Here is a 57671-nt window from a genome sequence, read left to right on the forward strand (position 1 = left end):
GCTCTCCGCAACCGGTATCGGCGCAGCCTTTTATCCGAAGAGCTCCGGGATGAGGTTGTTCCTAAGAATATTCTCATGATTGGTCCTACAGGTGTCGGTAAAACGGAGATCGCACGGCGTCTGGCCAAGCTGGTCAATGCACCGTTCATCAAAGTGGAAGCCACGAAATTTACCGAAGTCGGCTACGTAGGCCGTGATGTGGAATCGATGGTCCGCGACCTGGTAGAGACTTCAATCCGTATGGTGAAGCTCGAACGTACCGAAAAGGTGAAGGACCGTGCTGAAGAACTGGCGAACGACCGCATTGTAGCCATACTGGTTCCTTCGACCTCGAAGGGCAAATCGCAGCGCAATCCGTTCGAGATGATTTTTGGCGGTAATAACGGCGGTGCAGAGGAAGCCAAAGAAGAGCCGGAGGACGGTAGTCTGAGCGAGCGCCGCAGAGGCATTAAGTTTAAGCTGCTGGCGGGTCAGCTCGAGGACGATATCATTGAAATCGATGTAGAAGACACCACTCCTTCAATGATGGATATGTTTGCCGGCCAAGGCAATGACCAGATGGGCATGAACATGCAGGAAATGTTCGGCAGCCTGCTGCCCAAGCGTACGAAGAAGCGCAAGCTGCCGATCCGTGAAGCCCGTAAGGTGCTGATTCAGGACGAGGCTGCCAAGCTGATTGATACGGATGATATGATTCAGGAGTCGGTAGCCCGCGCAGAGCAGTCCGGTATTATTTTTATCGATGAGATTGATAAGGTGGCCAGCCAGGGTAAAGGCTCCGGTCCGGATGTATCCCGTGAAGGGGTGCAGCGCGATATTTTGCCTATCGTTGAAGGTTCCACTGTGATGACTAAATACGGGCCTGTGAAGACGGATTACGTATTATTCATCGCCGCCGGAGCTTTTCATATTGCCAAGCCTTCTGACCTAATTCCTGAGCTTCAGGGACGTTTCCCGATCCGTGTGGAGCTGAGCAGTCTTACTCTTGAGGATTTTGTCTCTATTCTGACCGAACCGGAGAACGCACTGACGAAGCAATATGTTCATCTGCTGCAGACCGAGAACATCGAAATTCAGTTCCAGAAGGAAGCGATTCAGGAAATTGCCAAAATCGCCGCTTCCGTGAATCAGAATATGGAGAATATCGGTGCCCGGCGCCTGCATACGATTCTGGAGAAGCTGCTGGAGGACTTGTCCTTCGAAGCGCCGGAACTAACACTGGAGACAATGGTCATTACTCCGGAGTATGTTCGCGAAAAACTGGCAGGAATCGCACAGGACCGCGATTTAAGTCAATATATTCTTTAAAGCGACAGCGTGATATCCCGTTAAATTAGGTATTAAGAATTATTGCTATCCAAATTCAATTCGAAAAACGTGCATAAAGAGTTAAATAATAGAAAATAAAAGAATTATTTGGAATAAAAAAGGTAGAATATTGTAAAAACATGCTTTAAGCCCTCTCTTTTCAGAAAAGATAGGGCTTATTTCTTATTGTAATAATATACAAATTCTAAGAGAATCAATGTATGTGAGATTGACATAAGAATCATCCATCGACATTGTTCGACCTGTTCTCGACAAAATAATGAAAAATTTAGCTTTTTTTGTCGAAAGCAAGCAGGAATTCGGGGGAAGTTGTGGAATTCTTTTCATTATGATAGGTTTGGAAGGGGGATTACCATGGGTTTGCTGAACAGTGTCAGTTTTCAAAGATTACAGGGAGGCCTAGATGCCGCCACTAAACGACAAAGTGTTCTGGCGAATAACGTAGCAAATGCTGATACGCCGAATTTTAAACGCTCTGATGTCAGCTTTGAAAGTTTCCTGAGACAACAGGAGAGCGGTGTAAAACCTACGCTGAGTGCGAAAGTATCTAACTCCCGCCATTTCCAATTTGGAACAGTAACCGCTGTGCCGGCTGCTGTTGTCAGTACAGATGAGACTACTTCTATGAACAACAACGGCAATAATGTGGATATGGACCGCGAACAGGCGCTGAGCGCTGAGAACCAGCTAAGGTATAACTCTTACATTGAACAGTTGAACAGTCAGATCACTATGATGCGTACAGTTGTGCAGGGAGGGTAATCAATAATGAACTTTGGTAGCAGCTTTGGAATAAGCGCCTCGGCATTGACTGCCCAGCGCCTGCGGATGGATGTAATTTCCTCCAATATCGCTAACGCAGAGACAACCAGGGCCTCCGTGGTTGACGGCAAAGCCGTACCTTACCGCCGTAAGCTTGTAGTACTGGAAACATCCCAGGCTGACAGCTTCTCTAATATACTCGATTCAAAAATGAGCGGCGGCAGCGAAGGTGTTAAAGTGAAGTCGATTATTGAGGATACTTCACCGCTGAAGCCCGTATACAATCCAAGTCATCCGGATGCTGATATTGACGGATATGTGTACATGCCGAATGTGGACCTTACGAAGGAAATGGTGGACATGCTGTCTGCCTCACGTTCTTATGAAGCAAATGTAACGATGCTTAATGCGTCCAAAGCGATGGTGGGTAAGGCGCTTGAAATCGGCCGTTAATTGAATTAATTGTTTAGGAGGAGAATAATTGATACAGAACTTATTGATTGGAACTCAGGCTGTACAGCCGCTGGCTATGAAACCCGTAGCTTCAGAAGCATCAGCCGTCTCCGAAACGGGACAAAGCTTTGGTTCATACCTGGAGAATGCTCTTAATCAGGTGGCGGACCAGGAGAAACAGGCTAAAGATATGAGTAACAAATTTGTTTTGGGAGAAGTCAACATTGATGAAGCGATGATTTCGTCCCAACAGGCATTGCTGAGTTTGCAGTTGACTACACAAGTCCGGAACAAAGTAATTGAAGCCTATCAGGAAATTATGAGAACTCAAATCTAAATAATCCTAGCTACGTTTCGGATGGGGTGACACTGTGAATGAAAGATTGGCCCAGTACCGGGAGAAGATTACCCTGTATTGGAACAGATTCAGCGGTAAACAGAAAATATTATTTTTCTCCACTCTGTTTATCATCATAATAATAATCGTAGTTTTGACCATGCAATTATCAAAGACAGAATACGAAGTTGCTTTTCAGGATCTGGATAGTACCGATTCAGCGGGAGTTATGAGTTATTTGGATACTTCAGGAATTTCTTACCGCTTAAGTCCGGATGGAAAGAGTATCTCAGTACCCAGTACTGATGCCGCGCGCATCAAGATAGCTATTGGTTCGCAGGGGATCGTAAAGGAAGGTTCCATCGGGTACAAAGTATTTGATCAATCTTCTTCGATGATTGGGACTACAGACAGTGAATTCAACGTGAAGTACAACAATGCGCTGAACGGCGAAGTTGAGCAACTGATGAGAAGAATGCAGGGGATTAAAGATGTCAAGGTTCTGATTACCCTGCCGAAGGAAACTGTGTTTGCCTCACAGGAGGACCAGGAGAAAGCGTTGGCTTCTGTGGTGCTTAGCTTTAATCCCGGATTTAGACCTACACAGGATAATATCGACGGGTACTTCAATCTCGTAAAGACCGCCGTGCCGAATTTGCCGGTTGATAACATTACGATCACTAATAATGAGGTCGAATTGATGCCGACAGCTAAAGGCGGGCAAGCTGGCGTGTCTAGCCAAGTCGAAGAGAACTTCGCATTGCAGAAGAAATTCGAAGATGATGTCAAGAAAGATGTCAAGCAATTCCTGAGTACGCTCACAGGGCCCGATAAAGTGGATGTTCTGGTGTTCTCCAAGCTCAACTTCGATAAGGAGAACCGTCAGGAAGAAATCGTACTGCCGGTAGATGCGGAGAATATGAAAGGGATTGAGATCAGTTCGCAAATTATCAGCAATACTTATTCGGGTCAAGGGAATACATCCGGTGGGGTTGCTGGTACAGGATCGGAAGATGTCTCTGGATATCCTTCGGGGACTGACACGGGTACTACTTCTTCTGAGGAATCATCGGAGACCAGGAACTATGAAGTGAATCGAATCACCAAAGATATTATTGCAAGTCCATATACTGTTAAAGATTTAACCATAAATGTTGCAGTTGAACCACCTAATGGGCAAACAACTTTGGATGATACAACTTCAGCGGCGATCCAGAATATTCTGGTCAATATTGTCCGTGCTTCGTTGGCAGATTCAGGTATTACTTATACAGACGCCGATTTAACCAAAAAAGTTTCGGTGTTCTCGCAACAATTTGGCAGTACGGCGGCGGATGCAGCGTCTGGCGGACTGGCTAGCTGGATGATCTGGGCAATTGGCGGAGCCGCATTGCTGGTCGGTGCGGGCGGCGGTTACCTCATCTACCGCAGCCGCAAGAATAAGCAGGAGGAAGAAGCGGAAGATGACATTCCGCTGCAGGTTCCTACCGAGTTTCCTTCTATTAATATGGAGAGCGTGACGAATGAAAGTCAGGTCCGTAAGCAGCTGGAAAGTCTTGCGAAGAAAAAGCCGGATGAATTCGTAAATCTGCTGCGTACATGGCTTGCTGAAGAACAGAGGTGAAGGAATGGCAAAAGCTAGCCAGCAGGGACTTAGCGGCCGTCAAAAGGCGGCGATCCTGCTTATCACACTAGGGCCTGAAGTATCGGCACAAATATTTAAACATTTGAGAGATGAGGAAATCGAGCAGCTGACTCTGGAAATTGCGAATGTCCGTAAGGTGGACAGCGTGGAGAAAGAGTCGATCATGTCAGAATTCCATCAAATCTGTCTGGCTCAAGAATATATCTCTCAAGGTGGTATTAACTATGCCAAGGAGATACTCGAGAAAGCACTGGGTTCAGCCAAGGCGCTTGAAGTTATTAACCGACTGACGGCGACGCTGCAGGTAAGACCGTTCGATTTTGCTCGCAAAGCAGACCCGAACCAGATTCTTAACTTTATCCAGAACGAAAATGTCCAGACTATTGCACTAGTGCTCTCTTATTTGCAGTTTGAACAGGCTGCCTCTATCCTGTCTTCTCTTCCTCAGGAGAAGCAGGCAGAGGTTGCCCGGAGAATAGCGATTATGGACAGCACCTCTCCAGAGGTTGTTACGCAAATAGAACGGGTTCTGGAACAGAAGCTGTCGGCTACAGTTACCCAGGATTACACAAATGCGGGCGGTATTGAATCGATTGTACAGATTCTGAACGGCGTTGACCGTGGTACAGAACGTACCATTCTCGACTCGCTGGAAATACAGGATCCGGAGTTGGCGGAAGAAATCAAGAAGCGGATGTTCGTCTTCGAGGATATCGTCAATGTGGACAACCGTTCAATCCAACGCATCATCAAAGATATCGACAATGCGGATTTGCAGCTTGCGCTCAAGGTGGCCAGCGAGGAAGTGCGGGATGTTATTTTCCGCAATATGTCCAAGCGTATGGCCGAAACCTTCCGCGAAGAAATGGAATACATGGGTCCTGTGCGGCTGCGTGATGTGGAGGAAGCACAGACCCGCATCGTAGGCACGATCCGCAGACTCGAAGAGTCTGGTGAAATTATCATCGCCCGTGGCGGAGGAGATGACATTATTGTCTAAGCTGATCAAACATTCTCAATATGTTCCGGTAGATGTACTGAAGCGGCTGGAGCAGGCCAGACATCATGCAGGGCTTACAGAAGATCCTGTTGCCGAGGAGGTTCCAGGCGAAGTCCACTATCAGGATCCCGCCAGGGAAGCGGCAGAGCAGGCACGCAAGCAAATGCTGAAAGATGCCCAGGAGTTTGCTGAAGGGCAGGTCCGCAGTGCCTCTCAGGAAGCTGAGAATATTATGGAATCAGCACGGAATGAAGCTGAAGAATGGTGGCGGCAGCGCAGAGAGCAGGACGAGCATCTTGTGGAAGCCGTCAAGTCCGAAGGATTTCAGCAAGGCTACCAGGAAGGTCTCGCCCATGCGGAGCAGGAGATGTCCCAGCGGCTTGCCGAGATGATGGAGGAAGCAAGAACCGTACTTCAGGAAGCGTACCGGGCAAAAGATGTAATTATTCAAGAAGCTGAACCTTTTCTTGTAGAGCTGAGCTGCGATATCGCCGAGAAAATAGTGGACAAGCAGCTGACCGTGGAACCGCAATTTGCAATGGAGCTGATCCGCAAGAATCTGGCCCGCAAGCGCGAGCAGGGATTGATTTCCTTATGTGTCTCTCCGGCACAGTTCGCATTTGTTAATGCAGCGCGAGAAGAGCTTTCACTTGCCGTGGACTCACAGGCAGAACTGCAGATTCTTCCGGATTCAACGGTTAAGGATCAGGGCTGTGTCATCCGCTCCTCCTTTGGCAGCATCGACGCACGTGTGGATACCCAACTGGCTGAGATCAAAAAAGAACTGCTGCGAATTGCCCTGGATGTAGGTGAACACAGAAATGGGGAAGACGATGCTTGACAGCGGAAGGTACAAAGAACAGCTGCGTAATTTTGACCCGGTCCGGATTAACGGCAAGGTTACCCAGGTCATCGGACTGATGGTGGAGTCGGAAGGACCGGATGCCAGCATCGGTGATGTGTGTTTTATTTATCCCGCGAAAGGAACTAAGCCGCTTCAGGCAGAGGTCGTCGGATTTCGTGACAACAAGGTGCTGCTGATGCCGCTTGGAGAACTGCAGGCTATTGGGCCTGGCTGTGATGTTGTCGGCACAGGCAAGCCGCTGAGTGTACAGGTAGGCTCGGAGCTGCTGGGCAAGGTGCTTGACGGTTTGGGCCAGCCGCTTGACGGCTCACTCATTCCTGCACGTATGCCGCACAGTTCAACCTTCAACATTCCTTCCAATCCGCTTAACCGTCCGCGTGTAGCTGAACCTATCAGCATCGGGGTCAGAGCGATTGACGGGCTTCTCACCATCGGTAAAGGACAGCGGGTCGGCATTTTTGCGGGCTCTGGTGTCGGCAAGAGCACACTGATGGGAATGATCGCCCGTAACACTTCGGCAGATGTGAATGTTATTGCCCTTATCGGTGAACGGGGCAGGGAAGTGCTTGATTTCATTGAGCGCGACCTGGGGCCGGAAGGACTGCAGCGTTCGGTGGTTATCGTGGCTACTTCGGATCAGCCGGCGCTGATCCGGATCAAAGGTGCCTTGATCGCTACTACAATCGCCGAATATTTCCGTGACCGCGGACTGAATGTCATGCTGATGATGGACTCGGTTACCCGCTATGCCATGGCCCAGCGCGAGGTTGGGTTGGCGGTAGGAGAACCTCCTGCAATGAGAGGGTACACCCCTTCGGTGTTCGCCAGTCTGCCTAAGCTGCTGGAACGGGCTGGAACAGGCCCTACTGGATCAATCACCGCATTTTATACCGTGCTGGTTGACGGTGACGATATGAACGAGCCGATCGCCGATGCTGTGCGCGGTATCCTGGACGGACACATTGTCCTGAACCGGAATATCGCGAATAAAGGACATTTCCCGGCAATCGATGTTCTCTCCAGCATTAGCCGTGTTATGAAGGATATAGCACCGGAAGAGCAGATTGCTGCAGCCGAGAATGTAAAGCGTCTTATGGCGGTTTATAAGGATTCCGAGGATCTGATCAATATCGGAGCTTACCAAAGAGGGTCGAACGCCCAAATCGATGAATCGATGCATTACATCGACAGCATCTGGGATTTCACCAAGCAAAAAGTAAACGAGAAGGTAACTCTTAGCGAAGTGCAGCAGTCTTTAATTTCACAGTTCTCGAGGAGTTGATTGATCATGAGATTCCATTATACTTTTCAAAAAGTGGTGGACTTGAAGGGTAACGAAAAAACACAGGCAGAGTGGATGCTCTCAAGCGCGCTCGGAGAACTGCAGGCACAGGAAAAAAGCCTTGATGAATTAATTATACAGCGCAATGCGGTGATGTTGTCCTTACAGAGTGCTGCTGAGCAAAAGACACCTATGGCTAAGCTTCGCGAAATGCAGGATTATGTGGATTATCTGGATAAGTGCATTGCCCGCAAACATTCCGATATCAGCCGGGCGCATATAGAGGTTCAGAGCAAGCAGGACCATCTCAGTACCAAGGTTCTGGATGAGAAGGTATGGCTCAAGGCCAAAGACAAAGCACAAACAGCATTTCTGCAGAATATGAGTTTACGGGAACAAAACGAACTGGATGAGATGGCTACCGTCCGCTTCGCGATGAAATCCCTCTAACCCGGGAGGTTTCCGCTAGTGGCAAATAATCAAATGGAACTTGAAGATGAAGGGTCGGCAGGTAAATTTGAGCGTTTTTTATTCTTGATGATCCCAATCATCTTCACGCTTGTACTGCTTGGAGTACTGTTGACCCTATTTAATATGGATATCCGCAATAATGTCCTTGAGATTGCGAACAAGATTCCTGTTGTGGAGAAATGGGTGCCTGAACCTGCCGCAGATCCGGATTCGGATACCGCCGGAGAAACCGCAGATGATCCGCAAGCTGAAAGTAAAGAGCAGGCGGCCAGCTCGGAGAGTACAATTAAAGAGCTGAAGTCTCAGCTTAACGCGCAGGCAGCGCAGCTGAAACAGGCAGAAGAAGATAAGACGTCCGAGGCTAACAAAGCTGAGGCGCTTCAGAAACAGATTGACGGGATGAAAGAAGAAGCGGCGGCAGTTGCAGCCACTGAGGAAGATGAAGATCCATATCTCAAGCAGGTCACGGATCTGGCCAAGCTGTATGCGGGAATGAAAGCCTCTAAAGCTGCACCGATTATGGAGAACTTGACTACAGATGAAATGGTCCAAATTTTCAGTGTGATGAGCAATGCCAGCAAAACGGCCATCCTGGAAAAGATGGACCCGAAAAAAGCTGCGGATGTATCTATAAAGCTAAAAGAAACAACCAATTCAACCGATATGGCTATTGCAGCCCTTCAATCGAGACTGAAACAGGATGAAGCCGGTACAACCACGGCTGCAGCCTCAGCCAATCTTGATCAGGAAAAGCTCAGCCAGACTTTTACTTCAATGCCTGCTGCTGACGCGGCTACACTGCTGGGTTCGATGTACAGCATTAGCCCGGACAAGGTCATCACTATACTGAATACAGTTAGTGATACTGTACGATCCTCTATCCTGGTGGAGATGACCAAGAATGACAGCGCACAGACAGCCAAAATTGTAAACCGGCTGATGGGCGGTAAATAATACTTGAAGGGAGGTGAAAAAGATGAGTTTAATCGTACAAACATTAAGTGCAGGTAACCTGGCTGTTGCCGGTGGAACGTCAACGGGTACCAGTGGAACTGCCGGTACGGCTACACCTTTTGCCCAGACGCTTGTACAGAGCATGGGAGGCACTACTTCTAAAGGGACGGAAGCACCTCTATTGGGCAATCTGGCTTCCTTGCTGCAGGGTCTTCTGAACGCGGTACAGACCAAGGGTGAGGAATCCGTCAGTACAGATGCCAAGAAAGCAGAACTTCTTGAAAGCCTCACTCAGGACATGGAGAATCTGGATGCAAGTCTGGAGGCTGATCCCGCGCTGCTCGCTGCTCTTCAAGGGTGGATTCTTCAAGTGTCGGCGCTCTTATCCGGTAATACTCCGGCTGATCAGACAGGCGCATTAGACACTGGAGCATTGGCAACAGCAGGTTTGTCGCCCCTTGCCCAGAACCCGGAAACCCTGCGTTTTGCAGTCCAGGATGAGCTGAACAGCCTGGTCCAACTGGTTCAGGATGCAGCTGTAAGCGGAAGTGAAGAAACGGCAACCAAAGGTGCTGCACTGTTAAATCAATTCTCAGCTATTCTGGCTGAAAGCGTGCCTGCCGATAACAAACCCAAGCTTAAGACTGTAAGTACAACAGAGGCTTCGTCAGTATCGCTTAAGCAGGCATCCGGAACAGAAACCAAACAGAATGTTGATGATAGTAGAAGAGTAGTTTCAAATATCCGTACATTTTTGGATGCCACAGTTAAGACGGAGTCTGCTTCAGTACCAACAGCACTAAATAGTACAAATGTAACTGCAGAAGAGAGCCCTCAGATTCCTTCCACGGGGATAGCTCCAGTGAAGGAGACGGCAACGTCCGAGGAAGCTTTGCCAGCCGCCAAAATATCAGCTGGCGAGCCTGAAATCGTTACAGCAGGCCAATTATCGCTTAGTAACGGAATTTCCGCACCACTGAAAGCACCATCCTCACCGGTGCCGGTTCAGCAATTCGCTCAGGAAATGAACACTTTTATCAGCGGTAAATTGGAAATCGTCAAAAAAGGCGGAGTAGCTGAAGCTACAATCACTCTATTCCCGGAGAATCTTGGACAAGTCGATGTGAAGATATCGATGCAAAATGGTAATCTGGTTGCCCAATTCCTGACCCAGCATAGCGGAACGAAGGATATTCTTGAACAGCAGATGAACCAGCTTCGTTTAGCTTTACAGTCCCAAGGCCTTCAGGTAGAAAAACTTGAGGTGACTCAGAACAACCCATCAGCTCAGTCACAATGGACTGGACAGCAGGGGCAACAGACGGGAGCTGGCGGACAACAGCAGGGTAGACGCTCTCGAGAGCGCCAGGAAGAATCCGCAGATGCGGTGCTTGCCGCAGAGCTTAATGGAGAATGGAAAGATTGGGTTTCGGCAACGCAGCATGATAATAATCAGAACGGCAGTTTTTCGGCCAAAATATAATAACTGGACAAGCGAGGTGAAATGAAATGGCAACAACGAATCCCGTTTCTGGCAGTAACTCATGGAATTATGTATCGGATAGTTCAACTACCAAGACAACAGGCAGCTCGACACTGGGCAAGGATCAATTTCTTAAAATATTGATTACCCAGCTGCAGAATCAGGACCCTATGCAGCCGATGGAGGATAAGGAATTTATCGCCCAGATGGCCCAGTTCTCATCTGTCGAACAGTTAATGAACATTTCCACCCAGCTTACGGCACTGAATCAGTCACTAGGTTCTGTATCCGGTCTGATTGGCAAAGATGTCACTTGGATGGATGCCCAAACCAAATTACCGAAATCAGGCAATGTAGAATCCATTGTTGTGAGCAGCGGTGTACAGTACGCGGTTGTAGGCAGTGAGCGGATCGCCTTACCAGATATCACACAAATTCAGAATCCTTCTGCTGAACCGGCAGCGGGCAGTGATACTCCGACGGGCGGCGGGGAGAGCGGGGGGACCACATGAGCGACAGACTGACAATAGGCCAACTGTATCCGGCGAGTGTACACCCTTCAACGCTTCAGCGTCAGCAGTCAGCCAAGAGTTCAGTAAGCTCTGAAGCTTCTTTTGAGAGCGTGCTGCAGAAAAATATGCTGAAGTTCAGCAATCATGCGGCAAAGCGGCTTGAGCAGCGGGGAATTGAGCTTGGCAGCCGCCAATTGGATCAAATCTCGTCTGCGGTAGACAAGGCAGCGGCCAAGGGCAGCAAAGAATCGCTGATCCTGATGAAAGATATGGCGTTAATCGTAAGTGTTGCGAACCGTACTGTAGTTACGGCTATGGACGGCAATTCGATGAAAGATAACGTATTCACACAGATTGACAGTGCAGTAATCATTTCTTGAACCGGCTGGTCCTAACTGGAGAGCCGAAATGGCCGCCGACCGACTGACGCGGACATCACTCCAATTTCCAATATTCTAACAATTAAGAGTCTGAAAGACTCTATATCTGGGAGGACGATAAACAATGTTAAGATCTATGTATTCAGGAGTATCAGGTATGCGCGGGTTCCAGACCAAGCTGGACGTTATCGGTAATAATATTGCCAATGTCAACACCATCGGCTTCAAATCAGGCCGCGTAATGTTCAAGGACATCATGAGCCAGACGGTATCCGGTGTTACGGCACCTGTTGAAGGCGGACAAGGCGGGGTTAATGCCAAACAGATCGGGTTAGGGGTAAGCATTGGTTCTGTGGACACAATGCATTTGGCAGGCAGTGCAATGACAACCAATAATCCGACGGATCTGCGGATTGACGGAGACGGATTCTTCCTGGTAAAACTCACGGGTGATCAGGAGACGCCTTTCCTTACGCGCGCAGGAGATTTCCATGTGGATTCTAACCGTAATCTCATTACTTCCGATGGTCTTCATGTCGTGAGTGTTGATGGGGAATCCATTCAATTGCCTGAAGAGGCTACCGCATTCTCTATCTCGAGTGACGGTACGATTATTCAGACGATGGCTGACGGGACGACTGAACAAGGGGTTCAAATCGCCGTTGCCAAAGTTAGCAACCCGCAAGGTCTTGAGAAAATCGGCGGCAATCTGTACCGGATGACATTGAATGCCAACGCAGAGGGAGCACTGGAACCGACTACTGCCAACAATGCTGAAGTGGGAACAGGCTCAATTGTTGCCGGCCAGCTGGAAATGTCTAACGTCGATCTGACGAACGAGTTCACGGAGATGATCGTGTCACAACGTGGTTTCCAGGCGAACTCACGTATTATTACAACTTCAGATGAAGTACTCCAGGAAGTAGTTAACCTCAAGCGTTAAGTTTTTGGGAATATGAGGGTTAGCCATAAGCTTGCTGTATAATAATAACTTTTCGCCTGTGGCGGTATCGTTATTATAGTCGTGGGGGGGACTCCTCCCCCTATTTTGTTAGGAGGCCTGTTATGATTTCGGTAACAAGATTGAATGGGGCGGCGATGTGGTTAAATGCCCTGCTGGTTGAAATGGTTGAGGAATCCCCGGATACGTATATCACGCTTGTAACCGGCAAAAGGCTGATTGTGCTTGAAAAGGCTGATGAAGTCATTGAGAAGATCAAGGAATACAACAGGGACATAGGCACACATGCTGCCACCATTAAAGTCCAATCGATGGAGGAGCTTTCATGAAGAAGATGATGCCATGGCTCATTACGATTTTACTGGCGATTACGCTCATTGTAGTAGCCGCATTTTTACTAATGGACAGGTTTTTCCCCAGTGATGCGAATGATGTGAACCAGGCTGTCCAGAACGTGGAAGCTAAGAGACTAAGCGCGGATGAAATCGTCGCCTTGACGGCGGTAATCACTGATATCAAAACTAATCTTGCCGATCCCGATTATATCCTTTCAGTTGACATCGCGTTTCAGCTAGATTCAGCGAAGTCCAAGGAAGAATTCGAAAAGATAAAAGCTATTAAAATTACACCGCTTATTATCAAAGCAATTGCCGATGCCCGGCCTGAGGAATTAAACGGGGCCAGCGGCAAAGATCAATTCAGCAGCAAGCTGGTGAACATAATCAATAAGAATTTGACTGAAGGCACGATTACCCAGATAGAATTCACCAAATTCATCTTGGCACCAATGTAACTGCTGACGGGATAATTCTTTGATGGGGGGGTGATTGAAATTGGTTGATGTACTATCACAAAATGAAATTGATGCTCTGCTTGCTGCACTCTCATCCGGTGAAATGGATGCCGACGAACTGAAAAAAGAAGAAACCCAGAAAAAAATCCGCTCTTACGATTTCAAACGGGCTGTACGCTTCTCCAAAGATCATATCCGCAGTCTTACCCGGATCCATGATAACTTTGCCCGCTACCTGACAACGTACTTTTCGGCCCAATTGCGCACTTTTGTACAAATCAGTGTCGTTCAAGTAGAGCAGCTCCCTTATGATGAGTTTATCCGCTCCATTCCCAAAATGACGATACTGAATATTTTTGAAGCCGAACCTCTAGAGGGCCGGATGGTTATGGAGGTGCATCCGAACATTGCCTTTGCCATGCTGGACAGACTGCTTGGCGGATTTGGTATAGCACCTTCGAAGATTAACGCCCTGACTGAAATCGAAACGACAATTATGGAGAGGATTTTCAGCAGATGTTTCGAAAGTCTGCAGGAAGCCTGGAAGACAGTTCTGGACATCCATCCACGGATGGAAGCACTGGAAACGAATCCGCAGTTTATGCAAATTGTATCGCCAAATGAAACGATTGCCCTTATCTCCCTCAGCACCAAAATTGGAGATACCACCGGGATGATCAACCTCTGTATCCCTCACGTTGTTCTTGAGCCGATTATGTCGAGGCTGTCTGTTCACCAGTGGTTTGTATCCGAGAAGAAGGTGCGGGATGAGGTTGAGCTTGAAGCCATCCGGGCAAGAGTTCACCGGGCTCAGCTTCCGATAGTAGCAGAGCTGGGTGAATCGAGGTTATCCATTGCTGAATTTCTCGGGCTCAGTGTCGGCGACGTGATTTCTCTTAACAAGACTGTGGATTCCGGACTGTCAATCAAGGTAGGGGACAAGCTGAAATTCATCGGAAGTCCTGGGATAATCAAAGAACGAGTGGCTGTGCAAATAGACGAGATTGTCAGCGAAGGGGTTGAAGAGTTTGACGAGTAAAGATTATTTGTCCCAAGAAGAGATAGATGCTCTTCTTAGACAGTCTGCGGAAGGTAACCTGGCTCCCTCGCCGAAGACAGTGGATGATTATTTAACACCTTTTGAACAGGATGCGCTGGGAGAGATCGGTAATATCACATTTGGCAGTGCAGCGACTGCGCTATCTACTCTGCTCGGCAAAAAGGTTGATATCACGACTCCAAAGGTATCGATTATTACCCGCAGTGAATTCGAGGATGCATTTCCTAAACCCCATGTCGCAGTTCATGTACAGTATGTGGACGGTTTCCAAGGGATCAATTCACTGGTCATCAAGATCAGGGATGCACAGGTCATTGCCGATTTAATGCTTGGCGGTGAAGGAGAACCCAAAGACGAGGAATTGAATGAAATTCATATCAGCGCCGTGCAGGAAGCCATGAATCAGATGATGGGCTCATCCGCTACTTCCATGTCGACTATATTTAACAGATTCGTCAATATTTCTCCTCCAGGCATCGATATTCTAAATATGTCCAGTGGAGAAGGGGTTGGAAGCCTGCCGGATGATGAAACATTAATCCAGATTTCGTTCCGGCTGAAGATCGGCGATTTGATCGATTCCACGATTATGCAGCTGTTACCGGTACCGTTCGCCAAAGACATGGTGACCATGCTATTGGGCGATGTCAGCCAGGCTGACCAGGAAGCGGCCGTTACGTCGACCGCAACACCTCCCAAACCCGCCGCCGCACCAGAACCTGCTCCGGCAGCACCTCCGGTACAGCAGCAGATGCCGGCACCTGACCCTGGAGGGATCCCTCCTCAATATCCGCCGCAGGGGATGCCGCCATATCCGGGAATGCCTGAAGGTGGCTATTATTATCCTCCGGCCGGTATGCCAGCCTATGGAATGCCGGGTATGCCGCCTTACGGAATGCCGCCTCAAGGAATGCCATATCCGCAGGCGCCGCCGCAGAATTCTGCACCTAATCGCAATGTGAATGTGCAGCCGGTACAATTTGCTAACCTCAGTGCAGGGGCTTTTGGCAATATTGACGAAAATAATTTAAATTTATTGATGGACATACCACTGAGAGTGACCGTAGAATTAGGAAGGACCCAGAAGCAGATCAAAGATATTCTGGAAATGTCGCAAGGTTCGATTATCGAACTGGACAAACTGGCGGGCGAGCCTGTTGACATTCTGGTTAACAACAAGCTCATTGCCAAAGGGGAAGTCGTAGTTATAGACGAAAACTTCGGTGTCCGCGTTACGGATATCGTCAGCCAGTGGGACCGTATACAAAAATTACAATAAGCATACTTAGGGAGGATTTTGTAAAAATGGCTAACCGAATTCTAATCGTGGACGATGCAGCATTTATGAGAATGATGATCCGGGACATTTTGTCGAAGAACGGATTTGAGGTAGTGGGTGAAGCCCAGGACGGTTCACAGGCTATAGAGAAATTTAAGGAACTGCGTCCGGATCTGATCACGATGGATATCACCATGCCTGAAATGGACGGAATCGCCGCCCTAAAAGAAATCAAAAAAGTAGATGCCAATGCCAAAGTCATCATGTGTTCAGCCATGGGTCAGCAGGCTATGGTCATTGATGCAATTCAAGCCGGAGCGAAGGACTTTATCGTTAAGCCTTTCCAGGCTGACCGTGTAATTGAAGCTATCAATAAAACGTTGGGTGTGTAGGAATCAGGTATGTTAGCCAATTCCGGAACGCTCGGAGACGGTAGTAATGCCCTGCTGAATTTGCTCAAAGTTGTTTTTGTTCTTGCAGTAATTGTCATTCTTATCGTGCTGCTGATCCGTTTTCTGGGACGCCGCAATCAGACATTGATGAGCGGCCGTTCCATCCGTACACTTGGTGCGATGGGGCTCGGTCCGAATAAGTCGATTCAGATCATCGAACTCGGCAGCAGCCTCTATCTTATCGGAGTGGGTGAGAATATATCCATGATGGATAAAATCACCGATCCGGCAGAAGTTGCTTTAATCATTTCCGCATTCGAAGATCAAACGTCAGGCACTGACAACTTTATTACACCGCTTATCGCCAAAATCAAATCAAAGCTGCGCGGTGAAGTCCCGTCCCAGGAAATTGAACTTAATGAGACTTCGTCTTTCTATGAGACGCTGCAGTCCAAGCTTGCGCTTGCGCCTGAGCGTAAAGAGAAGCTCGAAGAGCTGCTGCGTGATGATGACCTTAAGAATGAGTCGAGGGATTTATGAAAAAAAAGCTGATTCTTTCGTTACTGCTTCTAGGTATATTCAGTATTGTTCTTCTGCATCCGGTTCACGCGGATCCTATTCCCAACATTAGTATTCAGGTCGGTGATAACGATACTGCAAGCGGTGGCACGAGTTCAATTTCCATACTGCTGCTGGTAACGGTTCTGAGCATAGCTCCTTCATTTCTGGTGTTAATGACAAGCTTTACCCGGATAGTGATCGTACTGGGGTTCGTAAGAACTTCGCTCGGTACGCAGCAAATGCCCCCAAACCAGGTGCTTGTGGGACTGGCTCTGTTCCTGACACTGTTTATTATGTCACCGACACTGGCAACAGTGAATGAAACGGCCTTACAGCCGTATATGAAAGGCACGCTGACCCAGAGCGAGGCGCTCAATAAAGCGCAGGAACCGCTGAAGGAATTTATGTTCAAGCAGACCAATACCAAGGACCTGCTGCTGTTCATGAACTATACCGGCAACAATTCAACGGTCAAACCGGCCAGCTACAATGATATCCCTTTGACAGTTATGGTACCGGCGTTTGCGATTGGTGAGATGAAAAAAGCATTTATGATGGGCTTTATGATTTTTATACCCTTTCTCATTATTGATATCGTAGTATCCAGTACGCTTATGGCCATGGGGATGATGATGCTGCCGCCGGTCATGATATCCTTGCCTTTCAAAATTATGCTCTTTGTACTAGTGGACGGCTGGTACCTAGTAGTCAAATCACTGCTGCTAAGTTTTAACACCTGACCCTTAAGAGGAGGCGTAAGGGATGAATGCGGATTTTATTATCGGTCTAGCCGGCCAAGCCGTATATTTGGTGCTGGAAACCAGCGCACCCATGCTGATTCTTGGTCTGGTGGTAGGACTGATCGTCAGTATATTTCAAGCCACAACCCAGATTCAGGAGCAAACCCTGGCGTTTGTTCCCAAAATCGTTGCCGTACTGCTCGCATTACTGCTATTCGGTCCGTGGATTATAACGAAGCTGGTGGATTTCACCAGTCAAATTTTGGGCAGCCTCTACATGTATATCGGTTGAGATTATGAATATAGAGACCCTGCTGCAAAGTTTTCCTGTCTTTCTGCTGATTTTTTGTCGAATTACTGCTTTTTTTGTTGTCGTTCCTGTCTTTTCTTCGCAAAGTGTGCCGACAACATTCAAAATTGGTTTGTCTTTTTTTGTTTCCATGGTTATCTTCAGCTCAGGCGGGATGAACATCACCGTTCCGCAGGATCTGAATTTTATTCTGCTGATCGTCAGAGAAGCTTTAATCGGACTGCTGCTTGGCTTTGTCGCGTATCTGATGTTTATGACGATTCAGACGGCGGGTTCTTTTATCGATATTCAGATCGGGTTTGGTATCGCCAATGTAATTGACCCGATGACTGGCGCATCAGCCCCTATTATCGGTAACTTCAAGTATATGATTGCGCTGCTGCTGTTTCTGACGATGAACGGACATCACTATTTGCTGGATGCCATTGTTTACAGTTATAAATGGGTGCCTATCGACAATGACCTGTTCCTCAAAATGATCGACGGAAGCTTGTCGGAATTCCTGATACGCACCTTCGCACAATCCTTCATGCTGGCCTTTCAAATGTCGGCGCCGCTGGTTACAGCACTATTCTTAACGGATGTGGGTCTGGCCTTCCTGGCGAGAACCGCTCCGCAATATAATGTGTTCGTCATCGGGGTTCCGCTCAAAATCATTGTAGGTCTGGCGCTACTTCTTATACTGATGCCGGGGCTGGCTGTGCTGTTCCAGAATCTCTTCGACATTATGTTTGAGTCCATGCATAACTTACTTGGCCTCGTGGGGAAGAGTCCTTAGGTAACGGTAAGGAGAGAGTGTCATGGCTAAGCCAAAACGATATAAATTAAATCTTCAGCTGTTCGGGGGAGATAAGACTGAGAAGGCCACCCCGAAGAAACGGCAGGACGCCCGCAAGAAAGGGCAGGTAGCCAAGAGCGCGGAGATGTCCGGCGCAGTGGTGCTGTTCTCGGCATTGTTGTCGCTGAGCATTTTCGGCGGTTTCATGAAAGAACGCTTTGTCAAGCTGTTCACAGATGTGTTTCAGAACCGGATGATGATGGAAGTAACAGCGGAGAATATCTCCAAGCTCTTCAACCAGTACGGGCTGCAGATTCTGATTCTGCTGGCTCCCCTGCTGGGCATCACCTTCCTTCTGGCGCTTGTGGCCAACTTCGCGCAGGTGGGATTCATGGCTAGCGGTGCAGGGATTACACCCAAGTTCGAGAAGATTAATCCGATCAAAGGCTTCAAGAATATTTTCTCCATGCGTTCGTTTGTAGAGTTTCTCAAGTCGATCTTCAAGCTGGTGCTGATAGCCTATCTGGTCTACAGCACGCTCTGGGGGGAGAAGGAGAGCTTTGCTTCCCTCGCACGTGTTAGCGCTGAAAGTGTGTTCGGCTTCGCTGCGAAGCTGACCATGAGCCTGGGCATCAAGATTGCGGCGGCTCTTTTTATCATGGCCGTTCTGGACTATATTTATCAGAAATACGAGCATGAGAAAAGTCTGAAAATGTCCAAGCAGGACATCAAGGACGAGTACAAAAAGATGGAGGGCGACCCCATCATTAAAGGTAAAATCAGGGAACGTCAGCGCAGAATGGCGATGCAGCGGATGATGCAGGAGGTCCCTAAGGCCGATGTTATCATCACGAACCCGACCCACTTTGCGGTTGCCCTGAAGTATGACGGTTCCAAAATGGAGGCTCCGCAGATTATAGCCAAGGGCCAGGATTATGTGGCGCTTCGTATCCGGGAGCTGGCCAAGGAGCATGGTGTTGTGACTATGGAGAATAAGCCGCTGGCACGGGCGCTATTCCAGAGAGCGGAAATCGGTGATGTGGTTCCGGCCGATTTGTTCCAGGCTGTTGCCGAAGTGCTGGCCTATGTATACAAGCTTAAAGGTAAGAGGAGATAAGCCGGGGGAGGTTAAGGACATTGAAAGCTAGAGATCTAACAGTTCTACTGGGCGTTATCGGCATTGTGCTTATGATGATTCTGCCCATCCCTGTCTGGCTTCTGGATGTACTGTTAATTGTCAATATCTCAATAGCCCTGACCATTATATTGGTCGCAATGAATACGAAAGATCCGCTGCAGTTCTCGATTTTCCCTTCATTACTCTTGATCACTACACTGTTCCGGTTAGCCTTGAATATCTCCACCACCAAACTGATTCTTGGTGATGGTCATGCCGGTGAAGTGGTAGCTACATTCGGAAGCTGGATTGCAGGTGGACAAATCGCTATAGGTTTCATCGTCTTCCTGATTCTGGTTGTTGTGCAGTTCATTGTTATCACCAAAGGCTCTGAGCGCGTTGCCGAGGTGGGGGCGCGCTTTACACTGGATGCGATGCCCGGTAAACAGATGAGTATCGATGCGGATCTGAATGCAGGGATGATCAATGAGCAGCAGGCGCGCGAACGCCGGCGTAATGTTGAGCGCGAAGCGGATTTCTTCGGAGCCATGGATGGTGCGAGTAAATTCGTTAAAGGTGACGCCATTGCAAGTATTATCATCCTGCTGATCAATCTGATCGGCGGCTTTATTATCGGGATGACAATTCACGGAATGTCCTTCCAGGATGCACTTTCGACCTACTCCATACTGACGATCGGGGATGGCTTGGTCAGCCAGATTCCGGCACTGCTTATTTCCACCGCTTCCGGACTGATCGTAACCCGGGCGGCTTCGGAAGGCAATCTGGCTGAAGATTTGACTGGACAATTGCTGTCTTATCCGAAGCTTCTCTATATTGTAGCAGTGACCATTGCTTTTCTGGGTTTCTTCACCCCGATCACGGTGATGTCTACATTGCCTCTGGCGGGTCTGATGGCTTATGCGGCCTACAGCATGGGCCAGAAGGCCAGCAGGCAGCAGATTGCCGATGAACAGCTGGTAGAGGAGAAGCAGATTGAAGAAGTGCGCAGCCCCGAAAGTGTCATTAATCTGCTGACGGTTGACCCGATCGAGTTCGAATTCGGCTATGGCCTGATCCCTTTGGCAGATACGGGACAGGGCGGCGATCTGCTCGACCGTATCATCATGATTCGACGGCAATGTGCGCTTGAGATGGGTCTAGTCGTGCCGGTTATTCGTATTCGCGACAATATTCAACTAAAACCGAATGAATATGTCATCAAAATTAAAGGAAATAACGTTGGCGGCGGTGAATTATTACTTAATCACTATCTTGCCATGAGTCCCGGTTATGATGACGAGTCGATTAGCGGGATTGAGACTATCGAACCATCGTTTGGATTACCTGCATTATGGATTGATGAATCTGTTAAAGAACGGGCGGAGTTATCCGGTTATACGGTAGTGGATCCCCCTTCGGTTGTGGCCACACATTTGACAGAGCTAATCAAACGTCACGGTCATGAGCTGCTGGGACGTCAGGAGACCAAACAGCTGGTCGATAATCTCAGGGAGAACTATCCCGTTCTGGTGGACGAACTCATTCCTTCCATACTGGCGGTTGGTGATATTCAGAAAGTCCTTGGCAAGCTGCTCCGTGAGAAGATTTCCATCCGGGATCTGGTAACGATCTTCGAGACTCTGGCGGATTATGGCACATACACCAAGGACCCTGATATTCTAACGGAATATGTCCGGCAGTCCCTGTCCAGGCAGATTACACAGCAATTCTCACAATCGGGTGAAACATTGCGTGTAATTACAGTAGGTCCCACACTTGAAAAGAAGATTACCGAAAGTGTTCAGCAGACAGAGCAAGGCAGCTATTTGGCACTTGATCCTGTTTCCACTCAAACCGTCTATCAGCGGCTTACGGAGCAGATCAACCGTCTCTTGCAATCCGGACAGCAGCCGATCGTCTTGACATCTCCTACCATTAGAATGTACCTGCGGCAGGTGATTGAACGGACGATGCAGGATATTCCGGTGTTGTCTTACAGCGAGCTCGAGCCAAATATTGAAATTCAAAGCGTTGGGGTGGTGAATTTATGAGAGTGAAGCGTTATGTGGTCGATACGATGCCTGACGCCATGCATTCCATCCGCAGCGAACTTGGAAGCGACGCCGTCATTTTAAGCACCAAAGAGGTTAAAGTCGGCGGATTTATGGGCATGTTCACCAAGAAGAAAATCGAAGTCGTGGCAGCCGTTGAGAATGCCCAGAAGCCGGCCGTGCCCGAGAAAGTACCTGCTCAACCGATGAATATACCACGAAGCGCTGTTCCGCAAGCTTACCAAAAGGCGGCTTCAGCATCTGCTCCAACATCAGCCCGCTCATTTGCCGAGATTGCCGCTGCACTTTCTGATCCTGGTGATCAGGGCGGCGGAGGCGTAGCGGTGATGGAGGCACTATCTAAGACAGAGGAGCCGGACATTACGGCGGTTGCACCCGCTAAAGAGCCGCAGCCGGTTCCAAATCCGGAGGAGGGCCGCAAATCTCTCTCGGCAATCTATGATTCCCTTGTCGCCGAAGAGCCTGCCCCTGGCGGTGTTCCTGCACAAGAGAGCGATGTCCTTCGTGAAATCAGGGATATGAAGCACTGGATGGAGCGTATCGCGCGTTATTCCTCCGGGGCAGCTGAATTGCCGGACGCACTGGAAGTGCTCAAAAGCCGTCTGATTGATCAGGAGACAGACGCAGTACTTGTGGATGAATGGATTGGAAATGTTCTGGAGCGCTACCGGGGAGAAGGCAGCGGCTGGAGGGCGGACCGCTTCGGTGAAGCATTGGAAGAGCAAATCGGTGAATTCCTGGCTGGACGCATCGGCAAAGGAATTGCTCCCGATACAAAGATCGTATACATTGCCGGACCTACAGGTGTAGGCAAGACAACGACCATTGCCAAGCTGGCGGCGGAGCAGCTGTTTAAGCAGGGCCGCAAAGTGGGCCTGATTACCTCGGACACCTACCGGATTTCAGCGGTCGAGCAGCTTAGAACATACGCATCCATTTTGAATATGCCGCTGGAGGTTGTCCAGTCGCCCGGGGATCTGCAAAGAGCCATGTTCCGCCTGGAGGGCTGTGATCTGATACTTATGGATACTGCAGGCCGGAACTACCGCAATGAAATGCTGGTGGCCGAACTGCAGAGCCTGCTTGCCAAGGAGCTCAAAAGCGAAACCTTCCTGGTGCTTAGCCTGACCTCAAAAAGCCGCGACATGAAAAAGATCGCTGAGCACTTTGGCAGATACCCGCTGGATAAGGTTATTTTCACGAAGCTGGATGAAACAGGCAGCTATGGCCCGCTCTTCAATGTTCTGAATGATTTTCCGCTAAAGCTCTCTTATATTACGAATGGCCAGAATGTTCCTGATGATCTTCTGATGGCTACCAGAGAGCAGATTACCGGAATGCTGCTGGGAACAGGGGGCGAGTGATGGATCAGGCGCAAGCTTTAAGACGGTTAGTATCCACCCAGGATTCTAGGCAGCTCACCGGCAGCGGAGTCTCTGCCCGGATCATTACCGTATGCAGCGGAAAGGGGGGAGTCGGAAAGTCGAATTTCACCCTTAACTTTGCGCTTGCACTGAAATCCCTGGGGCGGAGAGTTCTGTTGTTCGATGCCGATATCGGCATGGCTAACATAGACGTGCTTATGGGCGTGTCAGCGAAATACAATCTGTACCATCTGCTTAAGCGGGAAGCCGATATCGGACAGATCATTCAGCTGGGTCCGGAATCCTTACCTTTTATCGCTGGCGGTTCCGGAATGGATGAGCTATTCTCACTCTCAGAAGCTGATCTGGACTACTTTACCGCTCAGATTGCGCAAATTGCCGACACGATGGACTTTATACTCTTTGACACAGGGGCTGGATTGTCGAAGGAAACGATGAAGTTTATCACTTCTGCAGATGACTGTCTGGTTGTAACGACGCCTGAGCCTACCGCGATTACGGATGCATACGCGCTGATGAAAGTTGTTCATAACTCGCATCCTGAGGTTTCATTCCGGCTGATTGTCAACCAGGCGGGGGATGAACGGGAAGCAAGAGTGACCAGTGATAAAATCCGCATGGCCGCCAGCCGGTTTCTGCAGCTCGAACTCCCGTTTCTGGGCTATATAAGCAGTGATCCCCATGTAGTTCAGGCAGTGAAGAAACAAATTCCATTCTCAGTGGCTTTTCCGAACAGTATAGCAGCTAAAGATGTGCACCGGCTTGCGCTGAGCTATCTGGCTGTTGATTCAGTAGAAACCGCTAAAGTACAGGGCATCAAGGGATTTATCAGCAAGTGGTTGAAACGAAACAAATAATTGTTCTGAATTTGAGGGACAGAGGTGGAAATGCTATGAGGCCATACAAGGTTTTGGTCGTTGATGATTCTGCTTTTATGCGTAAAATCATTTCCGATTTAATTGAAAACGATCCTGACTTTCAGGTAACAGCAACGGCGTCCAACGGCCGTGAAGCTATTGAGAAGGTGAACGAGCTTCGTCCGGATCTGGTAACCATGGATGTGGAAATGCCGGAAATGAATGGTCTGGAGGCGCTGAAAATAATAATGGCCCAGCGTCCGCTGCCAGTCATTATGCTGTCGGGGATTAATGAGGAGGGGATGAAGGAAACCATTCTGGCTTTGGAATGGGGGGCTTTCGATTTCATCCGAAAGCCGTCCATTTCAAACTCCCAGGATATTATCGCAGTGGGGGAATCACTCCGCGAGCAGATGAAGGAAGCCATGCTGGCGCGCGAACAGCGTGAAGCACGCGCTTCTGCTTACAAGGCCCCTGAACTGCTGCCTCCTGATCAGCACGTTCTGCCAGCGCCGCCTGCTGCTCCGCGCACGGTCATAGAACCATTGAAACGTAAGGCAGAGCCGCTTAAGAAAGAAACGGACTCCTTGCGCAAGCCGGCTCAGAGTGCGCTGATGCCGAAGGGCAGAGCCCCTCAGGAGCTGCCGGCAGACAAGATCCCTCCAGTGAAAGGCCCGGTCAGTGAAGTTACGAAGCGGCCGGGCAAGCCGGCTCCAACAGTGCCACCACCTGCATCCGAACGCTTCAGAAGCCGGACTCAAGGGGATACGGGAGCAGCATTGCCCGATCTGCGGGCTGCTGCCGCTGAGACGGCTGCAGGAGGCTTCTTTGATCCTCCTGTTGCGCAGGCAGGCCCTGTTAACGGAAATAGGGGCCTGCGCAAGCTGGTGGCGGTAGGATGCTCTACCGGCGGTCCGCGGGCGCTCAAGGCGTTCCTGGAGAACATCCCCGGTAATTTTCCGGCACCGATTGTCATTGTTCAGCATATGCCGCCTAATTTCACCAAATCGCTGGCTCAGCGGCTGAATACCTTCAGCGCGCTGGAGGTTGCTGAAGCGGAGCATGGCATGGTTCTGAGGCAGGGGGCTGCGTATATAGCTCCTGGCGGATATCATCTGAAGGTTGCTCTGGCGGCCGGCGGCCAATATGTGATTGAGCTTACCAAGGAAGAAGCCCGCAACGGACATAGGCCTTCTGTAGATACACTGTTCGAATCGGTACTGCAGCTTACTTCGCTTGAACGTCATGCGGTCATTATGACCGGGATGGGCAGCGACGGGGCCCGAATGATGAAGGCACTCTATGACTCGGGTGTGACGTCAACCTTTGCCGAGAGTGAAGAGACCTGTGTCGTTTACGGAATGCCGCGGTCTGCAGTGGAGCTACAGTGCGTGAAACATATCCTGCCTTTGCAAGAAATTGCTCCAAGGCTGGTGCAAGCCGTTAAATAAAGGAAAAGCGAACTCGAAGGGGAGGTGCTCGTTAGTGGACATGAACCAATATTTATCCATGTTTATTGATGAGTCAAATGATCATCTGCAGTCATTGAACGAAAGCATGATGGGGCTGGAAGCAAATCCTGAAGATCTGAGTATTGTCCAGGTGATTTTCCGCTCTGCCCATACCTTGAAAGGTATGGCGGCTACAATGGGTTTTGAGGATTTGGCTTCGCTTACGCACCAAATGGAGAATGTGCTTGATCTGGTGCGTAACAATAAACTTCGGATGCAGGATTTCATTTTTGACACCCTGTTCAAGAGTATTGATGCTCTGGAATCCATGGTGGAGGACATCACAGCCGGGGGAGAGGGGAAGGCTGATGTATCGGCAATTGTATCTTCCCTCCAGGCTATTGTCCGGGGAGAGGTTCCCGCTGCTGGTGGAGCTGCTGCAGAAGTTACTGCGGCTGCTGCTGGCAATGCCACGGATGCCCAGGTGTTTCTGGATGAATTCCAGTACTCTGTGCTGGAGCAGTCGCTGCAGGAAGGCCATCAAGTGCTGTATGTTGATGTTGCTATCCGCAAGGACTGTCAGCTTAAGGCAGTGCGTGCTTATATGGTCTTCGACCTTCTGGAGCGTTCAGGAGAAGTGGTTAAGTCCTTCCCTTCGGTTCAGGACATAGAGCAGGAGAAATTCGATTACGGATTCTCCCTCTACTACATAACCCAAAAGGATGCCAGTGAAATTCAGAAGATGATTCTGAATTTGTCGGAGATCGATACGGTTACAGCCGTAGCGCTTGATCAGGAATCCCTGCGTCAGATGGGACAGGAAAGTGTTGCAGCTACCGCAGAAGCGCCTGCCCCGGCTCCTGCGGCGGAGGCTGCTCCTGCTGCCTCTAACGCTTCACCGGCTGCTTCCGCACATGGCAAGGAAGAGAATAAGGCAGCACCGGCCAGAGCTGGCGGAGCGCCTTCTCCTTCGCGTACGATCCGTGTGGACATCGAGCGTCTGGATGTACTCATGAATCTGTTCAGTGAGCTGCTTATAGACCGCGTTCGTCTGGAACAGCTGGCTTCCGAAGTGCAGAACGGGGATCTTACCGAAACGGTTGAACATATGGGCCGGGTCAGCGGGGATCTGCAGAATATAGTGATGAAGCTGCGCATGGTACCGGTGGATACCGTATTTAACCGGTTCCCGCGGATGGTGCGCGATCTCGCTAAATCGCTTGACAAGAAAGTTGATCTGATCGTTACCGGTGCTGAAACAGAGCTGGACCGTACTGTAATTGACGAGATTGGTGATCCACTTGTGCATTTGCTGCGTAATGCAGTAGACCACGGTATTGAGTCCATAGCGGACCGTGTCGCTGCCGGCAAGCCGGAGACAGGGACCGTCCACCTCCGGGCTTTCCATAGCGGCAACCATGTCTTTATTGAGATTGAAGAGGATGGCAGAGGCATCTATCCGAAGAAGATTCTGGGGTCTGCTGTTAAGAAGGGCGCCATTACCCAGGAGCAGGCCAATGCAATGTCTGATGATGAAGCGTATCAGCTTCTGTTTGCTCCGGGCTTCAGTACAGCAGAGGTAATCTCTGATGTATCGGGCCGCGGGGTCGGTCTGGATGTAGTCAAAGCAAAGATCTCCTCACTGGGCGGCAACGTCACCATTTACTCTACACCGGGTAAAGGAACGAACTTCTCCGTTCAGCTTCCGCTGACACTGTCGATCATCGCAGCCATGCTGATTCGTCTGGGTTCAGAGAAATATGCAATTCCGCTCTCATCTATAGTAGAGACAGGTATTGTGAAACAGTCCCAGATCCGTACCATTCACGGCAACAAAATGCTGGAATTCCGGGGCAGCCACATTCCGCTCGTTTCACTGAGCAAGATCTTCTCTATTCCGGACTATGATGAAAGCACCGAAGAGGAAACAGAGATTGTGGTTGTACGTAAGGGAGAACGTCTGGTTGCCTTGGCGGTTCAAGACTTTATCGGGCAGAATGAGATTGTCATCAAGAATCTCGGCAAGTATCTGCCTGATGTTCAAGGGATTTCCGGAGCCACTATTCTTGGTGATGGACAAGTTGCACTTATTATTGATCCGAATGCTTTTATTAAATAATCAGGATAGAACAGGGAGGTTCATTCCATGGCTGAAGATATCAAAGTCATAGTTTTTAAGCTTGGCACTGAAGAATACGGCATTGAAGTGGAGAAAGTCCAGACTATCGAGCGTATGATGCCCATTACCCGCGTCCCCAAGACCTACTCGTTTATCAAAGGTGTAATCAATCTGCGCGGTGTAGTTATACCTGTAATTGATCTGCGCGGCCGTTTCAGTATTGAGGAAGCAGAGCATACGGACCAGACCCGGATCATTATTGTGAATGTGAATGAGATGGAAGTAGGCTTCATCGTCGATTCTGCGAATGATGTTATTGATCTCAACCGTGACATTATTGATACACCACCGGATGTTGTAGGTGGGATCAAAGCGAAGTATCTGGACGGGGTGGCCAAAATTGGAGAAGACCGTCTGCTGATTATGCTTAACTTGTCCGAAGTTCTGAACAAGGGCGAAATCGTGCAACTGGAAAGCCTGGAGGGCTAGCCAGTGGAGCTATTCAAAAACTTCAAGGACTTCAAAATGGATGTGCTGAAAGAAGTCGGGAATATTGGAGCCGGCAACGCCGCCACCGCGTTGTCACAGCTGCTTAATAAGCCGATTGATATGGCTGTACCTAAGGTACAGCTTCTCAGTTTTGAGGAGATTACCGATAAGGTCGGCGGAGCTGAAGAATTGGTGTATGCTGTTTTCCTCCGTGTAGAAGGTGAAGCTCCTGGCAATCTGTTCTTCATTCTCTCTCCGGAAGCAGCGACCAATCTGCTAAGCCGGATTGCCGGAATTGAGATCTCAGGCGGTGAAGAGCTCAGTGAAATGGAGTTATCCGCACTGAGCGAAATCGGCAATATCCTTGCCGGTTCCTACCTTTCATCATTGGCTGACTTCACCTCACTCTCCATGTATCCGACAGTACCAGCGCTTGCTATGGATATGGCCGGTGCGATTCTTGGATACGGGCTGCTGCAGTTCGGTCAGATGGGTGATGATGCGCTACTGATCGATACGACGTTCCTGGAAGGCCAAAATGAGATTGAAGGGCAATTTTTCCTTATTCCCGATCCCGAATCATTCCCCAAAATATTTAAGGCATTAGGAGTACCGTTTGATAATGATTGAAGAACAGAGCATTATTAAAGTAGGCATGGCGGATCTTAACATTGGCAGCCAGGACAGTCTTATCCGTACGACCGGTCTTGGTTCCTGTGTTGGCCTGACACTGTTTGATCCCGGCAAAAGACTTGCAGGTATGGCACATGTCATGCTGCCCTCGTCAGATATTGCCCGGGAAGGACAGATGAATATTGCCAAGTTTGCCGATACCGCTGTTCCTGAGCTTTTATCCCGCCTGCTGGCGCTAGGGGCGGTCCGGAGCCGGATTGTGGCCAAGATGGCCGGAGGCTCGCAGATGTTCGCATTTTCCGGGGGGAGTGACACCATGAGGATCGGGCCTCGTAATGTGGAATCCTGCAAACTAGCATTGGACGCATTGAACATTCCGCTGATCGCGGAGGACACGGGTGGCAATTATGGACGTACGATAGAGATCGCCTGCAATACCGGGGTGCTCTTTATCCGCAGCGTTCAAAAAGGCCCGAAGGAAATATAGCCATGAGCAAGAAAATATTATTAAGCACAGGCCTCGGGTTGATTGGATTTCTATTTACGTTTCTTACAAACTACGGACATAATTTAGTTGGAACCAGCCTGATCCGGGGAATATATGGATTTATTATCTGGTTTGTGCTTGCTTTCCTTCTAAGATGGGTATTGGGTGTTATTATTGGGAAATCCTCTGAATCTTCAGACCTTGAAGCCGGATTTGAAGATAACGGTGAGGCACTTGGTGCCAAGCTTGATATTCAGACGCCGGAAGAGGATCAGGAATTGAAGGACCTGCTGACACCGAAACCGGAAGCGGGAAGTGTGGACTTGAGTGGTTTCACACCTCTGCAGCCGCCAAAACTGGTCTCTATGAAAGATCCTGAAGAATTGGCCAAGGCCGTTCGTCACCTGAAAGAAGAATAAGCGAGTGCTGCGGCGAAAGTCCGTAATCTTGCGCCGCATGGTACCCGCTGACTAAACTTTGGGAAGGGTGAAAGCCGTTGAACGAGCATAAAGCTGCTCAGTCAGAAACAGATGGACTATGGGAACAATGGAAAGAGCAAGGTGATCCTGAGGCCAAAAAAAAGCTGATTGAGAGTTATCTCCATATTGTAGATTACGTATCAAGCCGTCTGGCAGTGGGATTACCCAAAAATGTATCCAAAGATGACTTGGCCAGCAATGGTGTGATGGGACTGATTGATGCCATCGAGAAATTCGACTACAAGCGGGGACTGCAATTTCAGACCTATGCTTCCTGGCGGGTGAGAGGAGCGATCCTTGACTCTCTGCGGCAAAGTGACTGGGTTCCCAGATCCGTGCGCGAAAAAGCGAAAAAAATCGAGGATGCCTACCAGCAGCTGGAACAGAAGTATTTGAGATCCGTTAGTGACGATGAAATGAGCCAGTATCTGAACATTACAGAAACGGAGTTTCAGACTATGCTGCAGGATGTTGCAGTCATGTCGCTCTGCTCATTAGAAGATCCTATTCGTGAAGAAGAATCAGAGACACGGATGTCTATTCTGGTGGATGATAAGGCTAAGAATCCGGACCGGAAAGTGAATGAGTTCTATCTACGTGATACGCTGACTAAAGGCATCGAGAAATTAACAGTGAAAGAACGGACCGTCGTGTCCCTTTTATATTATGAGGATTTATCTTTGAGCGAGATCGCTGAAGTGATGTCACTCTCTCCTTCACGGATCTCACAGCTTCATTCGAAGGCTATTTTGCGGCTAAGAGGAACACTTGAGAAGAACCGTGATCTTCTTATGCAAAATGATTAACCGGGCGCCGGTGATAAGGGGGAGCAGAATTTGATCGGTCAATATGTTTTGGGCCAATACCTAAGTATTACGTTTTCGGATGATAAAGGGATTGCTTACCTCCAGTTCATCAAGAAGGATGAGAATTTCTCCTGTACAATTGAGGATCTTGAAAGCTTCCTGGTCAGTCACAACATTCGATTTGGTATCCAGCGGGATATTGTTCAGCGGATCTGCAGCAACCCGGAAGAATATTTCTGGAACAGGGTGCCAATCGCAATCGGCCAGCCTGCTGTCAATGGCAAGGATGGACGGATGGTCCTGACCGTGGATCTGGAGGAAGACCGTAAGCCGTTGGAGAAAGAAGATGGCAAGGTTGACTACAAGGATCTGGTCCGGCTTCACAATGTGAGGAAGGGCCAGCTTATAGCCAGAATCGTTCCGGCAGAGAATGGTGTAAGCGGAAAGACAGTGACTGGGGAGGAGCTTCCGTATCGAGCAGGGAAGCAAGCCCATTTCAAGGTTGGCAAGAATGTACTGGTGGATCAGGAAGAGACCTCCATGTATTCGGCGATAGATGGATTGGTTACGCTGACAGACAAGGGCAAGATCAATGTATTCCCTGTATATGAGGTCAATGGTGATGTGGATTACAGTACAGGCAATATTGATTTTGTCGGCACGGTTGTCATACGCGGCAACGTACTTACCGGCTTTACTGTCAAATCAGCTGGAGATATCCGAGTGGTTGGGGGGGTGGAAGGTGCCGAGCTGATATCTGGCGGTTCCATCGAAATTACCGGCGGAATTATCGGCTATAATAAAGGTCTCGTAAACGCCGGAAAAAATGTCAAAGTCTCATTTATCCAGGATGGCAATGTGGTGGCCGGAGAAGACGTAATTGTCTCGCAAAGCATTATGCATTCCAACATCCGAGCAGGACGTGATGTGCTCTGCAACGGTGCCAAAGGTTTGATTGTAGGCGGGATAGTACAGGCAGGCGATAAAGTTGTTGCACGGACTATCGGAAATACGATGTCGACGGCTACAGCGGTTGAGGTGGGCGTTGTTCCCGAGCTGAGAAATGAGATTAATGAGCTTCGCCAGGAATTGCGTCAACTTCTTGAGAATGAAGACAAGACCAATAAGGCACTATACCTTCTCAATCAGTTGGCGAACAACGGTCAGCTTTCCCCAGATAAGGTGGCGCTCCGCGTGAAGCTCAATGCGACCAAGCAATCCCATATGCGTGATGAAAAGAGAATCAAAGAACGCGTACTCGAGATCGAGCGGATGCTTGAGGATACAGGCAGAGCACGGGTGGATGTTATCAAAACAATCTATGGTGGTTCAAAGATTGTTATTGGCAGGTATACCAGATTCGTTAAAGATCCTACAGAACGGGTATCCTTTGTTTACAGTGAAGGGGACATAACGATAACACCGTACATTTAAGCAGGCAGCGGGGGCGGCCTGCTATTCCTTGATTCTAAATGGACTATGGGAGATGAGATCGTATGAGTCTGAAACCGGTGGAACTGCAAATCGCCCTGCCTCGGACACATGATGCCGCTAAAGTTCAGAACAGCCAGCAGCAACGTCCGGCGCTTGACCAGCAGCAATTGGCAGGCCAGAACGTCAAGCATAGCCAGGAAATCGCCATGCGCTCCAGTGAGGTAGACGAATCTTCCGAATCAGCCCTCCGGGACGGGGGCAAGGAGAATCAGCCGGACAGCCACGCTAATCCGCGTCAGCCACGGAAGCCGGAGACTGTCCACGATGTCGAGCATCCCTATAAAGGACACCGGATAGATCTCAGTCTTTGAGTCCAGTTAAGCTATTGAAAGAGTAAGCATCAATGAATTGAATGTAAAAGGAGATTAGACACTTGGACCCATGGGTATATATCGTGCTGGTAGGCGCTGTAGCTATCGTTTATGCCCTGAAATTGCCGGCAAAGGCCAGCAAGGAAGACTCGGATGAGAAGAAGAGCCTTAAGGAGACGGAGGCCGCTCTGGAGTTATATATGGCAGATATCGAACATGAGAATACAGAACTGCTTCAACTAGTCGGCAGCATCAAAGCGCAGTCGCAGAGTAACAAAACAGCCCTGCAGGAAGAGATTGGCGCACTGCGTGAGCAGGTGACTGGGCTTAGTAAGAGCTTGTTGCTTCTGGATGCCCGGCTGACGGCTGAAGAAAAAGGTCTGCTTCAGCTGGCGACAACCTTCTCAAGGGAGCCTTCGGCTGCTCAGGCTGCGGAGAATGCTTTTGCAGCACCCGCTGCTGAAGCTGAAGCCCAGCCTGCTAGGCAAAAGCCGGTCAGCTCTATTAAGCTGAGGTATCCGCGATTGTTCGAACTGCATGAACAAGGCAAATCGATAGATTCTATCGCCAAGACTGCAGGTCTCCAGCGGGGCGAGGTCCAGCTGATTCTGCAGTTGGCCCATCAGGAGGAATCGGTATGATCAAGAACCGGTTCTTCATGCTCGGGTTAGGAGTCGGGCTGATTGCTGGCGCACTGCTGTTGCAGCTGATGATTGCTGGAAAGGCTGCTCCGCTCTCCAAAGAACAGCTGATCAAGGAAGCGGAGCGGCTGAATTTGACCGTGGTGGATCATGTGCAGTCCGCAGATGAAGGGGCGGTCAGCGGGGAAGAGGAAACACAGCAAGGCACTCCTCCGGGAAAGCCTGAGTCTTCCGAGGTACCCGCCGAGCAGGCGGCAACTGTTTCTCCGGCTCCTGCAGCCACACCTAAGGCCGCAGTGGAGCCGAGTGCAGCTGTGACTCCCGGCAAGCCGTCAGCGCCTGTACAGCCGGAGAGCAGCGCTGCAGACACGGGGATTGTAGCTCCAGCCAGTCCGGAAGCGCCTGCGGTTGCAGTGAACGGCGATATTTCTGTGCGGATTCCTACAGGAATTACACTCGCCCAAACTGCTGATGTGCTGGCCAATGCCGGAGTTATTCAAGATAAAGCGGAGTTTCTTAAGACGGCGAACAGCCGTAAAGTGAACAAGATTATCCAATACGGAAGCTACAGTTTTGCCAAGGGCGAGAGCATGGACTCTATTATTGATAAGCTGATTACTGTGAAGAAATAAGTGTTCTGGATAAGAAATTTATAAATTCACAGTAATCGTTGCATAGAATGTTTTAATATGGTATAGTAATTGACGGTGTTAAAACACACGCCGGTTGATTTCGACAAGAGGTGCTTTCTTCTGAAGAAAGTCTTGTAGAAAGATGACACGCGGCGGAGGAGACACACAATAAACCAAAATTAGGAGGTGTGTGAAGATGGCAGTAATTTCCATGAAGCAGCTTCTCGAAGCTGGGGTACACTTCGGTCATCAGACTCGTCGTTGGAATCCAAAGATGGATCGTTATATCTTCACTGAAAGAAACGGAATTTACATTATTGACTTGCAGAAAACAGTCAAAAAGGTAGAGGAAGCTTACAACTTTGTAAAGAGCGTCGCTGGCGACAACGGCACAATCCTATTCGTAGGAACAAAGAAACAAGCACAGGATTCCGTAAAAGAAGAAGCTGAACGTTCGGGTATGTTCTTCATTAACCAACGTTGGCTGGGTGGTACCCTGACTAACTTCCAGACTATTCAGAAGCGTATTGACCGTCTGAAGAAATTGGAAGCTTGGGAAGAAGACGGTACCTTCGCAGTATTGCCTAAGAAAGAAGTTATCCTTCTCCGCAAAGAGAAAGATCGTCTTGAGAAATTCCTGGGCGGTATCAAGAACATGAAAGGTCTTCCAAGCGCGCTGTTCATCATTGACCCGCGTAAAGAGCGTATTGCTGTAGCAGAAGCTCGCAAATTGGGTATTCCTATCGTAGCTATCGTTGATACTAACTGCGATCCGGACGAAATCGACTACGTAATTCCAGGCAATGACGACGCTATCCGCGCCGTGAAGCTCTTGACTGGTAAAATGGCTGACGCTGTTGTTGAAGCTCATCAGGGTGAAGACACAACTACTGCTTAAGTAGTATCCGGGACATAAACAAGAACTTAAATGAAAAGGGTGGTTGGCAGGTGGATAACCTCTCACTGCCCTTTTTTTAGGATAATGGGCCTTGAGCCCGCGTATGACAACGACAATTATCTGGAGGGAATAACAATGGCAGTAGATGCAAAGGCAGTAAAGGAACTTCGTGAAAGAACAGGAGCAGGAATGCTCGATTGTAAAAAGGCACTTGAAGAAGCAAACAATGATATCACTAAAGCAGCTGAATTGCTTCGTGAAAAAGGTTTGTCCGCAGCAGCTAACAAAGCTGGACGTATCGCTACTGAAGGTACAGTAGAATCTTACATCCACGCTGGCGGCCGTATCGGCGTTCTGGTAGAAATCAACTGCGAAACTGACTTCGTAGGTAAAACAGATTCCTTCAAAGATTTCGCGCGTGATATCGCAATGCAAATCGCAGCAGCGAACCCGCTGTATGTTCGCCGTGAAGAAGTACCGGCTGCAGATGTTGAGAAAGAAAAAGAAATTCTTAAGAACCAGGCGCTGAACGAAGGCAAGCCTGAAAAAATCGTTGAAAAAATGGTTGAGGGCCGCATCAGCAAGTTCTATGAAGAATATTGCCTGCTTGAACAGCCATTCGTTAAAGACCCAGACAAGACTATTTCCCAATTGCTGAACGAAAAAATCAGCACTATTGGCGAAAACATCTCCATCCGCCGTTTCGTTCGTTACGAGCTGGGTGAAGGTCTTGAGAAGAAAGTCGATAACTTTGTTGAAGAAGTAATGGCACAAGTGAACCAATAATAGCTGAGAAGCATTTTGTATTAAGAACTGAATAAAGGCAAGCATCAAAAGAGCGGAACACATATCACGTAGTGTTCCGTCTTTTGTAAGAAAGTGAGGGTATACAATTGGAACAGCCGGTATTTAAGAGAGTAGTCCTTAAGGTTAGCGGTGAATCACTTGCCGGACAGAATGGCTATGGCATCGATGCCGAAACGATCATCTCCATCGCGGAGCAGGTCAAGGAAGTCGTTGAGCTTGGAGTTCAGGTTGCCATTGTGTGCGGCGGGGGTAACATCTGGCGCGGAATCGCGGGAAGTGCAAGCGGCATTGACCGGGCGACAGCGGATTATATGGGGATGCTGGCAACAGTCATGAACTCGCTGGCACTGCAGGATGCCCTGGAGCAGATCGATGTCCCTACACGGGTTCAGACCTCTATTGCCATGCAGCAAATTGCTGAGCCTTATATCCGCCGCCGGGCAATCCGGCATCTGGAAAAGGGCCGTGTAGTTATTTTTGCCGCAGGAACGGGGAATCCGTTCTTCTCGACGGATACAACGGCAGCGCTCAGAGCGGCCGAAATTGAAGCCGAAGTGATTCTGATGGCGAAGAACAAAGTAGATGGTGTCTATTCCGCGGATCCGTTCAAGGACAGCACTGCCGTGAAATACGAGCAACTTACTTACATGGATATTCTGAACAAGAACCTTGGTGTTATGGATTCCACCGCTTCCTCTCTCTGCATGGATAATAATATACCGCTCATTGTGTTTGCTATTACAGAGCAAGGCAATATTAAACGTGTCGTTCTCGGCGAAAAGATCGGGACGATTGTTAAAGGGAGTGTAAATTAATGCCACAATCGGTGAAGAAAAATGCCGAAGAGCGTATGGAAAAAGCGATTTTGTCGCTAAAACGCGATTTGGCTACGCTGCGGGCAGGACGTGCTTCGACGTCACTGCTGGATCGCATTCAAGTGGAGTACTACGGTGCTCCGACTCCTCTTAATCAGCTGGCTAACATCAGCACACCGGATTCCCGGACACTGCTGATCCAGCCGTGGGACAAAACATCGATGTCTGACATCGAGCGGGCGATTATGAAGTCTGATATCGGGATTACGCCTGCCAATGACGGTACAATCATCCGTTTGTCCATTCCACCGCTTACTGAAGAACGCCGCGGCGAGCTTGTAAAGTTCACCAAGAAGTTCGGAGAAGAAGCAAAGGTAGCCATCCGTAACATCCGCCGCGATGCGAACGATGACATCAAGAAGATGGAGAAGAACGGCATTTCGGAAGACGAATCACATGGACATCAGGAAGATATCCAGAAATCAACGGATAAGTTCATAGCTGAAGTCGACAAAGTGCTCTTGTCCAAAGAAAAAGAGATTATGGAAGTATAATGAAATTCAAGAGACTTCAGGCCCCTCCGTCTATGGTGGGGTTTGTCTCTTTCTGATAAGAGCTTGGAGGAAACGGAAATGATCAAACGGATTCAAGAATGGCTGAGCCGTAAAGACAGGCAGGAGCCAGTCGAGATTTCACCGGATAATATTCCCCGGCATGTAGCTGTAATTATGGATGGCAACGGACGCTGGGCGAAACGGCGCGGCTTGCCCCGTATTGTGGGCCATCAGAACGGGATGAAGGCGGTCAAACGTGCGACAATCGCGGCGAATGACCTGGGAGTAGAGTTCTTGACCATGTACGCTTTCTCCACGGAGAACTGGAAGCGGCCGAAGGATGAGGTTGATTTCCTGATGCGCTTGCCTGTGGAATTTCTGGCCATTGAACTGGATGAACTGATTGAGAAGAATGTACAGGTACGTGTAATGGGGGATACCGAGGCTTTGCCTTCCCATACCCGCAGGGCTATGGAAGAAGCGGTTGCCCGGACCGAAGGGAATACCGGACTTATACTTAATTTTGCGCTGAACTACGGTGGCCGTAAAGAGATTGAAGACTGTATGCGCGGCTTGGGCAAGGATATCCAGGCAGGTATTCTGACACCTGATGAGATTACTTCAGCACTGATTGACAGCAGGCTCTTATCCGGCGGACTGCCTGACCCTGATCTGCTGATCCGTACGAGCGGCGAAATGCGCCTCAGTAACTTTATGCTCTGGCAGATTGCCTACAGTGAATTATGGTTTACAGATGTGTACTGGCCGGAGTTTGACAAGACGCATCTGATGCAGGCTGTGGCGGAATATCAGCGCCGCACACGCCGTTATGGTGGATTGAAGTAGCCTGATGGGAGATGGGAATCTTTGAAGCAGCGAGTGATTACCGGAATTGTTGCAGGAGCCTTGTTTTTGGGCTTGTGCTTTTTGGGAGGCTGGCCGTATCAGCTGTTGCTGACTGCCATGGCCCTCATCGGCTATTATGAATTTGTAAAAATGACAGGTACAGCAACCTTCGGAGGGACTGCTGTACTTGGTTATGCGTCCGTAGTATGCTTCATGATCCCCTGGAATCTGCTGGGGACTTCCGAGTTATTATCGTGGGAGCAGGGAATCTGGCTGCTCATGCTGTTATTCCTGCTGGTTACAGTCTTCAGCAAGAACAAGCTGGATATTAAGATCACCGCTTTGATGTTCACCGGCATTGTATACATAGGGATGGGCTTCTCTTATATGGCTATCGCCCGCGGTGCGGGAGATGGACATGGGCTCCTCTGGACATTTCTGCTGCTGTGCTGCATCTGGGGAAGTGATGCCGGAGCGTATTTTGTCGGCCGAAGCTTCGGACGCAATAAGCTCTGGCCGGCGATCAGTCCTAACAAAACTATCGAAGGTGCCCTTGGCGGAGTATTAATCTCTGCCGTGATATCTATTGTTTTTGCCCTATTGGTTCCTGATCTGCTGACCATCGGACGCGCACTGCTTATCGGGGTTTCCTGCGCCGTTCTGGGTCAGCTCGGAGATCTTGTACAGTCTGCTTATAAACGGGTGTACGGTATTAAGGATTCAGGCTCGTTGCTGCCTGGTCATGGAGGCATCCTGGACCGCTGTGACAGCTGGATTATCGTATTTCCTTTCGTACATATCGTAATGCAGATGCCTTACTATTAACGACAGGAAGAAGGTTTCAACTGTGAAAAGAATCAGTATTCTCGGCTCTACGGGTTCAATCGGCACCCAGACACTCGATGTCGTAGCCATGCATCCGGAAGCCTTTGTGGTGGACGGGCTGGCAGCGGGATCGAATACCCGGCTGCTGCTGGAGCAGGTGGGCCGCTTCCATCCGCGCCGCGTTTCTGTGTCTACACCGGAGCTTGCTGCAGAGATCAGATCCAGTCTGCCTGCCGGCGTAGAGCTCTACAGCGGACATGAAGGTCTGGTGGAGATTGCCGCTGGCGGTGACGCAGAGACTGTTGTGACTGCCCTTGTGGGCAGCGTGGGTCTGCAGTCTACAATGGCGGCGATTGAAGCCGGCAGACATATAGGACTGGCCAACAAGGAAACGCTGGTTACCGCCGGACACCTGGTTACAGAGCTGGCGGGCCGCAAAGGTGTTAAGCTCCTGCCGATTGACAGCGAGCATTCGGCTATTTTTCAATGCTTAAATGGCGAGAACCGCGAAGATGTTGCTTCGATTACCATCACAGCATCCGGAGGATCTTTCCGTGATTATACGCGATCACAGCTTAAGAATGTTACTGTTGAGGATGCACTGCGCCACCCGAATTGGAGCATGGGGGCCAAGATTACAATTGATTCGGCAACTATGGTTAACAAAGGGCTGGAAGTAATCGAAGCGCATCATCTGTTTGCCCTCCCGTATGGACAGATTAATGTGCTGCTGCATCCGGAGAGCATTATTCACTCCTATGTGGAATTCCGTGACAGCAGTATCATTGCGCAGCTGGGAACGCCCGATATGCGGGTTCCAATTCAATATGCGCTCACCTATCCGGACCGCTGGCAGTCGCCTGCTGAGCGGCTGTCGCTGGCCAAAGTAGCCAGTCTCACTTTCCGTGAGATGGACTATGAGCGCTTCCCGGCCCTGAAGCTGGCTATCGACTGCGGCACCATGGGGGGGACGGCTACAACCGCCTTCAATGCAGCGAATGAGATTGCCGTTGCCCGTTTCCTGCGCGGCGAGATTCCGTTCCTGCGGATTGACGAGATTATTGATGAAGTCCTTCAGCGCCATGAGAATGCGGCTCATCCGAATCTGGAGCAGATTCAGCACTGTGATACGGTGACCCGGGAACTTGCGGCTGTGCTGTAAGCGGACAGTGCGCATTTTGTTTTCCGGAAATATTTGTTATGCCCTGAAAAATAGGGGTGGACTGTTGATTCTCTTGTGCCTTACCTTGGAATAATGATAAATTAAGAGGACATACTTCGGTCTTACACCTAAAGGGGGGAATGTTTCGCAATGGAGATGGTAAGAGTCGTTTTTTTGACGGTATTTATGTTCTTTGTTCTGGTGACCGTCCATGAATGGGGACATTATTATTTTGCCAAACGCGCCGGAATTCTTGTGAGGGAATTTGCTATCGGTTTCGGTCCGAAACTGTTTTCTTATAAACGTAATGAAACCCAGTTCACGCTTCGCCTGCTGCCGTTTGGGGGATATGCCCGAATGGCCGGAGAGGATCCGGAATTGATTGAGATCGGTCCCGGACAGACCATTGCGGTCAGACTGGGCCAGGATAATAAGGTGAAGAATATTTACCTGGATTCGCTGGATACACGCAGAAATGTTATCCGCGGTGAAGCGCAATTCACGGATCTTGAGAATGAGCTGAAAATCCGTCTGGATGTGGATGGTGAAGTAACCACATACGACGTACATCCGCAGGCGATGATGTTTAAGGGAAGCCAGCAGACGCAGATCGCGCCCAAAGACCGCCAGTTCGGCAGCAAAAGCGTAGGCCAGCGCGCGGTGGCGATCTTGGCCGGTCCGGTGATGAACTTCATTCTGGCTTTTGTGCTGTTCGCGCTTCATCTGCAAATGGCCGGTATCCAGGTGGAGAATCCGACCTATGTGAAGATCGGCGATGTAAGCGAAGGAATGCCAGCCCAGGAAGCCGGTCTGCAGAAGGGCGACATAGTTGTAGCCGTTAACGGCGAAACTATCGGTGGAGATTACCAGAAGATGATCTCGCTCACTTCCGCGTCCAAGGGCAAAGAGATGAAATGGACACTGCAGCGCGGCGATGAAACCCTTAATGTAGCTATGATTCCCCGCAGTATGGAAGGGGAGGAAGGCGGTAAAGTCGGGATCACTCCGGAGCTTCCTACACGCAAGGCCGGGGTTGGTGAGACTATCACCAAATCAGGCACTGCCATGGTGGATACCACGAAGCTGATCTTCATCGGCTTCAAGCAGCTGATCAACAAATTCAATATGGACGATATCTCGGGACCCGTGGGAACCTTCCAGCTGACCGGGCAGATTGCCCAGCAGGGGATTCAGTATTTGACTTATTGGGCGGCTATACTCAGCCTGTATCTCGGAATCTTCAACCTGCTGCCGATTCCTGCACTTGACGGAAGCCGGCTCGTGTTTCTCGGTGTGGAGGCGCTGCGCGGTAAGCCGGTGGACCCGAACCGCGAAGGCATGGTCCATTTTGTAGGCTTTGCACTGCTGTTCCTGGTGATGATTGCTGTGACTTATAATGATATATTACGCCTCATAAGCGGCTGATTGGTTCACATTACATTCTTTTGGGGTCTCCGCAAAGTGCTTGAGAGCTTCGCTTGTTAACCGGCGCTTTGCGGGGCGAATTTAGGAGGATCTCTTTACATGGCAAAAGACAAGCAGTTCGTTACGGAAATCACGCCGCAGGGCGAAGATTTCTCACGCTGGTATATTGATGTGATCAAAAAAGCGGACCTGATGGATTATTCTCCGGTCCGCGGCTGTATTGTGTTCAAACCGGACGGCTACGAGATCTGGGAACATATCCAGGAGGAGATGAACCGCCGCCTCAAGGAAACCGGACACCGCAATGCCTACTTCCCGCTGTTTATTCCGGAGAGCTTTTTCCAGAAGGAGAAAGAACATGTTGAAGGCTTCAATCCGGAGCTGCCTTGGGTGACTGAAGCTGGCGGCGATGTGCTGGAAGAACGTCTGGCAATCCGCCCAACTTCCGAGACCATGTTCGGCCATATGTATTCCAAATGGATTCAGTCCTACCGTGACCTTCCGGTGCTGATCAACCAATGGGCTAACGTAGTCCGGTGGGAAAAGCGCACACTGCCATTCATCCGCACTACGGAATTCCTCTGGCAGGAAGGCCATACCGCTCATGAGAATGAGACGGAAGCGCGTGAAGAAACGATGAAGATGCTGCATAACTACCGTGATTTCGTAGAGACTTTTCTGGCGATTCCGGTGGTTACCGGACAGAAGACACCATCCGAGCGATTCGCCGGTGCGGTGGACACGTATTCCATTGAAGCAATGATGAAAGATGGACGGGCTGTGCAGGCGGCTACCTCTCATTATCTGGGTACCAAGTTCGCAGTGGCTTTTGATATCCAATACTTAAGCCGTGATAATGTACTTGAATATGCACATACAACCTCATGGGGCTCTACCACACGTCTAATCGGCTCACTGATCATGGTGCATGGGGATGACCGCGGGCTGGCTTTGCCGCCGAAGGTAGCGCCTACTCAGGTCATTATGATTCCGATCGGGCCGCCTAAGACCCGTGAAGCAGTGATCGGGCGCACAGATGAGCTGTTCAAAGAGCTGAAGAGTGCCGGAATCCGCGTACGTGTAGACGACCGCGCAGATGTTACACCGGGCTGGAAGTTCAATGAATACGAAATGCGCGGTGTACCGGTACGTCTGGAGCTTGGACCGCGTGATATGGAGAACGGAGTCTGCGTAATCGTATCCCGGATCAGCGGGGAGAAGAAGATTATCCAGCAGGAGAATCTGGTTGAAGAAGTGAAGGCTATGCTGGAGCAGGTTCACCAGGAAATGTTCGAGCGGGCTCTGAAGTTCCGTGAGGATCATTTCTATTCTGTAGATACCTTAGAGCAAATGAAGGATTCCATGGAAGAGAAGCGCGGCTTTGCACTTGCAGGCTGGTGCGGCTCGGAGGAATGTGAATCCAAGGTGAAGGAAGAAACAGGCGCAGGCAGCCGTAATATTCCGTTCAATCCGTCAGAAACGAAAGAGACTTGTATTTGCTGCGGTGAGCCGGCCCTGCATACAGTTGTATTCGCCAAAGCGTATTAAGCGGCAACTTCAATTTTTATTTGATCCTTTATATTAGCTTCTGGCGAGAGGAGTCGGCGGGCCGCAATTACCCAATGCTTTTTGAACCGGAAGCTTTTCTTACTATACTAGAATTATAGTATAGGTATAGCTAATTATTGCCGAGTTAGGTGGGGAAACCATGGAGCTAAGCGTGGAGAGAAGAAAAAGGTTCGAGCTGTTAATGAAGCAGGGGGAAATTCCTCCGGCCATCATTGATCCCTACTTTTTGGACGGGCAGATCGAGCGTGTGGAAATCAGCCGCGGCAACCGTGACTGGCATATTGTAATTGCGAAAGACAGCCTGGTTCCGGCCCAGACCTACCGGACCTTTGTCCTTAGAATGCGTGAGAAGCTGCAGCATATTGCAAAAGTCAGCTTCTTGTTCCTATATGATGATTCAATCAGCAGAGCGGATATTGTACAGGAGTATTGGGGAATGTTCCTCGAGTGGGTCCAGCGTGAGATTCCATCTGTTAACGGATGGCTGACGCGCTCCAGTCAGGACCTGCAGGACGGCACGCTTTTGCTTAGCCTGAGCGATTCCATGTCTCTTGAGCTGGCCCGTAAAAAGGGCATCGAAGCAGCCATTATTAAATATTATGATAAATATTTCGGACTTACCCTTAAGGTGAAGCTGCAGATTGCCGAGAATGAGAGCAAAGCGGATGCCTACGAGGAATTCCAGCAGAAGCTCCAACAGGAGCAGCGTGAACTGGTAGAGATGATGATGATGGCCAGTGAACCGGACGAGCCTGAGGAACCCGGTGATCCGAATGAGGTGATTAAGCTTCAGATCGGGTATGAGATCAAAGAACAGGCCGTATCCATTCTGGACATACAGGATGAAGAGAAGAAGATCACGATTCAAGGCACGATATTTGGACTCGACACCAAAGAGCTGCGTAACGGCAACACACTGTATACCTTCTGCATCACCGACTTCACCGACTCTCTGCAGATGAAGATGTTTGCGAAGACTAAGGAAGATCTGAAAGTGATGGGGCAGCTTGCTAACGGTAAATGGGTGCGGGCACGCGGCAAAGTTGAATATGACCGTTTCATGCAAATTCCAGAACTGGTGATGATCCCGTCGGATTTGTCGGAAGTTTCAGCACCGCCGGCGCGTAAGGACAATGCCAAGCAGAAGAGGGTTGAATTCCATCTGCATACTACAATGAGCACGATGGATGCAGTGGCAACCATCACCGATTATGTCAAAACCGCTGCGAAATGGGGACACCCGGCACTGGCTGTTACGGATCACGGTAATGTCCAGAGCTTCCCGGATGCGAACCATGCTGCACATAAGCATAAGCTCAAAATGCTCTATGGTGTGGAGGCCAACGTTGTAAATGACGCAGTAAACATCGTGGAGAATGCACAGCCCCTGGAGCTCAAAACAGCAACCTATGTCGTATTTGACATCGAAACCACCGGTCTGTCGATCACGCGCAACAATATTACAGAGCTTGCAGCAATTAAAATGTGCGAAGGCAAAGAGCTGGACCGTTATACCACCTTTGTTAATCCGCATGAAAAGATTCCTTATCATATCCAGCAGCTGACCAACATTACCGATGAAATGGTCAAAGACGCTCCTGATCTGGAACCTGTACTCAAAGAGTTCGCCCAGTTTATCGGCGACAGCATTCTGGTAGCCCACAATGCACGGTTTGATATGGGGTTCATTCAGGCTTCCCTGAAGAAGCTGGGCCAGCCGCAGCTGCCGAATCCTTCACTGGATACGCTGGAGCTTGCGCGTTTGCTCTTCCCGACCATGAAGAACCACCGGCTCAATACACTCGCTGACAAGTACAAAGTGCTGCTGGAGAGCCATCACCGGGCGGTGGACGATACGATTGCCCTGGGCGGAATCCTCAATGGATTGCTCGCGGATGCGGAAAAGATGAAAGGGTTGACCCGGCTTGACCGGCTGAATGATTATGTAGGCAATGACCTCTCGAATGTACGGCCGTTTCACTGCGGTATTTATGCACTGAATCCGACCGGCAAAAAGAACCTCTATAAGCTGATCTCCATGTCACATACGGAATATTATAAACGGGTACCCTGTATCCCCAAATCGAAGCTTGAGGAACACCGGGACGGGCTGATTGTCATCTCCGGCTGTGAGCGCGGCGAGTTCTTTGAAGCGGTGCTGAACAAGACAGTGGAGGAGGCCATAGAGGTGGCCCAGTTCTATGATGTTCTGGAGATTCAGCCGTTGACCATGTACATGCATCTGGTGGATAAAGGTTTCGTGGCCAGTGCCGAGGATTTACGCGGTGTTGTGCGCAAGATATGCGAAATCGGCGACCAGATGAACAAGCCGGTCATTGCTACCGGCAATGTGCATTACCTGGAGCCGCGTGACAAGCTGTTCCGTGATATTACAATTCATGGGATTACCGGCTTCAGTCCGCTTAAAGACCAGCGTAAACCAGATGCCCATTTCAGGACCACCGAGGAAATGCTTACGGAATTTGAGTTCCTGGGCCCGGAAAAAGCGATGGAGGTGGTGGTCACCAATACCGTGGAGCTGGCCGAACGTTTCGAGGAATATGATCTATTCCCGAGCGAGCTGTTCACCCCAATTATTGAAGGAGCGGATGATGAGATCCGCAATACCTGCTATGAGACAGCCAAATCAATTTACGGCGAGGAATTGCCGGAGGTTGTAGTAGCCCGGCTGGAGAAGGAGCTTGCGCCGATTATTAAATACGGCTTCTCTGCCAACTATCTGATCTCGGAACGGCTCGTTAAAAAGTCGAACCAGGATGGATATCTCGTCGGCTCGCGTGGATCGGTAGGATCATCTGTTGTTGCAACGTTCCTTGGTATTTCTGAGGTTAATCCGCTGCCGGCCCACTATATCTGCACGAATTCGGAATGCAGGTATAGTGAATGGTTCCTGGACGGCAGTGTACCGAGCGGTTTCGACCTGCCGGACAAGGCCTGTCCGGACTGCGGCGGGAATCTGAAGGGGGAAGGCCAGGATATCCCGTTTGAGACGTTCCTGGGCTTCAAGGGGGATAAGGTTCCCGATATCGACCTTAACTTCTCGGGGGAGTATCAGCCGAATGCCCACAATTTTACCAAAACGATGTTTGGACCTGATAATGTATTCCGGGCAGGCACCATCGGTACCGTAGCTGAGAAGACCGCCTTCGGGTTCACAAAGAAATATGAAGAGCATCACCAGAAACGCTGGCGCGGAGCCGAAATAGGCCGTCTGGCGGCCGGCTGCACGGGTGTGAAGCGCAGTACGGGGCAGCATCCCGGCGGTATCGTTGTTTTGCCGGATTATATGGAGATCGAAGACATTACCCCGGTGCAGTTCCCGGCAGATGATGTTACGGCAGAGTGGAAAACAACCCATTTTGACTATCATGCCTTCGATGCCAACCTGCTGAAGCTCGATATCCTGGGCCATGATGATCCGACCATGATGCGCATGCTGCAGGATCTGACCGGCGTAGACCCGACCACCATTCCAATGAATGATCCAAAGGTAATGAGCATGTTCAACTCCACAGATGCGCTCGGGGTAAGACCGGATCAGATCCGTACCCCTGTAGCCACCTACGGAGTGCCGGAGATGGGGACGAAGTTTGTCCGCCAGATGCTCGTGGAAGCCAAGCCTTCCAGCTTTGCCGACTTGCTGCAGATTTCAGGCTTGTCCCACGGGACCGGCGTGTGGCTGGGGAATGCCCAGGAGCTCATCAAGAATAATACCTGCAACATCAAGACGGTTATCGGCTGCCGTGATGATATCATGCTCTACCTGATTTATAAGGCCGATATGGATGCCAGCCTGGCCTTCAAAATTACGGAAAGTGTGCGTAAAGGGAAGGGGCTTCCTCCCGAGTGGATCGAAGAGATGAAGAAATGCAAGGTGCCGCAGTGGTACATTGATTCCTGTCTCAAAATCCAGTACATGTTCCCGAAGGCGCATGCGGCAGCGTATGTCATCTCTGCAGTGCGGACCGCCTTCTTCAAGCTGTATTATCCGATTGAATATTATGCGACTTACTTCTCTGTCCGTGCCGCTGATTTTGATATTGAACTCTGCTGTAAGGGTTATGAGGCCATTGGTCGCCAGATTGTAGAGATCGAGCAAAAAGGCTTCCAGGCGTTGCCGAAGGAAAAAGCGATGCTTCCGGTACTGGAAATGGCACTGGAGATGACTGCCCGCGGCTTCACCTTCAAAAATATCGATCTGTACCGTTCCGATGCCACCAAATTCACGGTTGACGGCACCAGCCTGATTCCGCCGTTCTCTTCGCTTGCGGGTATTGGTGATAATGCCGCGATCAATATTGCGGCTGCCAAGGATGCCGGAGAATTCCTCTCCATTGAGGACTTCCAGCAGAAATCCAAAGCCAGTAAAACGGTAATTGAGCTGCTGAATGGAATGGGCTGCTTCCGCGGTCTGCCTGAGAGCAACCAGCTGTCATTATTCTAAATTCCGCTGCAAATCATGCTTTGAAATAAGGGAGTCAAGGGCTGGTACTTGTCAGTGCAGACTCACTATGGTATAATTTTTTTGGTAATAATGAGATAAGTCCGTTGTGTAAAGAGTGGGGAAACCCACTCTTTATCTTTGGTATATAGCAAAAGACAAGTTCGTGGAGGTAATCTTCTTTTGAGCACACCCAAATCCAAAATTAAACAGACGGTAGAGCAGCTGCTCGGGTCCTATCTCGAGGACAATGGTTTCGAACTGGTGGACGTTGAATACGTGAAAGAAGGCTCCAATTGGTTCCTGCGCGTATTCGTAGATAAAGAAGGCGGCATTGATATCGATGACTGCGGTACCATCAGCGAATACATCAGCCAGAAGCTGGATGAGAATGATCCGTTTTCCGAAGCTTATTTCCTTGAGGTTTCCTCGCCCGGAGCTGAACGTCCGCTCAAGAAAGCGGCGGATGTTGCCAAAGCGGTTGGCAAGGATGTATATGTAACGGTGTATGAGCCGATTCAAGGACTCAAAGAATTCGAAGGTCGTTTGCTCTCGTTCGAGAACGAGGAACTGCTCATCTCCGCGGGCAAAAAAGAACATGTAGTACCGTACGCCAAGGTCGCCAGTGCGAGATTGGCCATTATTTTTTAACGTCTTGAAAGGGGGACCGGAATTTCATGAGTATGGAGTTTATCGAAGCTATGAATGAACTGGAAAGGGAGAAAGGCATCAGCAAGGATGTGCTGTTTGAAGCCATCGAAGCTGCGCTGATCTCCAGCTATAAACGCAATTTCAATGCGGCGCAGAATGTGCGTGTGGATATGAACCGCAACACAGGCGTAATCAAGGTTTTTGCCCGCAAGCTGATTGTGGAGGAGGTTCTGGACTCACGGACAGAGATTTCTCTGCCGGGAGCCCGGGAGATCAACCCGCATTTCCAACTGGAGGATATTGCCGAACTCGAAGTTACACCGCGTGATTTCGGGCGTATTGCTGCCCAGACTGCCAAGCAGGTTGTTACACAGCGTATCCGTGAAGCGGAACGCGGACTTATCTATAACGCTTTTATTGACAAGGAAGATGATATTGTTACCGGCCTTGTCCAGCGTCAGGATATGCGTAACATTTATGTGGATCTTGGTAAAATCGAGGCGGTTCTGCCGCTGGGCGAGCTTATGCCGGGCGAGAAGTTCAAGCAGAGCGAGCGTATCAAGGCTTATATCACCAAGGTGGAGAATACGACCAAAGGACCGCAGATCATGCTGTCCCGCAGTCATCCGGGTCTGCTGAAGCGTCTCTTCGAGCTGGAAGTGCCGGAGATTTTTGACGGAGTGGTTGAGATTCGTTCCGTTGCCCGCGAAGCCGGCTTCCGTTCCAAAATCGCCGTGTTCTCGCGTAATCCCGAAGTCGATCCCGTTGGTTCCTGCGTAGGCCCTAGAGGCACACGTGTTCAGACCATCGTAACCGAGCTTCGGGGCGAGAAGATTGATATCGTACGGTATTCCGAGCTTGTGCAGGAGTATGTGGCCAATGCACTCAGCCCGTCCAAAGTGCTTGAAGTCCAGGTCTTTGAAGCTGAGAAAATGGCGCGTGTCATCGTTCCTGATTACCAATTGTCGCTGGCGATCGGCATCAAGGGGCAGAATGCCCGTCTTGCTGCTAAGCTGACCGGCTGGAAAATTGATATCAAGAGTGAGACTCAGGCAGAGCAGGAATACGGCAGACCCAGAACTTCTAATGATGAAATGCATCAGGATTCCGTCTCCATCGATTAATGAATCTGCTGACTGACGGGAGGCGCTACTATGAAGCAAAGAAAGGTACCGCTGCGCAAATGCGTTGCCAGCCAAGAGATGATGCCCAAAAAAGAGCTGATTCGCGTGGTGAGAACGCCTGAGGGCGAAGTGCTCATTGACCTGACGGGCAAGAAGTCGGGCCGTGGCGCTTATATCTGCGGTAAACTGGAATACTTTAAGCTGGCACAAAAGACCAAAGCACTTGACCGAGCATTGAAATGTCAAGTGAGTCCTGAAATCTATGCCCAGCTTGCCCGGGATTTTGCATCCGTGGAGGAGCAATTTTTGGCAGCGAAGGATAGTGAGGACAATGAGTAAGACTCTTTCTTATTTAGGGCTTGCGATGAGAGCAGGCAAGATTGTCACCGGCGACGAGGCTGTGCTTAAGGCAGTGCGGTCTTCAGAGGCGAGGCTGGTCGTCCTGGCAGGTGACGCTTCAGATAATACCCAAAAGAAGTTCCGCGATAAGTGCGGGACCTACGATATTCCACTAGTAATCGCATTTCACCGGGATGAACTCGGTGCAAGTATTGGTAAAGACCAGCGCGTAGTGCTGGCCGTTACGGATAAAGGATTCGCGGAAATGATCTCCAGAACGCTTGGAGATACTGTCGGAGGTGGAGTTATTGACTAAAGAAGACAATAAGGATAAACTGCGCGTGTATGAATACGCGAAGTCTCTGAACATGAGCAGTAAAGAAATCATTACAATTCTGAAGCGTTTGAATGTCCCTGTGAATAATCATATGAGTGTCATGGAGAATGGCTCCGTGAACAAAGTAGAACAGTTCTTCAAGGACATCAAGTCAAACGCTGCAGCCAAGCGGGACACCGGCACCAGCAGCCGACCGGTAACTACCGGCGCGGTAACAGCCGAACCCCAAAGTGCTCAGAATGCCAACAAAAATCAACCGGAAAAGCAGGTAGGTATGAACAGTAACCAAAACAACAACCAATCGACGACGTCCCCAAGGCCCCAAAGCGGACAAGATTCCCGCAGAACACAAACAACAGGTACAACGCAGAATTCACGCCCGCAAGGCAGCTCCACTGGCAGCCGTCCACAAGGCAGCTCCACCACTGGCAGCCGTCCGCAAGGCAGCTCCACTGGCAGCCGTCCGCAAGGCAGCTCCACTGGCAGCCGTCCACAAGGCAGCTCCACTGGCAGCCGTCCACAAGGCAGCTCCACCACTGGCAGCCGTCCGCAGGGCAGCTCCACCGGCGGCAGCCGTCCGCAGGGCAGCTCCACCGGCGGCAGCCGTCCGCAGGGCAGCTCCACCACTGGTAGCCGTCCGCAAGGTCAAGGCGGCGCACCCCGTACAGGTGACCGTCCACAAGGTCAAGGTACTGCACCACGCACGGGCGACCGCCCGCAGGGTCAAGGCAACGCAGGCGGAGATTTCTCCCGCGGCGGTGACAGAGGTCCGAAGAAGAATGCTACTGGCGGCAGACCGAACAATAACAGCGGCCAGAAACGTTTTGATGACGGCAAAGGCGGCAACTTCCGCGGCCGTGGCGGCAAGAACAACCGCGGCAGAAACCAGCCGATGGTACACCGTGAGAAGATTGACAACACACCGAAGAAGATTATTGTCCGCGGCAGCATGACGGTTGGTGAAACGGCGAAGCTGCTTCACAAGGATGCTTCGGAAGTGATTAAGAAGCTGATCTCGATGGGCGTTATGGCCACGATCAATCAGGAGCTTGATATCGACACGATCCTGCTTCTGGCCGGCGAGTTCGGTGTAGAAGTAGAAGTGAAGATCCCTGTAGATGAAGACAGCTTCGAAACCGTGGAAGAGAATGATTCCGACGATGATCTGCAGTCCCGTCCTCCGGTTGTAACGATCATGGGTCACGTTGACCATGGTAAAACAACCTTGCTCGATGCCATCCGTTCCACGAACGTAACTGGCGGAGAAGCAGGCGGAATTACACAGCACATCGGTGCGTACCAAGTCGAAATCAACCACAAGAAAATTACGTTCCTTGATACACCGGGCCATGAAGCGTTCACTGCTATGCGTGCCCGTGGTGCCCAGGTTACGGATATGACGATTATCGTCGTCGCTGCCGATGACGGTGTTATGCCGCAGACGGTAGAAGCGATCAACCATGCCAAGGCAGCCGGACTTCCGATCATTGTTGCAGTTAACAAGATCGACAAGCCAGGTGCGGACCCTGACAAGGTGAAGCAGGAGCTTACAAGCTATGAGCTGGTTCCGGAAGAGTGGGGCGGCGATACGATCTTCGTTAACCTGTCGGCCAAACAGCGCATCAACCTGGAAGAGCTGCTGGAAATGATTCTGCTTGTTGCTGAAGTAAATGAGTACAAAGCGAACCCGGACAAACGGGCACGCGGTACTGTTATAGAAGCTGAGCTTGACAAAAACCGTGGACCAGTTGCCCGTATTCTCGTACAGAACGGTACGCTGAAAGTCGGCGACGCCTTTGTAGCAGGTAACTGCTTCGGACGCGTACGTGCCATGGTCAATGACAAGGGACGCAAGATCAAAGAAGCGGGACCTTCCACACCAGTGGAAATTACCGGTTTGACTGAAGTGCCGCAGGCGGGCGATCCGTTTATGGCCTTCGAAGATGAGCGCAAGGCCCGTGCGATTGCGGACAGACGTTCGACTACGCAGCGCCAGTCTGAGCTGAACACGAACACCCGTGTAACATTGGATGATCTGTTCAAGCACATCAAGGACGGAGAGATCAAAGATCTCAACGTGATTATCAAGGGTGACGTACAAGGTTCGGTAGAGGCGCTGAAAGGCTCCCTGGCCAAGATCGAAGTTGAAGGTGTTCGCGTGAAGATCCTTCACAGCGGTGCCGGAGCGATTACGGAATCCGATATTACCTTGGCAGCAGCATCCAACGCTATTGTTATCGGCTTCAACGTTCGTCCGGATACCCAGACGAAAGCGGCAGCTGAGCAGGAGAAAGTGGATGTGCGTCTGCATAACATTATCTACAATGTAATCGAAGAAATTGAAAGTGCCATGAAGGGGATGCTTGATCCCATCTACAAAGAGAATGTTATCGGCCATGCTGAAGTGCGCAATGTGTTCAAAATCAGCAAAGTGGGTACCATCGCAGGTTGTATGGTTACTTCCGGCAAAATTGCCCGCAACGCTGAGATGCGCCTGATCCGCAGCGGTATCGTTGTCTTCACAGGCAAGATCGACACCTTGAAACGTTTCAAAGATGATGCCAAAGAAGTGGCGCAGGGTTATGAATGCGGCATAACTTTGGAACGCTATAATGATGTCGTTGAAGGCGACATTATCGAAGCGTTCATTATGGAAACGGTAGAGCGCTAAGCGAAGAGGTGAATATAGATGTCTAAAATCAGAACCGGACGGGTTGGCGAACAGATTAAGAAAGAACTGAGCCAGCTCATCCAAAGTGGACTGAAGGACCCGCGCGTCGGGTTCGTAACTGTAACTGGCGTAGATGTGACAAATGATTTGTCACAGGCCAAGGTATACCTGAGCGTATTCGGGGACGAGGAGCAGAAGTCAGACTCGCTCAAGGCGATTGAGAAAGCTAACGGCTTTCTCCGCTCGGAGCTTGGCAAAGCAATCCGCCTGCGCCACACTCCTGAGCTGATCTTCAAGATTGACGAATCCGTTGCTTACGGAAGTCATATTGAGAAGCTGCTCGGAGAAATCGGCAAAACCGAATAGAGCTACGGAACATAAAGGAGACGGCGAATGCAGAGCTATGAACAAAGTCTCCAGCAGACCCGTAAGTTTCTGCTGGAACACGACGATTATCTTGTAGTGTCGCATGTTCAGCCGGACGGAGATGCAGTCAGCTCCACCCTCGCGGTGGGCTGGCTTCTCTCATGTCTGGGCAAAAAATATTGTATGCTGAACGAGGGCCAGATTCCGCAGCGTATGGAATATTTATGGCATGCCGATCAAATTGTCAATCTGTCTGCTGCAGGCCAACTGCCGCGCCAGTACAGCAACGTCATTTGTGTCGACTGTGCGGATTTTCAGCGTGTAGGACTTACCCAGCGTCATTTCACCAGTGATGCACTTATCGTAAACATAGACCATCATCCCACCAATAATGGGTACGGTGCCGTAACGCTCATCAAGCCGGATGCGGCAGCTACAGCAGAGATTCTGTTCGACCTGCTGAAGACGTTTGAGGTGGAATGGGATATCGATATTGCCACGGCCATTTATACCGGTCTCTTAACAGATACCGGCGGTTTCCGCTATAACAACACTTCGCCTAAAGTGATGGCAGCTGTATCCGAACTGCTGGCATTAGGCGTGAATGGACCTGAACTGGCAGAGACACTGCTTGAAGAGATGACTCTTCCGCAGGTCAAAGTGCTGAACCGGGCACTCAGTACACTGCAGCTCAGTCCTGAAGGGGATATTGCCTGGGTGTACGTTACACCTCAGGATATGCTGGACTGTGATGCGGCCAACGAGGATCTTGAAGGGATTGTCAATTATCCGCGTAATATCCGCGGGGTTGAAGTAGGCATTCTGTTCAAGGTAATCGATGAGCATGCGGTGAAGGCCAGCCTGCGCTCAGCAGGTAAGGTCGATGTCGCGGCGCTGGCGCAGGTCTTCGGCGGCGGCGGGCACACGCGGGCAGCGGGAGCCCGCATTAACGGAAGTCTTGAAGAGGCGGTAGCGAAGGTGCTTGAGGAGGTTAAACTTCATTTATGAGTGAACTTACAGGTGTTCTGGCCGTATATAAGCCGGCAGGGTTCACTTCACATGATGTTGTGGCCAAGGCGCGGCGGATTCTCGGCATGAAGCGGATAGGACATACCGGTACACTTGATCCCCAGGTGACCGGAGTGCTGCCGTTATGTCTGGGACGGGCCACGCGGGTGGTTGAGTACATCCAGGAGCTTCCCAAGGAGTATGTTGCTACGCTGCGGCTGGGATTTGCCAGTGATACAGAGGATTTAACAGGGACGATTACGGAATCAGTTGAAGAGGTTCAAGTTACGGAAGCTGAAGTGCTGGCTGTTCTGAATTCCTTCAAAGGTGTGATTTCACAGGTTCCCCCGATGTATTCAGCAGTGAAGGTGGATGGTAAGCGTCTGTACGAGCTGGCCAGAGAAGGCAAGACGGTGGAACGTAAGAGCCGTGAAGTGGAAATTTATGAGATTGAAATGCAGGGTATGGTCTGGAGCGGCAATTATCCCGATATCACGTTCCGGGCATTATGCTCCAAAGGAACGTACATCCGTACCCTATGCGTGGATATCGGGCGTGCGCTTGGAGTACCGGGTGTGATGGTGAAGCTGGAGCGGACCATGTCGGCAGGGATATCTGCCAGTCATTGTCTGACCCTGGAGCAAATTGCTGAATATAAGGAAGCAGGTACGCTGGAAGAACATTTAATTGCCGCCGATGAGGCGATTTCGCATTTGCCCAAACATACGGTAGCCGAGGAGAAGAAGAAGGCCGCCCTACAAGGGCAACGTCTGTCGCTACGCGTTGTGGCACCTGAAGTAAAGAGCAGCGGAGATTTCCGGCTCTATGATCTGCAAGGGGAGTTTCTAGGCATCTATGCTTTAGAAGCCACCGGTGCGATTGCTCCTGTTAAAGTGTTTGCACAGGCTTAGACTTTAATTTATTTGTGAATGTAGGTGAGAAACAGCGTGAGAACCGTAACCTTAAGCTATCCTATGTTGCCGGAGACGGCAGCAGAGTGGGCGCAGCCTCAAGTAGTTGCCCTGGGGCAGTTCGACGGACTGCACCGCGGACATGCCAGCGTCATAACATCTGCTGTAGCTCTTGCCCGCCAGGCAGGTGTACCTGCAGCTGTCATGACCTTTTATCCCCATCCTAAGGATGTTATGGGTAAAGGTGACTATGAAGGATATTTGACACCATCCCGGGACAAGCAGGAGCTGCTTGCCGGGATGGGCGTTGATATTTTATATATTATTGCATTTAATGAAGAACTCTCCCGGGTTAGCCCGGTGGACTTTGTCTCTGTAATGCTGCTGCCGCTGCAGATTGTTACCGCCGTAGTCGGTTTCGACTTCCGCTTCGGCTACAAGGGCGAAGGCGATACAGACACACTTCGGGAGCTGGGGCAGGGTGTTATGAATGTAGAAACGGTCTCCCCGTTTCTTCTCGAAGGAGAGAAGGTCAGCAGCTCCGGCATCCGCAAGAGCCTGCTGAACGGGGAACTGGATAAAGCCAATGCCTGGTTTGGACGTTGTTATCACCTGCGAGGAATTGTGGGTCATGGAGAGAAGCGGGGCAGGACCATCGGGTTTCCAACAGCAAACCTGCAGCTTGATGACCGCTATGTCATTCCGGCCAGAGGCGTGTACGCCGTCAAGGTATTTTACAAGGAAGAAGTATTGTACGGTGTGATGAATGTCGGCGTGAAGCCTACGTTTCATGACGGGATGATTGCTCCAAGCTTTGAAGTGCATCTGTTTGATTTCGCGGGAGATATTTACGGGCAGGAGCTTAAGGTAGAACTGGTATCCTTTATCCGTTCTGAACGCAAGTTTGAGTCCATCCAGGCCTTAATCGCCCAGATCGGCGCAGATGCCGAGACAGCCAAAGGGCTTCTGGGATATCATTCCTAATCTTTCCCGGACATGCCGTTTACTTTTGTCTTTGTAGGTGCTATACTGATTAACGTTGCTGGAATGACAGCAGCATAACCTTAGCTTGGTTGCTTGTTCTCACCGACGGTGACGAGGCTACTGGCGATTATAATGAAGGAGGTGAACAGGATGGCATTGACTCAAGAACGTAAACACCAATTGATCGACGAGCACAAAACTCACGAATCCGATACTGGATCCCCTGAGGTGCAAGTTGCTATCCTTACGGAGAACATCGTTAATTTGACTGACCACTTGCGCACGCACAAGAAGGATCATCATTCCCGTCGCGGACTGCTGAAGATGGTTGGACAACGTCGTAAACTGCTGGCGTATTTGAAGAACAAAGACATCAGACGTTACAGCGCCCTGATCGAAAAACTGGGATTGCGTCGTTAATTTTCCATAAGTAGAGCCCTAAAGCAGCCTGGTTGTATACCGTATGTCCTTCTTACGAGCGACAGCGGGACAGCCGGGTTGCTTTTTGAAAATTTAGGGTAAACTTTTACAGTAGATAAGTGGATATTATTCGCAAAAACGGCTAGATCACCTCATGGAGGACAAGCCGTTTTTGCTTGTAGAACATACAGAACAAATTACTATCATTCAAGGAGGGGTTTTATGGAACAACGTGTGGAAATGCAGCTGGGCGGAAGACGCCTTGTGCTGGAAACAGGCCGTCTGGCCAAACAAGCGAACGCAGCCGTTATGGTGCGTTACGGAGATACTTCAGTATTGTGTACGGTTACAGCATCCAGTGAGCCTAAAGATCTGGATTTCTTCCCGCTTACGGTGAACTATGAAGAAAGATTGTACGCGGTGGGTAAAATCCCGGGCGGATTCATCAAGCGTGAAGGACGTCCAAGTGAAAAGGCGATCCTGTCGAGCCGTCTGACCGACCGTCCGATTCGACCATTGTTCCCGGAAGGATTCCGCAATGACGTACAAGTATTGAACCTGGTTATGAGCGTGGATCAGGACTGTGCGCCTGATATTGCAGCTATGATCGGTACTTCTGCTGCTCTGAGTATTTCCGATGTGCCTTTCAACGGTCCAATCGGGGGCGTAGCTGTAGGCCGTATTAATGGTGAATTCATCATCAACCCTGATGTAGCCCAGCAGGCAATCAGCGATATCTATGTCGTTGTAGCCGGTACTAAGGACGCTATCATGATGGTGGAAGCTGAAGCCAATGAAGTCACTGAAGATGTAATGCTTGAAGCGATCATGTTCGGACATGATGAAGTCCGCAAGATCGTAGCTGTAATCGAGCAGCTCGTAGCCGTTGCCGGCAAAGAAAAGATGGCTGTGAAGCTGCATGCGGTTAACGCTGATGTGAACGCACAGGTTCGTGCCTATGCGGAGAGCCGTCTGGTTGACGCCGTGAAGATTGCCGAGAAGCATGCCCGTCAGGATGCTATCGATCTGGTTAATAATGAAACGGTGGAGTATTTCGCAGAGAAATACATAGAGTCACCAGAGCTTCTTAAAGATGTTAAGGAAGTGCTGCATGATATCGTGAAGGACGAAGTAAGACGTCTGATCACGCATGATAAGGTACGTCCAGATGGCCGTAAGCTGGATGAGATTCGTCCGATTGAATGCGATACAGCGCTGCTGCCGCGTACACACGGTTCTGGTCTGTTCACACGCGGACAAACACAGATCCTTAGCGTTTGTACACTGGGTGCGCTGGGGGATGTACAGATTCTTGACGGAATCGATCCGGCTGAAACCAAACGCTTTATGCATCATTACAACTTCCCTCCGTTCAGCGTAGGGGAAGCCCGGCCGCTGAGAGCACCGGGACGCCGCGAAATCGGCCACGGTGCACTGGGTGAACGCGCATTGTCCAAAGTGATTCCGAGTGAAACTGAATTCCCGTACACCATCCGTCTCGTATCGGAAGCCATTGAATCCAATGGTTCGACTTCCCAGGCGAGTATCTGTGCCAGTATCCTGGCGATGATGGATGCAGGGGTGCCCATCAAGGCGCCGGTAGCCGGTGTCGCAATGGGTCTGATCAAAGACGGAGAACATGTCTCCATCCTGACAGATATTCAGGGTATGGAAGATCACCTCGGCGATATGGACTTTAAGGTAGCGGGAACAGCAGAAGGCGTAACGGCGATTCAGATGGATATCAAAATCGACGGCATCGACCGTAAAATTCTGCAGGATGCGCTCCAGCAGGCCAAAGAAGGACGTATGTTCATCTTAGGTAAAATGAATGAAGCAATCTCTGCGCCAAGAACAAGCCTGTCCAAATATGCTCCAAAAATCATTATCATCAACATCAATCCGGACAAAATCCGCGATGTTATCGGTGCTGGCGGTAAGATCATTAACAAAATCATTGAAGAAACCGGCGTAAAGATCGACATCGAACAAGATGGCCGTGTCTTCATTGGGTCCTCCAACGAAGAGATGATTCAGAAGGCCCGCGGCATTATCGAAGGCATTGTGCGTGAAGTACAGGTCGGCGAGATCTATGTCGGTACTGTTAGACGTATTGAGAAGTTCGGCGCATTCGTTGAACTGATTCCTGGTAAAGACGGCCTCGTGCATATTTC

At 50.0% G+C, this 57671-nt stretch carries 59 protein-coding genes (2 of these 59 running past the window's edge); all 59 read left to right on the top strand.

Annotated elements, in window-relative coordinates; all coding sequences use genetic code 11:
* Positions 1–1308: the 3' portion of an ATP-dependent protease ATPase subunit HslU gene (gene hslU, locus MKX70_RS19390; protein WP_039295151.1), read on the top strand. 93 nt of this gene lie to the left of the window's left edge; only the last 1308 of its 1401 coding nucleotides appear in the window; its start codon lies off the left edge, out of view; its stop codon occupies positions 1306–1308.
* A gap of 375 nt (positions 1309–1683) precedes the next feature.
* Entirely contained in the window at positions 1684–2091 is a 408-nt protein-coding gene (gene flgB, locus MKX70_RS19395) for a flagellar basal body rod protein FlgB (protein ID WP_042237161.1), read from the top strand.
* 6 nt (positions 2092–2097) lie between these two features.
* Positions 2098–2544, top strand: a complete 447-nt coding sequence (gene flgC / locus MKX70_RS19400) for a flagellar basal body rod protein FlgC (RefSeq protein WP_042237159.1) — start codon at positions 2098–2100, stop codon at positions 2542–2544.
* A gap of 28 nt (positions 2545–2572) precedes the next feature.
* The gene (fliE, locus tag MKX70_RS19405; RefSeq protein ID WP_042237156.1) at positions 2573–2881 is read left to right on the top strand and encodes a flagellar hook-basal body complex protein FliE; all 309 of its coding nucleotides are present in this window, start codon (positions 2573–2575) and stop codon (positions 2879–2881) included.
* Between the two features lie 34 nt (positions 2882–2915).
* Positions 2916–4505: a flagellar basal-body MS-ring/collar protein FliF gene (fliF, locus tag MKX70_RS19410; RefSeq protein ID WP_042237153.1), complete on the top strand. Its 1590-nt coding sequence runs from the start codon at positions 2916–2918 to the stop codon at positions 4503–4505.
* A gap of 4 nt (positions 4506–4509) precedes the next feature.
* Complete coding sequence (gene fliG / locus MKX70_RS19415) at positions 4510–5526, top strand: flagellar motor switch protein FliG (RefSeq protein WP_042138160.1); 1017 nt, start codon at positions 4510–4512, stop codon at positions 5524–5526.
* Positions 5519–6367, top strand: a complete 849-nt coding sequence (locus tag MKX70_RS19420) for a FliH/SctL family protein (RefSeq protein WP_042237151.1) — start codon at positions 5519–5521, stop codon at positions 6365–6367. The genes fliG and MKX70_RS19420 overlap by 8 nt, the downstream gene beginning before the upstream one ends.
* Complete coding sequence (gene fliI / locus MKX70_RS19425) at positions 6360–7673, top strand: flagellar protein export ATPase FliI (RefSeq protein ID WP_042242743.1); 1314 nt, start codon at positions 6360–6362, stop codon at positions 7671–7673. The genes MKX70_RS19420 and fliI overlap by 8 nt, the downstream gene beginning before the upstream one ends.
* Positions 7674–7679: 6 nt before the next feature.
* Positions 7680–8123 carry a flagellar export protein FliJ gene (gene fliJ, locus MKX70_RS19430; protein WP_340785350.1) on the top strand — a complete coding sequence of 148 codons (444 nt, stop codon included), beginning with the start codon at positions 7680–7682 and terminating at the stop codon, positions 8121–8123.
* An 18-nt stretch (positions 8124–8141) separates the two neighbouring features.
* Positions 8142–9098 carry a MotE family protein gene (locus MKX70_RS19435; RefSeq protein ID WP_340840523.1) on the top strand — a complete coding sequence of 319 codons (957 nt, stop codon included), beginning with the start codon at positions 8142–8144 and terminating at the stop codon, positions 9096–9098.
* 22 nt (positions 9099–9120) lie between these two features.
* On the top strand, positions 9121–10581 hold the full coding sequence (locus tag MKX70_RS19440; RefSeq protein WP_340840524.1) for a flagellar hook-length control protein FliK: 1461 nt from the start codon (positions 9121–9123) through the stop codon (positions 10579–10581).
* A gap of 26 nt (positions 10582–10607) precedes the next feature.
* Positions 10608–11093 (top strand): flagellar hook assembly protein FlgD, encoded by a 486-nt coding sequence (flgD, locus tag MKX70_RS19445; RefSeq protein ID WP_340785360.1) that lies wholly within the window; start codon positions 10608–10610, stop codon positions 11091–11093.
* Positions 11090–11473, top strand: coding sequence for a TIGR02530 family flagellar biosynthesis protein (locus tag MKX70_RS19450; RefSeq protein WP_042214883.1), 384 nt, complete (start codon positions 11090–11092; stop codon positions 11471–11473). The genes flgD and MKX70_RS19450 overlap by 4 nt, the downstream gene beginning before the upstream one ends.
* A gap of 124 nt (positions 11474–11597) precedes the next feature.
* Entirely contained in the window at positions 11598–12416 is an 819-nt protein-coding gene (gene flgG, locus MKX70_RS19455) for a flagellar basal body rod protein FlgG (protein ID WP_340785366.1), read from the top strand.
* Positions 12417–12538: 122 nt separating this feature from the next.
* Positions 12539–12763 carry a flagellar FlbD family protein gene (locus MKX70_RS19460; RefSeq protein WP_039295177.1) on the top strand — a complete coding sequence of 75 codons (225 nt, stop codon included), beginning with the start codon at positions 12539–12541 and terminating at the stop codon, positions 12761–12763.
* Positions 12760–13227, top strand: coding sequence for a flagellar basal body-associated FliL family protein (locus MKX70_RS19465; protein ID WP_042237140.1), 468 nt, complete (start codon positions 12760–12762; stop codon positions 13225–13227). Before MKX70_RS19460 ends, MKX70_RS19465 begins: the two co-directional genes overlap by 4 nt.
* Before the next feature lie 40 nt (positions 13228–13267).
* Complete coding sequence (gene fliM / locus MKX70_RS19470; protein ID WP_042237139.1) at positions 13268–14266, top strand: flagellar motor switch protein FliM; 999 nt, start codon at positions 13268–13270, stop codon at positions 14264–14266.
* Entirely contained in the window at positions 14256–15566 is a 1311-nt protein-coding gene (gene fliY, locus MKX70_RS19475; RefSeq protein ID WP_042237137.1) for a flagellar motor switch phosphatase FliY, read from the top strand. The genes fliM and fliY overlap by 11 nt, the downstream gene beginning before the upstream one ends.
* Before the next feature lie 26 nt (positions 15567–15592).
* On the top strand, positions 15593–15958 hold the full coding sequence (locus tag MKX70_RS19480) for a response regulator (RefSeq protein ID WP_019910416.1): 366 nt from the start codon (positions 15593–15595) through the stop codon (positions 15956–15958).
* A 9-nt stretch (positions 15959–15967) separates the two neighbouring features.
* Entirely contained in the window at positions 15968–16498 is a 531-nt protein-coding gene (locus tag MKX70_RS19485; RefSeq protein ID WP_340785413.1) for a flagellar biosynthetic protein FliO, read from the top strand.
* The gene (gene fliP / locus MKX70_RS19490) at positions 16495–17259 is read left to right on the top strand and encodes a flagellar type III secretion system pore protein FliP (RefSeq protein ID WP_340840525.1); all 765 of its coding nucleotides are present in this window, start codon (positions 16495–16497) and stop codon (positions 17257–17259) included. Before MKX70_RS19485 ends, fliP begins: the two co-directional genes overlap by 4 nt.
* A gap of 22 nt (positions 17260–17281) precedes the next feature.
* On the top strand, positions 17282–17551 hold the full coding sequence (gene fliQ / locus MKX70_RS19495; protein WP_042237135.1) for a flagellar biosynthesis protein FliQ: 270 nt from the start codon (positions 17282–17284) through the stop codon (positions 17549–17551).
* Positions 17552–17555: 4 nt separating this feature from the next.
* The gene (fliR, locus tag MKX70_RS19500) at positions 17556–18347 is read left to right on the top strand and encodes a flagellar biosynthetic protein FliR (RefSeq protein ID WP_042237133.1); all 792 of its coding nucleotides are present in this window, start codon (positions 17556–17558) and stop codon (positions 18345–18347) included.
* Between the two features lie 22 nt (positions 18348–18369).
* Positions 18370–19464 (top strand): flagellar biosynthesis protein FlhB, encoded by a 1095-nt coding sequence (gene flhB, locus MKX70_RS19505; RefSeq protein ID WP_039295197.1) that lies wholly within the window; start codon positions 18370–18372, stop codon positions 19462–19464.
* A 71-nt stretch (positions 19465–19535) separates the two neighbouring features.
* On the top strand, positions 19536–21518 hold the full coding sequence (gene flhA, locus MKX70_RS19510; protein WP_371916295.1) for a flagellar biosynthesis protein FlhA: 1983 nt from the start codon (positions 19536–19538) through the stop codon (positions 21516–21518).
* Complete coding sequence (gene flhF / locus MKX70_RS19515) at positions 21515–22903, top strand: flagellar biosynthesis protein FlhF (RefSeq protein WP_340840526.1); 1389 nt, start codon at positions 21515–21517, stop codon at positions 22901–22903. The genes flhA and flhF overlap by 4 nt, the downstream gene beginning before the upstream one ends.
* Complete coding sequence (locus tag MKX70_RS19520) at positions 22900–23781, top strand: MinD/ParA family protein (RefSeq protein WP_042237128.1); 882 nt, start codon at positions 22900–22902, stop codon at positions 23779–23781. Before flhF ends, MKX70_RS19520 begins: the two co-directional genes overlap by 4 nt.
* Positions 23782–23816: 35 nt before the next feature.
* Complete coding sequence (locus MKX70_RS19525; protein ID WP_340785419.1) at positions 23817–25232, top strand: protein-glutamate methylesterase/protein-glutamine glutaminase; 1416 nt, start codon at positions 23817–23819, stop codon at positions 25230–25232.
* Positions 25233–25266: 34 nt separating this feature from the next.
* Positions 25267–27351, top strand: a complete 2085-nt coding sequence (locus tag MKX70_RS19530) for a chemotaxis protein CheA (RefSeq protein WP_340840527.1) — start codon at positions 25267–25269, stop codon at positions 27349–27351.
* 27 nt (positions 27352–27378) lie between these two features.
* Positions 27379–27840 carry a chemotaxis protein CheW gene (locus tag MKX70_RS19535; protein WP_039295214.1) on the top strand — a complete coding sequence of 154 codons (462 nt, stop codon included), beginning with the start codon at positions 27379–27381 and terminating at the stop codon, positions 27838–27840.
* A gap of 36 nt (positions 27841–27876) precedes the next feature.
* On the top strand, positions 27877–28470 hold the full coding sequence (locus MKX70_RS19540; RefSeq protein ID WP_216626453.1) for a chemotaxis protein CheC: 594 nt from the start codon (positions 27877–27879) through the stop codon (positions 28468–28470).
* Positions 28463–28960, top strand: coding sequence for a chemotaxis protein CheD (locus MKX70_RS19545; RefSeq protein WP_340785426.1), 498 nt, complete (start codon positions 28463–28465; stop codon positions 28958–28960). The genes MKX70_RS19540 and MKX70_RS19545 overlap by 8 nt, the downstream gene beginning before the upstream one ends.
* Positions 28961–28962: 2 nt before the next feature.
* Positions 28963–29379, top strand: coding sequence for a hypothetical protein (locus MKX70_RS19550; protein ID WP_042138137.1), 417 nt, complete (start codon positions 28963–28965; stop codon positions 29377–29379).
* A 77-nt stretch (positions 29380–29456) separates the two neighbouring features.
* A complete protein-coding gene (locus tag MKX70_RS19555) occupies positions 29457–30245 on the top strand; it encodes a FliA/WhiG family RNA polymerase sigma factor (protein ID WP_042138136.1) in 789 nt (262 codons plus the stop codon).
* A 30-nt stretch (positions 30246–30275) separates the two neighbouring features.
* The gene (locus tag MKX70_RS19560) at positions 30276–31679 is read left to right on the top strand and encodes a DUF342 domain-containing protein (RefSeq protein WP_042237122.1); all 1404 of its coding nucleotides are present in this window, start codon (positions 30276–30278) and stop codon (positions 31677–31679) included.
* A gap of 62 nt (positions 31680–31741) precedes the next feature.
* Positions 31742–32050 (top strand): hypothetical protein, encoded by a 309-nt coding sequence (locus MKX70_RS19565; RefSeq protein WP_340840528.1) that lies wholly within the window; start codon positions 31742–31744, stop codon positions 32048–32050.
* A 62-nt stretch (positions 32051–32112) separates the two neighbouring features.
* The gene (locus MKX70_RS19570) at positions 32113–32691 is read left to right on the top strand and encodes a hypothetical protein (RefSeq protein ID WP_340840529.1); all 579 of its coding nucleotides are present in this window, start codon (positions 32113–32115) and stop codon (positions 32689–32691) included.
* Positions 32688–33323 (top strand): hypothetical protein, encoded by a 636-nt coding sequence (locus tag MKX70_RS19575; RefSeq protein WP_340840530.1) that lies wholly within the window; start codon positions 32688–32690, stop codon positions 33321–33323. Before MKX70_RS19570 ends, MKX70_RS19575 begins: the two co-directional genes overlap by 4 nt.
* Positions 33324–33519: 196 nt before the next feature.
* Positions 33520–34221 carry a 30S ribosomal protein S2 gene (rpsB, locus tag MKX70_RS19580; protein ID WP_036692565.1) on the top strand — a complete coding sequence of 234 codons (702 nt, stop codon included), beginning with the start codon at positions 33520–33522 and terminating at the stop codon, positions 34219–34221.
* A gap of 135 nt (positions 34222–34356) precedes the next feature.
* On the top strand, positions 34357–35007 hold the full coding sequence (gene tsf, locus MKX70_RS19585) for a translation elongation factor Ts (RefSeq protein WP_039295244.1): 651 nt from the start codon (positions 34357–34359) through the stop codon (positions 35005–35007).
* A gap of 107 nt (positions 35008–35114) precedes the next feature.
* Positions 35115–35843 carry a UMP kinase gene (gene pyrH, locus MKX70_RS19590; protein WP_039295247.1) on the top strand — a complete coding sequence of 243 codons (729 nt, stop codon included), beginning with the start codon at positions 35115–35117 and terminating at the stop codon, positions 35841–35843.
* Positions 35843–36397 carry a ribosome recycling factor gene (gene frr, locus MKX70_RS19595; RefSeq protein ID WP_039295250.1) on the top strand — a complete coding sequence of 185 codons (555 nt, stop codon included), beginning with the start codon at positions 35843–35845 and terminating at the stop codon, positions 36395–36397. The genes pyrH and frr overlap by 1 nt, the downstream gene beginning before the upstream one ends.
* A 78-nt stretch (positions 36398–36475) precedes the next feature.
* Positions 36476–37243: an isoprenyl transferase gene (locus MKX70_RS19600; RefSeq protein ID WP_039295253.1), complete on the top strand. Its 768-nt coding sequence runs from the start codon at positions 36476–36478 to the stop codon at positions 37241–37243.
* A 21-nt stretch (positions 37244–37264) separates the two neighbouring features.
* Entirely contained in the window at positions 37265–38068 is an 804-nt protein-coding gene (locus tag MKX70_RS19605; protein WP_340840531.1) for a phosphatidate cytidylyltransferase, read from the top strand.
* Positions 38069–38090: 22 nt separating this feature from the next.
* Complete coding sequence (locus tag MKX70_RS19610; protein WP_340840532.1) at positions 38091–39230, top strand: 1-deoxy-D-xylulose-5-phosphate reductoisomerase; 1140 nt, start codon at positions 38091–38093, stop codon at positions 39228–39230.
* A gap of 150 nt (positions 39231–39380) precedes the next feature.
* Complete coding sequence (gene rseP, locus MKX70_RS19615) at positions 39381–40655, top strand: RIP metalloprotease RseP (protein WP_340840533.1); 1275 nt, start codon at positions 39381–39383, stop codon at positions 40653–40655.
* Positions 40656–40754: 99 nt separating this feature from the next.
* Positions 40755–42203, top strand: coding sequence for a proline--tRNA ligase (gene proS / locus MKX70_RS19620; protein WP_340840534.1), 1449 nt, complete (start codon positions 40755–40757; stop codon positions 42201–42203).
* 160 nt (positions 42204–42363) lie between these two features.
* Positions 42364–46689, top strand: a complete 4326-nt coding sequence (locus MKX70_RS19625; RefSeq protein ID WP_042237110.1) for a PolC-type DNA polymerase III — start codon at positions 42364–42366, stop codon at positions 46687–46689.
* 180 nt (positions 46690–46869) lie between these two features.
* The gene (gene rimP / locus MKX70_RS19630; RefSeq protein WP_036724721.1) at positions 46870–47337 is read left to right on the top strand and encodes a ribosome maturation factor RimP; all 468 of its coding nucleotides are present in this window, start codon (positions 46870–46872) and stop codon (positions 47335–47337) included.
* A 26-nt stretch (positions 47338–47363) separates the two neighbouring features.
* A complete protein-coding gene (nusA, locus tag MKX70_RS19635; RefSeq protein WP_039295270.1) occupies positions 47364–48461 on the top strand; it encodes a transcription termination factor NusA in 1098 nt (365 codons plus the stop codon).
* Between the two features lie 30 nt (positions 48462–48491).
* The gene (gene rnpM, locus MKX70_RS19640) at positions 48492–48800 is read left to right on the top strand and encodes an RNase P modulator RnpM (RefSeq protein ID WP_036692616.1); all 309 of its coding nucleotides are present in this window, start codon (positions 48492–48494) and stop codon (positions 48798–48800) included.
* The gene (locus MKX70_RS19645; RefSeq protein WP_039295273.1) at positions 48793–49116 is read left to right on the top strand and encodes a YlxQ family RNA-binding protein; all 324 of its coding nucleotides are present in this window, start codon (positions 48793–48795) and stop codon (positions 49114–49116) included. Before rnpM ends, MKX70_RS19645 begins: the two co-directional genes overlap by 8 nt.
* Positions 49109–51808, top strand: a complete 2700-nt coding sequence (infB, locus tag MKX70_RS19650) for a translation initiation factor IF-2 (RefSeq protein ID WP_340841680.1) — start codon at positions 49109–49111, stop codon at positions 51806–51808. The genes MKX70_RS19645 and infB overlap by 8 nt, the downstream gene beginning before the upstream one ends.
* Positions 51809–51826: 18 nt before the next feature.
* A complete protein-coding gene (gene rbfA / locus MKX70_RS19655) occupies positions 51827–52174 on the top strand; it encodes a 30S ribosome-binding factor RbfA (RefSeq protein WP_042214811.1) in 348 nt (115 codons plus the stop codon).
* 27 nt (positions 52175–52201) lie between these two features.
* Complete coding sequence (locus MKX70_RS19660) at positions 52202–53182, top strand: DHH family phosphoesterase (protein ID WP_042237105.1); 981 nt, start codon at positions 52202–52204, stop codon at positions 53180–53182.
* A complete protein-coding gene (gene truB, locus MKX70_RS19665; RefSeq protein WP_042237103.1) occupies positions 53179–54093 on the top strand; it encodes a tRNA pseudouridine(55) synthase TruB in 915 nt (304 codons plus the stop codon). The genes MKX70_RS19660 and truB overlap by 4 nt, the downstream gene beginning before the upstream one ends.
* Positions 54094–54129: 36 nt before the next feature.
* Entirely contained in the window at positions 54130–55077 is a 948-nt protein-coding gene (locus MKX70_RS19670) for a bifunctional riboflavin kinase/FAD synthetase (RefSeq protein WP_042237101.1), read from the top strand.
* A gap of 150 nt (positions 55078–55227) precedes the next feature.
* Positions 55228–55497 (top strand): 30S ribosomal protein S15, encoded by a 270-nt coding sequence (rpsO, locus tag MKX70_RS19675; protein ID WP_019910460.1) that lies wholly within the window; start codon positions 55228–55230, stop codon positions 55495–55497.
* A gap of 222 nt (positions 55498–55719) precedes the next feature.
* On the top strand, positions 55720–57671 hold the 5' portion of the coding sequence (gene pnp, locus MKX70_RS19680; protein WP_042237097.1) for a polyribonucleotide nucleotidyltransferase. It continues 151 nt past the right edge of the window; 1952 of the gene's 2103 nt are visible here — the first part of the coding sequence; the start codon lies at positions 55720–55722; its stop codon lies off the right edge, out of view.

The organism is Paenibacillus sp. FSL R7-0312 (genome assembly GCF_038004445.1).
Classification (GTDB): domain Bacteria; phylum Bacillota; class Bacilli; order Paenibacillales; family Paenibacillaceae; genus Paenibacillus_AQ.

Coding starts and splice junctions, on each gene's coding strand:
- flgB (WP_042237161.1), top strand. CDS start 1,684: ATGGGTTTGCTGAACAGTGTCAGTTTTCAAAGATTACAGGGAGGCCTA.
- flgC (WP_042237159.1), top strand. CDS start 2,098: ATGAACTTTGGTAGCAGCTTTGGAATAAGCGCCTCGGCATTGACTGCC.
- fliG (WP_042138160.1), top strand. CDS start 4,510: ATGGCAAAAGCTAGCCAGCAGGGACTTAGCGGCCGTCAAAAGGCGGCG.
- fliI (WP_042242743.1), top strand. CDS start 6,360: ATGCTTGACAGCGGAAGGTACAAAGAACAGCTGCGTAATTTTGACCCG.
- fliJ (WP_340785350.1), top strand. CDS start 7,680: ATGAGATTCCATTATACTTTTCAAAAAGTGGTGGACTTGAAGGGTAAC.
- MKX70_RS19440 (WP_340840524.1), top strand. CDS start 9,121: ATGAGTTTAATCGTACAAACATTAAGTGCAGGTAACCTGGCTGTTGCC.
- flgD (WP_340785360.1), top strand. CDS start 10,608: ATGGCAACAACGAATCCCGTTTCTGGCAGTAACTCATGGAATTATGTA.
- MKX70_RS19450 (WP_042214883.1), top strand. CDS start 11,090: ATGAGCGACAGACTGACAATAGGCCAACTGTATCCGGCGAGTGTACAC.
- flgG (WP_340785366.1), top strand. CDS start 11,598: ATGTTAAGATCTATGTATTCAGGAGTATCAGGTATGCGCGGGTTCCAG.
- MKX70_RS19460 (WP_039295177.1), top strand. CDS start 12,539: ATGATTTCGGTAACAAGATTGAATGGGGCGGCGATGTGGTTAAATGCC.
- MKX70_RS19465 (WP_042237140.1), top strand. CDS start 12,760: ATGAAGAAGATGATGCCATGGCTCATTACGATTTTACTGGCGATTACG.
- MKX70_RS19480 (WP_019910416.1), top strand. CDS start 15,593: ATGGCTAACCGAATTCTAATCGTGGACGATGCAGCATTTATGAGAATG.
- MKX70_RS19485 (WP_340785413.1), top strand. CDS start 15,968: ATGTTAGCCAATTCCGGAACGCTCGGAGACGGTAGTAATGCCCTGCTG.
- fliP (WP_340840525.1), top strand. CDS start 16,495: ATGAAAAAAAAGCTGATTCTTTCGTTACTGCTTCTAGGTATATTCAGT.
- fliQ (WP_042237135.1), top strand. CDS start 17,282: ATGAATGCGGATTTTATTATCGGTCTAGCCGGCCAAGCCGTATATTTG.
- fliR (WP_042237133.1), top strand. CDS start 17,556: ATGAATATAGAGACCCTGCTGCAAAGTTTTCCTGTCTTTCTGCTGATT.
- flhB (WP_039295197.1), top strand. CDS start 18,370: ATGGCTAAGCCAAAACGATATAAATTAAATCTTCAGCTGTTCGGGGGA.
- flhA (WP_371916295.1), top strand. CDS start 19,536: ATGATGATTCTGCCCATCCCTGTCTGGCTTCTGGATGTACTGTTAATT.
- flhF (WP_340840526.1), top strand. CDS start 21,515: ATGAGAGTGAAGCGTTATGTGGTCGATACGATGCCTGACGCCATGCAT.
- MKX70_RS19525 (WP_340785419.1), top strand. CDS start 23,817: ATGAGGCCATACAAGGTTTTGGTCGTTGATGATTCTGCTTTTATGCGT.
- MKX70_RS19535 (WP_039295214.1), top strand. CDS start 27,379: ATGGCTGAAGATATCAAAGTCATAGTTTTTAAGCTTGGCACTGAAGAA.
- MKX70_RS19540 (WP_216626453.1), top strand. CDS start 27,877: ATGGATGTGCTGAAAGAAGTCGGGAATATTGGAGCCGGCAACGCCGCC.
- MKX70_RS19545 (WP_340785426.1), top strand. CDS start 28,463: ATGATTGAAGAACAGAGCATTATTAAAGTAGGCATGGCGGATCTTAAC.
- MKX70_RS19550 (WP_042138137.1), top strand. CDS start 28,963: ATGAGCAAGAAAATATTATTAAGCACAGGCCTCGGGTTGATTGGATTT.
- MKX70_RS19565 (WP_340840528.1), top strand. CDS start 31,742: ATGAGTCTGAAACCGGTGGAACTGCAAATCGCCCTGCCTCGGACACAT.
- MKX70_RS19575 (WP_340840530.1), top strand. CDS start 32,688: ATGATCAAGAACCGGTTCTTCATGCTCGGGTTAGGAGTCGGGCTGATT.
- rpsB (WP_036692565.1), top strand. CDS start 33,520: ATGGCAGTAATTTCCATGAAGCAGCTTCTCGAAGCTGGGGTACACTTC.
- tsf (WP_039295244.1), top strand. CDS start 34,357: ATGGCAGTAGATGCAAAGGCAGTAAAGGAACTTCGTGAAAGAACAGGA.
- frr (WP_039295250.1), top strand. CDS start 35,843: ATGCCACAATCGGTGAAGAAAAATGCCGAAGAGCGTATGGAAAAAGCG.
- MKX70_RS19600 (WP_039295253.1), top strand. CDS start 36,476: ATGATCAAACGGATTCAAGAATGGCTGAGCCGTAAAGACAGGCAGGAG.
- rseP (WP_340840533.1), top strand. CDS start 39,381: ATGGAGATGGTAAGAGTCGTTTTTTTGACGGTATTTATGTTCTTTGTT.
- proS (WP_340840534.1), top strand. CDS start 40,755: ATGGCAAAAGACAAGCAGTTCGTTACGGAAATCACGCCGCAGGGCGAA.
- MKX70_RS19625 (WP_042237110.1), top strand. CDS start 42,364: ATGGAGCTAAGCGTGGAGAGAAGAAAAAGGTTCGAGCTGTTAATGAAG.
- nusA (WP_039295270.1), top strand. CDS start 47,364: ATGAGTATGGAGTTTATCGAAGCTATGAATGAACTGGAAAGGGAGAAA.
- rnpM (WP_036692616.1), top strand. CDS start 48,492: ATGAAGCAAAGAAAGGTACCGCTGCGCAAATGCGTTGCCAGCCAAGAG.
- MKX70_RS19645 (WP_039295273.1), top strand. CDS start 48,793: ATGAGTAAGACTCTTTCTTATTTAGGGCTTGCGATGAGAGCAGGCAAG.
- rbfA (WP_042214811.1), top strand. CDS start 51,827: ATGTCTAAAATCAGAACCGGACGGGTTGGCGAACAGATTAAGAAAGAA.
- MKX70_RS19660 (WP_042237105.1), top strand. CDS start 52,202: ATGCAGAGCTATGAACAAAGTCTCCAGCAGACCCGTAAGTTTCTGCTG.
- truB (WP_042237103.1), top strand. CDS start 53,179: ATGAGTGAACTTACAGGTGTTCTGGCCGTATATAAGCCGGCAGGGTTC.
- rpsO (WP_019910460.1), top strand. CDS start 55,228: ATGGCATTGACTCAAGAACGTAAACACCAATTGATCGACGAGCACAAA.